This window comes from Exiguobacterium sp. s125, from assembly GCF_018618605.1.
In the GTDB taxonomy this organism is placed as follows: domain Bacteria; phylum Bacillota; class Bacilli; order Exiguobacteriales; family Exiguobacteriaceae; genus Exiguobacterium_A; species Exiguobacterium_A oxidotolerans.
Genome location: NZ_JACSMI010000001.1, coordinates 1 through 57,671 on the forward strand (window position 1 = coordinate 1; position 57,671 = coordinate 57,671).

Here is a 57,671-nt window from a genome sequence, read left to right on the forward strand (position 1 = left end):
TGCTCAGAAAGCAATTGGTCGAGTGTCGCACGAAGATCTGCTGCTTTCGTTTTGACCGTGACGTTTTTTGCTTTGTCCTCATGCATCATCGTGTCGTCCGATGCGCCGCCTGATGCGAATGCCGCCGTTCCTGGTAATACGAGTGCTGCTGCCATTGCTGATGCTGCGAATTTTTTAGTATGTTTCATCTGTAATCATTCCTCTCAATTTTTAGTAGTTTTGGTAGTTTCTGTTTCATCCTTCTGAAAAGCCTACGAAGGAGTGAGGCATTTGGATTTAAAAAAGTTTTAAAAAGTTGAAAAAATCTTAAAACGTAATTATGATGCGTTTCAGTAGTCGTTCTGTTTGCCGTTCTGTGTAGCTTACGCGCAAGGATATGAATTGGATTTAAAATTTGTGAAAGAATATCGAAAAATATGGGGAAGTGTTTTTTCTTTCCTTATATACACAATGCGAAATTTTTTTATATGTTGTTTGATTCCTCATGTTACACTTGGAAAAAGAGCAAACTTGTAGCTAAATCGGAACTATTTAATACCAGGTACTAATGTGCTATACTGTTCTTTAGACTGACTCAATGAAAGGTGATCAAGATGGTACAAAACCAAGCAGGAACGGGTCAACCGACACGTGAACGTCTGAAACGGCATCAAAAAGAGCCGAATCAGGAACATCAAGAAAACCCGGAGCAGAAGCAGCGTAAACGTCTTCGCGAGTATTCCTCTCGTCGTGTACCGATTCTTGTACGATTACTGATTGTATTGGTTCTCGTCGTGATTGCACTCGTCGTAGGCGCGATGGTTGGATACGCGACGTTTGGTGGTGGCGAAGCGATGGATGTATTGAAGCTCGATACGTGGACCCGCATCACCGATTTTTGGATGAAGGCTTAGATTAATCAGTGATTGGAGCTGTAGATATGTATACGATTGAACAGATAAAAGAAGTGATTCCGCACCGTTACCCGTTTTTACTCGTTGACCGGATTCTTGAAGTCGAAGAAGGTAAACGAGCGGTTGGCATCAAGAACGTCACGGCGAATGAAGAATTCTTCAATGGCCATTTTCCGGATTACAATGTCATGCCTGGCGTACTGATCGTCGAGGCATTAGCGCAAGTCGGTGCATTCGCTGTACTGAAAATGGAACAAAACCAAGGAAAACTCGCATTTTTCGCAGGTATTGAAAATTGCCGTTTCAAACGTCAAGTCGTACCCGGTGATCAGCTCCGACTGGAAGTCGAATTGACGAAACTGCGTGGACCGATCGGTAAAGGGCGTGCTACAGCTACGGTCGATGGGGAAGTCGCCTGTACTGCTGAACTAACTTTCGCGATTAAGTGACCTGCTGATGAAACGCTGGTTGATCCCCCTTGCTATATCCTTACTCATCATTCCGGGTTGTCAGCGTGCTGACGTGGTGAAGACGGCTTCCCCGACGGTCTTCATTGATCCTGTCAAACGTGCCGGACAAACGGAAAACATTTCCGCTCAAGTCTCCTTGACGGAAAAGGACCGGATGCGCTTGACGATTCGAACGGCGAATGACATTCGTCTTGACGATCAACAAGTCGACATCCGACTCGATGTCGCCAATCAATCGATTCCGTTCCCGTTCGTCTCGTTCGAAGCGAAGAAGATGGGCGAAGTTCGGACCTATACGGCAGATACGACGATTGAAGAGGATATCTTTGATGAAGAACGACTCCCTGTGTTGATTATTGATGCGGGAGCCGGGCGTGGCATTGAGATTCCGCTCGAAATCGTCCGTTAAACCAAATGAGAAGCATACGAGAGCCACTTGGATTCCCCGGTTCTCGCATGCTTCTTTTTTGATGTTTGTGATGAAGATGTTAGGGAAACTAAATAAGAGTAGTACCTACTATACGTATAGGGAGGACTTGGATGATGTCTGAAAACCATCAAGCTGTCTTAACAGAACTGAATGCTTGCATCATGGCCTGCAACGCGTGCTTCGATGCCTGTTTGAATGAGGAACACGTCGCGCATATGACGGGCTGTATCCGACTCGATCGGGATTGTGCCGATATATGTGGTCTGCTCAGTCAAGCGATTGCTCGAAACAGCTCGAACGTATCTGTACTCGCGAAAGCCTGTATCGAGATTTGTCGTGCGTGTGCGAAAGAATGTGCCGGACATGATCATGACCATTGTCAAAAATGTGCTGAAGCGTGTGAAGCGTGCGCGACAGCTTGCGAGCGACTCGTCTAAAAGTCGAGTGAACGGCTGCTTTCTTCCTGAAGGGAAGGGGCAGTCTCTTTTTTTGAAAAAAAGATAATGCAATTTAAAGTTTTAGGTGGTTTATTTTTCCTGTATTGTTTAAAATTTAGGCAGAACATATTTTTAGAATGGAGCGAATACTTACATAATGCGAAAACTTAGCATGTATCTTATTGCACTGGTACTGAGCTTTAGTGTCATTCTTCCGGTACAAGCAGCACCGGTGAGTTGGGACGTCACGGGAACGGGGACGAATCCGTACACCCTGACCTTCACAGGGGAAGGACTCGTCGATCTCGAATCAGAAACGATGCTCGTCTTCGAAGGCGAAGTGACGGGGAAAAACATCGATATCGCGAAAACACCGGTCGTGACGTTCACGGCTGAAACGGCACCGACGATCAATATCGTTGCGGTCGATCAATCGAAGAACATTCTCGTCGAGTTCGGACGTGTCGTGACAGAAGAGCCGGCAGCAGAAGAACCGACGACGGAGGAGCCGGTAACGGAAGAGCCGACAACAGAAGAGCCACAAGTCGATCCTGCGACTGAAGAACCAGTAAAAGAAGAGCCAACAAAAGAAGAGCCGACTAAAGAAGAACCAACAAAAGAAAAGCCTGTCAAAGCAACAACGGGAACAATCAGTGGAACCGTCTGGTATGACGAGAACATGGACGGGATTCGTCAAAGTGGCGAGTTGTTACTCGATGATATTCCTGTATTGCTGTTGAATCATGATGAAGATGTCGTCGACGAAGTGTATACGAAGGAAGGCCGCTACACGTTCTCGAACCTGAAGCCGGGTGAGTACGACGTCGAGATGGACGGATTTGACATGGGCTATTACTACAACTCGCCTCAAAACGTCGGTGACGACCGACTGATCGATTCGGATTTAGATGAAGAGGACGGTTACCTTTATTTAAGGCTGAAAGCCGGTCAAACGGCAGAGATTGATGCAGGGCTGTATGGCGGTGAGGAAGAAGAAGACTTCTCAAACCTCTTGCTCGTCACAAACTTCTTTGACGCGGATGCGAATCAACGACCGGGCTATACAGAAACGGGCGTGCCTGCGACGTATACGGTGACGGACACGATTACCGGAGAAGATGTCTACAAAGAAACAGTCGGTGCGAATGAAGCAATGATGATTGAACTCGAACCGGGGACGTACTCGGTTAAAACAGAAGTGAAATCAGGGTATCTTGTAAAAGCGATGCATCATTTGGATTTGGATGCGTTGCTTGACTTCGAAGATTTTTCAGGTGCCATCACGAAAGCGGACATGAAAGCGATGGCTGAAGATCAGGGTGAAGAACTCGACGAAGAATTCCCGGAGCTCGAGGAATTCATGAAGTTGTTCAAACGAAAGCCGGTCGAAGCCACCTTTACGATGACGGAAGACACGCTCGGATTTTTCTTGGCGGCTGAAGTCGTCCGTGCTGAACCGGTCGAACAAGCGAAACCGACGCCGGTCAAAGCGAAAACGGAGCAGACGCCGGACGTGACCCGTTCGACCAAAATGTCTGGAACGTTGCCGCAAGCAGGGGAAGAAACACCATTCCCGTTTGCTGCGACAGGTGCCGGACTTGCAGTTGTCGGACTGTGGTTCCTCTTACGCCGAAACGGATAAAATGAAAGCCTTCTGAACGATTATGTTCGGAAGGCTTTTTCATGTGTGTATCGGTTGACACACACGCACACACGTGTGTATAGTTGTAGTATCAAATGAACAGAAAGAGGGATGACGATGTTAACGACGAAACAAATCAGTGAATTGTTACGTGTATCGGAAGAGACGGTCCGTCGCTGGATCCGGACAGGCGAACTGCATGCGGAACAGGATGGAAAAGGTTACTTGGTCGATGAACTGGCGCTGAAACGACTGGTCGATGAAAAGTCACAAATCCCGGGGACGGCGATGAATAAAATCCTCCCGATCATCAATGACATGTTTGGTCCGGAAGCGGCGAAGTTTGCGAAATCGAACTTGTTCGACCCACTCCGTCAATCGATGGATCAGACGCAAAGCGAGTCGGTGCCACCAAAACAGGAAGCGACGGCTGAATCAATTGCTGAACAAATCAGTCAGCTCAAACGTAAAAAACGTCGTCTTGAGCTTGAACATGAACTGAAATTGCTGGATGTTGACGAAAAAATCGCCGCACTCGAGCATAAAGCGAACGGTTTATAACCAGGAAAGACTACCTTCTACGCATGAGGTAGTCTTTTTTTGACGAAAAAAAGACAAAGTTCACGAGCTCGTGAGCTTTGTCGGCAGGCTAGTCCATCATGAGGAAGATGGCGGTGTCGTTGTGTTTTGTTTTTTCTTACGGCGCCAGTACCAATACCCGAGTCCGAGTGTGATCGGAATTGCGGCTAGATACGGATTGGCTTCTAGATAACTGATGATCTCAAACAGCGCGAACCATCCACTGAATAACCCGAGGATGAGTAAGATCGTCCGGATCGCTTCAGGAAGCTTCCGGATACGATATGCGAAGAGACAGACGAGGCAAAAGATGATAATCGCCACGGACATTCCTCCCATTCCCATGACTAGTATAGCGTATTCGAAAAGCTTTTTCGATGCACAAATCTTTCGTCCTCCCGTATAGTGAAGACAGAGAAACTAACGAAGGAAGTGATTGTATGCATTTGACGGTGATTGGGACCGGTTATGTCGGTCTTGTGACAGCGATTGGACTAGCGGACGCGGGACATGAAGTGACATGTGTCGATTTAAATAAAGAACGGATGGAACAGCTCAAACGGGGTATCGCGCCGATTACGGAGCAAGGGATAGACGAGGCACTCGAAAAAAATCAAAGTCGATTGACCTTCACGACGGAGTACCCCGTCTCGGACCTCTACCTCGTCGCCGTCGGTACACCGGAACGGGCAGATGGCAGTTGCGATCTTTCAGCCGTCGAAGCCGTCGTCCGGTTGATTGAATCAATCAGTCCCGGCGCATCGGTCGTCTTGAAATCGACCGTTCCTCCGGGGACGACGGAACGGTTGAGTACGGAGCATCCGTCCCTCCGCTTCGCGATGGTCCCGGAATTTTTGCGGGAAGGAACGGCACTCGCCGATATGCGTCAACCGAGCCGGATTGTCATCGGGACGCGTGACGCGCTACTTGCGCTCCGGCTCGAGGAATTACTCAAGACGACGGACGCACCGGTCGTCCATGTTGATCCGACGACGGCCGAATTGACGAAGTACGCGGCAAATAGTTTTCTGGCCGTCAAAATCAGCTTCATCAATGAAATCGCCCGTCTTGCCGACCAGGTCGGGGCGAACGTCGACGACATCGCCCACGGGATCGGTCTTGATCCACGGATTGGTCCAGCCTTTCTCCGGGCAGGGGCTGGCTACGGCGGATCCTGTTTCCCGAAAGACATCAAAGCCTTGACGACACTTGCACGCACACATGATACGCACCTTCACGTCATCGAAGCAGCGGACCGGACGAATGAAGCCCAGCTCGCATACGTGCTCGAAAAGATTCGTCCCGAGCGTGACATGCATGTCGCCCTGCTCGGACTTGCCTTTAAACCGGGCACGGATGATTTACGGGACGCACCGGCGTTACGATTGGCCGAACGCCTGCAACAGCTTGGGATGAAGGTGACAGGCTATGACCCGGCAGCGAAGACCCTGCTCGACCAAAAAACGACGATGGCTGAAGCAGTGGCGGGAGCGGACGTCGCCGTCATCATGACGGAATGGGATGACATCAAGTACGTCTCACCGCAACTCTTGCAGGAACACATGCAGACGCCGCGTTTGATTGACGGACGGAACTGCTGGCAACATCTCGAGGCACCGGGTGGCGTCCAGTATGAAGGCATCGGGCGACCGCACCACACATTTTCGAACAATCCATCTAACTGACCTGTTATATAGGGTGAATCCATCAGTGGGTTCATCCTATTTTTTTGTGGAGGAGACGGATGATGAAAATTGAGTATTTCACGGTGCAACCGAGTGGACCTAAAGGAAAGCTTGAGGCCGTACCGTTGATGAACGGGTGGGAGCAGCATGTCGACGAGGAGTGGTCGCGGGCGATTCATTACGGCGCGGGGTTGATTCGGGTGACGGACGACGGCGTCGAGCTCCGGATTCCGATCGAGTTTGGATTCGGGTATGTCTTGCAATACATCCGTCAGTTCGTCGAAGCGGAACGAAAGACGAAGCGGGCGCGTCATTTGTTGCAGCGGCAACTGGACTGGATCGGGCGTGGCTTACCGATTCAGCTCCGACGAGTCGGTGAACGGATTGAAGTCATGGCGGATTCGCGACATCAGTTCAATCGGACGGATTTTTTGGAGGCGATGGACGTCAGAAACCGGAAGCGGATGTAGTACGGACGAGATTGAGACAAAAGCGGGTCACGCTCGTGTTCTGAAAACCAGCGGGAGCGTGGCTACGTTTGAAGGTTCATCTTCGTCTGCGACCCTCGCTATTTATTTGACCAGGGAGAGTGGTGTTTTTTAATTTTGTGAGCGTTTTCAAATCTAGGGGAGTTCAGATTTTTAATTTCCATATACAACCTATTAATATATTTATCAGGTTACTACTATTCCCCTTTTTTTTACATAAAACCTATTGTCCTCTGATTCTGAGTTTTGTATATTTGACCTGTAGCTTACTTACTCACGTATATTAGGCAGTGAGAAGGAGCACGGACCTACAGCACGGGGAATTGCTTGAATAAAGCAATTCCAACAGTTTTCTCTTGTTCATCCCGAACTGGATACATATGAATCACTGACGATCGCCTCGACGTTAGGCGAAGGTCGACGTGTGAAACAGAACGTACTCCTCCAAAGAAGAATAGAGAATTACTGCGTGTTTTTAAGTAAATATATTGAAATATTTTACTTAAAATGTAGGTTATCTAGTTGGGGTTGTCACATTTGGTATTGAAAGATAAGAGGAGGAATCGTAAAAATGGCTCACACGAAAAAATCGAACAAATTGTACGCTGCTGCCGCTGCCCTCGCAGTCACGGCATCTGTCGTCGCACCGGTTGCTGCTGACGCAGCTTCAAAGGTCTCTGTTAAATACATCTCTCCCATCTTGATGAAGCATGCAGGTGGTTCGAAGTATGCGACTAAGAAACTAGTCTTACCGACGAAAGTCAAAGTCAAACTTTCAAACGGTAAATACGAAATGCGCTCTGTCAAATGGAGCGGTTCAATCAAGTTCGAGAAAAAATACATCAACAAATATCAAGTCCTTTACGGTAAAGTCGCCGGAACGACGAAAAAAGCCATCCTCAAAGTCGAACTTCAAAACTATCCAGTCGACGTCCTCGAACCAGAACTCGCACCAGTCGCTGTCGGCGAAAAAGTCGTGCTTCCGAGCACGATCAGCATCCGCTATAAATCAGGAATCATCGTCAAGCGTCCAATCAGTAAATTCAACATCAAAACACCGGATACTTCTAAACCGGGTAACTATAAAATCGCCTATACGTACAAAGGGGCAAACTCAGTCGTAACCGGTTCAATCAAGTATGAAGTCAAAGCGGCCGACATCTCGAACGTCATGGGAAGCGTCGATGATCAGACACTTTCTGTTAAAGCGGACGTCATGTATGCTTCAGCTGACGCGATAGCAGAACTCATGATTTACCCTGGTAAAGACATGTCAGCGACACCGATCGTCGCGAAAGGGATGCTCAAAGACGGTAAATTCATGGCTTCCCAATCTGGTATTCCTGAAGGGACACACAGTTACGTCGTTAAAGTCGGTGATATGAAGTCTCCGGCAATGGAATTCACAGTCGCGAAGACGATGTTGACGTCTGCTAAAGCAATGGGCAAAGAAAAAGTCGAAGTTTCCTTCTCACGTGCCGTTGATGGTGTCTCAGCCGACAACTTCAAAATCGCAGGTGGAACGGTTACTTCAGCGACACTCAGTGCTGACAAGAAATCAGCGGTTCTTGAAGTATCAGGTCTTGAGTATGATAAAGACTACACGGTCGATGCGAAAAACATTATGATCGGCGGCGTCGCGCGTGACCTCGGTTCAATGAGCTTCATGACACAAGGTGTTGAAAACATCTGGATGCTTGAAGTCTCACCAAAAGCATCGACAATCGTTGCGAACGGTGGCGACAACACGGAAGTGACGTTCTTACTCAAGAACAAAGCGACAGGTGAAGTCGACATGAACGCAGACGACATCGTTCTTAAATTATCAACGTCATTCGGTGCACTTTCAAAAGAACGTGTGACGATCCAGGACGGGAAAGCAACGGTCATCCTCACATCTGAGTTCAGCAACACGGACCTCGATGCGATGATCAGCGCGGAAATCATCGAAACAGCGAACGGCGACTACAAAAACCTCATCGGTAAGATTTCTGGTGAAGCGAAAGTCAAGTTCAGCACGATTGCCGTCACGCCGGCTCCGATTGAAATGATCAACATGCTCGCAGCGGAATCGAACCAAGCAGATCGCATCACGATCTTCCTTGATAAAGCCGTCTCGCGTGAGTTACTCCTCAAATCGTTCGGACTCGATAAAGTCCGTCCTTCGCTTCATGAAGAAGAGTATATGGCGAACGACAACATTCAAATCGAACAATTCGATGGTATGAAAAATGTCATCGGCGTCAAAGCGATTCCTTCGAATCCAAAAGCGTTCGAATTGATTCTTGATAAAGAAACACCACTCCAGGACAACGCAGTTGTTAAAGTGGTAGCGAAAATCACGAGTAACACGGATACAGAAGTGAAATCAAAAGCAAGCTTCAAGTTAACGGATGCACGTCCTGCTGAAGTAACGTCTGTCAAAGCAATTGGCTTGAACCAACTCGAAGTGAAATTCTCTGAAGCAATCGATACAGCGAACTTTAAAATCGATGGCCAGTATGGTGGTAAGTACTTCACTGTCATTCCTTACGGCTTCGATAACAAAATGGGTGTCGATCGTCGCGATACAGTCAAAATCATGTTGAACGACAACTACCCAGGAGTGAAAGAAGGCTACTTCGCAGCCGGCAAACATTCACTTCAAGTATGGGATACGATGGACTTCGCAGCGCGTTCGGATGAAATGAACATCGGTACGACACAAAACCTCGACTTCACAGTCGCAGCAGATACAGTCAAACCGACAGCTGGCGTCGTCGTCGAGTCGCCTGAGCAGTTCCGCATCATGTTCAGCAAGAACCTGAAAAAAGCAGACATCGAAGCTCTGTATGGTTCGAAAATGAAGCTCGAACGCTACAACTCAACATCTAAAAAATACGAAGACATCAGCGAATATGCTGAAGTGACATCGTATGATGCAATGACTGGCGAAGCGGTTGTCGAGATGAAACAAGACTGGACAGTCATCTACGATACCGTCAATACGAAAGAGAACTACTACAACGATAAGTTCAAAATCACGCTCGAAAAAGGTGCGATCCAGGCAGAAGCGAACGGTGAGAAAAACGATGCGCTTGCACTCGACTTGAACTATGACGGATCGCCACTCAACACACCGGATGTGAAGAGTGCTGAAATCACAGCAATCGATCGTGTGATGATGTCAACAGACTTCCACGTCATGATGAGTGAGCCGGTGAAATTGCTTGGGAAAGATCAAGCAGATACACCACTCAAAAATGCTGACGGCTTAGTCAACCCGCCGAAGACGACGGTTGAATTTATCGGGAAAAACAAAGACGGCAAAATCGTCACAGTCGACGGTTCGGTTGTCGGATATACAGATACAACAGATAAGAACTTCCGTGTTAAAGCGAACGAGAGTCTCCAGTATCTCGTCGACATGAAAGGGTACGGCGAAGACTGGAAAGTCGTCGTCAAATCACTTTCAGATGATGTCGGTAACACAGTTGCGACAGCGACACATGACTTCAAACTCATGAAAACACCTGTCACACCGGTCGCTTCACCATTCGAAATCGAAAAAGTGACAGCGAACGCGAAGGATGAAAAAGACGTCATCCGCATCAAGTTCTCTGAAGGCGTCCAGTACGCAGGTATGTATGATGCGACGAGCACGGCGCAATACATCTTCAATGGAAAAGCCCTTCCGGTCGGCACGAGCATCTCGCTTGCTGACTCGGATAACAACGTATCAAACGGACTCGACATCGTGAAAATCAAAGTTCCAGCAGGGACGATCAAAACATTGTCGAACGTCATCACAGTCAACAAAGATCTTCAGTCGTATGACAACTCTGTCTTGACTGGTGGTTACGAGAAAGCAGTTCTTCTCGGATTAAACTAATCACGACACGGACCCTCAATTCAGAAATGGATTGAGGGTTCTTTTATTTGTTGAATCAAGTTAGACAATAATCTTTTAGTAAAACACAAAATAATATTCAAATAGATGTAAAAAAAGCGAGAATAAGCTAGAAAAATAAATAGATTTTATAAAATTTTCCATTATAATTATACGTGAGGGAGATCCTAAATAAAGGAGTGAAGAGATGCAAAAATGGTTACTCAGTCTGACGATTGTCGGACTGCTTGCAAGTGGACTACCGGTACATATAGAAGCGGCGGGCACGGGCGCGAAAAAAATGCCGACGCCGGGTGCGAAAACGCATAAAGGGTACTTGAAAGGAACGTTCGACCAAAATGGAAAAGCGTTATTTTATTTCGACTCAGCGAACTATGTTAATGAAGGAACACATATTAAATTCGCAGCGGACGAGACAGAAGACGTCACAGTCTACGAAACGCAAAGTGATTATTTGAAGCAACTGGTTTATGAACGCTATGACGCAGTGAGTGGTGAATCATTATTCTTCCCGCTAAGTTGGAAAGGGCGGCAATACGTCGAAATCAATGGACGCAAAAATACGTCGTTCACGGTCCCGTTCAAACTCGAACGTCTGCAACCGATGCGTGATGTCGTCGCGAAGAAAAAAGCGACGGGACAATCGACGAGCTTGATCGTCAAGATGCGCACGGCGGATAGTGACCATGCGCAGTTGTCGCGTAATACGAAGGCGATCGCAAGTGAGACGATTGATGCAGGACTAAAAATGGAGAAGTTCACCTATTCGTCCGTCTATCAAGCGCTTGCGGCGAAGGCGAAACTAGCGAAGTCAGCGGACGTCACCTACGTCGAACTTGACGGACAGATGCAGGGGCTCGGAGTGGACCCGTTCAAGAAATACCAGTGGTCGCTAAACAATACCGGGCAACGCGGCGGCGTCAAGGGAGCCGACATCAACTTTGAGGCGATGAAACGACGGATTGCCGGAAAAAACTTAACGACGACGCGCGTCGCCGTCATCGATACGGGTATCAATCCGACCTATGCCGATTTCGCAGGGCGAGTTCGGATGGATCTCGGTTATGACTTTGTCCATAAACGGAAGCTTGCCATCGACGATCATGGTCACGGTACACATGTCGCAGCGATCATTGCAGCGAACAGCAACAATACGTACGGGATGTCGGGCATCAATGCCAAGGCATCAATCATTCCGATTAAAGTCATCGCGTCGAACAATACGGGCTCGAACTCGAACATCGCGAAAGGCATCATATATGCCGTCAAGAAAAAAGCCAAGGTCATCAATATGAGTCTCGGTGGCGGTTTCTCATCACTCGCGATTGAAGATGCACTCGCCTATGCGAAGAAACAAGGTGTCCTCGTCGTCGTCGCGACGGGGAATGACGGGACGAGCCGTTTGTCATATCCGGCACGGTCGAAGTATGCCTTGTCGGTCGGTTCGACGAATCGGTTTGATCGCCGGTCGACATTCTCGAATTATGGCGACGAACTTGACCTCGTCGCACCAGGGCAAGACATTCCGAGTTACCTCAGTGACGGCGAATCGGCCTTTTGGAGCGGGACATCGATGGCAGCACCGCATGTCGCCGGTGTCGCAAGTCTCCTCTACAGCCTGAAGCCGACGCTCAAAGCAACCGAAGTCGAGTCGATTCTAAAAAAATCAGCCCAGGACCTCGGGAAGAGCGGTTATGACAAGGCGTACGGATACGGACGACTTGACGCCGATAAAGCCGTACGCTATATCAAATAAAAACAACTTAAACAGAAAGTGGGACAGATTCATGAAAACAACATTTGCTAAACTGACACTCGCCACACTGATCGCCGGTTCGACATTGATTGCAGGAACAGCTGAAGCGGCGACAACAACGGAAACGAAGGCGACGACACAGTACAATGGATTGACACCAGGGATGACGATTGCCCAGGCGGCAAAAGTCATTTACGGAAAAGACTACAAAAAACAATTGACGAAAAAGGGCAGTTCGACCGTCTTGAAACAAAAGGCAGAGGCGACGAGCACGTCACAAGGACAAAAGACGACACTCTACAGCATCTACGATAGAAAAGCAGACTTCCCATCCGCGATAACGACGTTGATGTTCATGACGAAGAAAAATGATTCCGTCTACCGGCTGACGACAAAATCGCTTGATTTGTACCGCGGGACGACGACGTCAGGTGCACGGGAAAGCAAGATGAAGCTCGCGAAGGGTGCGAAAATCAAAACGGGGATGACAGAAAAACAACTCGATGCGCTTTTATCCGGAAAAGGTCTTGGGGAGTGGACGGGTCTTGATACGATTGATTTAACATCTGTTCAAACGAAACAAGAAATTGAGTTAGGTCTTGCGATTAAAGGCAAGTCGAAAACATACGTCTTCCTGACGGCAACGAAAACAAAAAAACTCGTCATGCTCGATTACAATGCGAAAAAGAAAACGTATGTCGTCTCTGGACAAGCATCGTTATAAGGATACGTGAGAGTCTGTAAGCAGCTTTTTTAGCGGATAGACAGTTGTAGTTTATGGCTAATGTAAACGCATGTTTCTTCTCGTGCTTTCCTCGGGCGAGGCGAAAGCCGTTGCTCCTTGATTCTGACGAACAAGGAGCAGGGTCTCGCCTGCCTCTGACAGCGCGAAACGCGCTTTTCCCGTAGGAGTCACGAGAAGCAATGCGTTTTTCGGGCAATTTTTTTTGAATCGGAACTCCCGTTAATAATACCAACGACGAGTAAGGGATAAACAAGCTTTCAGAAGGTCCGTCAATCGTTTGAGGAGTCTGTAAACCAGGCTCTTTTTTTCATTTTTTCCCGTTTTTGACAAAAAGGCAGTTATTTTTTGTATACTCGACTGTAAGAGCGCTCATGCTGAACCGATATAAATGAGAACTCATAAGTACGACATAATACGCAAGATAAAAGGAGAAATGATAGAGTGGAACGCGTCAAAAAGAAACGCAAAGTCAAAAAGCGGTGGACGCCGCTGAAGGTCATGCTGTTGATTGCCTTGGTCCTCGTCGTCGGAATCGGCGGATTCATCGGCTATACATATTACCAAGTCGATCAGACGGTCAAAAAAATTCAGTCACCGGTCAAAAATACCGGTGACGCCGTCGTCGAAAAACAAAAACCGGTTTCGGTTCTATTGCTTGGAGTCGATCAACGTCCGGGTGAACGGGGACGGAGTGACTCGATCATGGTCATGACACTGAACCCGACACGAAATGAAAGTCGTCTTGTCAGTATCCCCCGGGATACGAAGGTCGACATCATCGGTAAAGGGACGAACGATAAAATCAACCATGCGTATTCGTTCGGTGGACCGGAGATGGCAATCAAGACGGTCGAAAACTTCCTTGATATTCCGATTAACTACTATGCGGAAATCAATATGGAAGGGTTCACGTCGCTTGTCGATGCCGTTGGCGGAGTGACGGTCAATAACGACTTAGATTTCAAAGTCGGGGACAAACAGTTTGAGGTCGGGAAAATCAACCTGAATGGAGACGAAGCACTAAAGTATACACGGATGCGCTATGAAGATCCACGGGGTGACTTCGGTCGTCAGATGCGTCAACGCGATGTCATCGGACAAGTCGTCTCGAAACTGTCGTCAGATGTCTCAATCAGTAAATTCAATGCAATCATGGACGTCGTCGGGGACAATGCGCAGACGAACGTTTCGTTCAAACCGATGCGGACACTCGCTTTCGACTACATGGATGCTTTTAAAAATCAGGAAAATTTAAAGCTTGAAGGAACGGGTGGAAAAGAGGCGGATGGCATTTATTACTGGCATCCGACGGACGCTTCACTCGAACAAACAAAAACAGCGTTACAGTACTCGTTAGGAATCGAATGATAAACAAAGGAGTGAGCCGACGTGGCTCACTCCTTTGTTTATTTTAAAGGTTTTGTTCAGCGAGGCGGACACGACTCAAGTCGGTCCCATCTTTTGCAAAGCGTTGCAAGCGGTAAGAGTTACTCATGACGAGTCCCGTCGTCTCCGATTCGAGTTGCAGTGGAGCGAGTGTCGCTAACTTGTCATTTGTCACATCGGCTTCAGACCAGTCGATGGCGATGACACGATCATTTTGTAACGTAAAGAAATGATTTCCATAGAAAAGATAATCGTTGACGTCGTCACTGAATGTTCGGTCAGGCGCTGCGTAAAGACTATTCAACTCTGCGCTTGATTTGCCGATAAGGTCAATGAGCGTCTCGGTAACGAAGCTCGTATCGAGATTATCGTTGACCCACGTCAGTAATGTTTCATCGGCAATGGCATCACCCGACAGCTCTTTTGTCGTATCGGCATTTTTGATGTAGCCCGTCAATTCGTCAGTCAGTTCAACTTTACTGATCGAGTCGGACGCTTCAAGGATCCGGTAGCCGTCACCGAAGTCAGCTTCGTATAAAACGTCCGTCAAGGCTTCATCGCGGTAGATGTTACTGTTGCGTGTATTGACATAAAGGACATTTTCTTCCGGTTTAGCTTCCGGCTTGTCGTCTGTTTTTTCATCTGCCGTTGATTCTTCGACGGCGACCGGTTGTTCGACTGTCGCATCCGGTGCAGACGACTTCGGACTTGCGAGGTAGTTCGAGTAGACATACGTTCCGCCGGCTCCAAGCAAGAAGCAAAGAATCAATAAAGCAATCCAGCCCCACGGCAGTTTCCGTTTTGGACGTGCTGGAGCAATCGACTTCGTTTTTTGGCGACGCGGACTGTCGTCACGTTGTGACCGTGATAACGTCGCAGGTGCTTCCGGCTCGTCATCTTCGAGCGGACCATCTTCAGTAAGAATTGGACGGGCGACGAGCATGCCATAAAAATCTGCCAGACTTTCATGGTGTTTCCCTGCTAAAAAGTTTTGCCATTCGTCGACTGTGACTGTGTCCTGCTTAAAAGGAATAAGTGGTGCATCTCCCGTCAGACGAATCATCGTGTCTGTCAACGACTCGGTCGAAGCGAGACTCGAACGGATGCGTTCATGGAGACGAATGATGTCGTCCTCGGAGTGCGATGTATAGTATTGGAGTGCTTGCAGAGAGCGGTGCATAAAGAAAATTCCTCCTATGTAGAATTCAGGTAATTCATGTAAAAAGAAACATGTATGTCTCTATTATACGCAACCTTTTTCAATAAACGTATGTTATTTCCTAAAATAATCTCAACCATTTCCCAATTTTTTGTTATACTGATTCCTAGTTGATAAAAAAGTCACTGCATTAGACAAATAAAGGAGAATAATTAACCCATGAATGAAACGATTAGCTTACAAGAGTTATTTTCAGTTTTACGGAAGTCGCTTTGGCGGATTCTCGCTCTGACAATCGTCGCAGCGGTCATTGCATTTGCCGTCAGTAGCTTCTTGATTAAACCGACCTATCAGGCAGGAACACAAATTCTCGTCACACCGCAAAAACAAGAGAACAGCGTTATCGATGCGTCACAAGTGCAATCATCCGTCACGCTCGTCAATACATATCGTGTCGTCATTAAGAGTCCAGCTATCTTAGAAAAAGTCCAAGCAGAAGTTGATAATGCACCTAATAGTCTTGATACATTGAACAGCATGATCACCGTCGAAAGTGAACAAAATTCGCAGGTCATTAATGTCTCTGTCCAAAGTACAGATGCAGCCCTGGCATCAAACGTTGCCAATTCAGTCGCGAACGTCTTTAGTGATGACATCACTGAATTGATGGATGTCAATAACGTCAAAGTTTTATCCGTCTCAGGGATTCCAACATCACCGGTCAGCCCGAACATCATCTTGAACACGGCGATTGCAGCTGTTGTCGGATTCTTACTCGGAGTCGGTCTTGCGTTCTTACGTGAAGTCCTCGACCGCCGGATTCGGACAGAGGATCAAGTTCAACAAATTCTTGATCTACCGGTCTTAGGTAGTATCCCGGATATCGACAGTAAAGTCTTTAAATCGTCAGCAAAGGCAGCAAAACGAGAGGCGGCAAAACAATATGGCTAAGAAAAATAAAATGAATAAAGACGCACGGAACTTAATTACGGTCACACAACCGAAGTCACCGATTGCTGAGCAATACCGGACGATTCGGACGAACATCGAGTTCATGGCTGTTGATAAAGAGATTCAAGTCATCCTCATTACCTCGGCGACGCAAAGTGAAGGGAAATCGACGACGTCATCGAACCTCGCTGTTGCCTATGCCCAGCAAGGAAAAAAGGTCTTAATCATTGATACCGACATGCGTCGTCCGACGGTTCACTATACGTTTAAGGTCGCAAACGGTCTCGGTTTATCGAGTCTCTTGACACGCCAAGCCGAACTTGAAAAAGCTGTTTTACCAACAAAAGTCGATAACTTATCAATTTTAACAGCAGGTCCAATCCCACCGAACCCGGCAGAGCTCTTATCGTCGCGGTCGATGGAAAACTTGATTTTACAACTCCGTGAAGAGTATGACGTAATCATTTTGGACGCACCGCCATTACTCCAAGTCGCGGATAGCCGGATCACATCAAAACTAACAGATGGTGTTGTGTTAGTCGTTGGTTGTACGACTTCGGATCGCCAACGTGTCTTGAAAGCGAAAGAACAACTCGAACTGGCAGAAGCGAAAATTCTCGGTGTCGTCTTAAACCGTCGTGAACTGACGGATGATTCCGCATACCAATACTACTATTCTTATGAGTGAGGGGTTCAATCATGGTTGATTTGCATTGTCATCTCTTACCACTCGTTGACGATGGTCCGGCGAGTGTCGAACATACATTACAACTCGCAGAACAAGCCGTTGCGGAAGGGGTGTCGCAAATCATCGCGACACCACATCTCTATCACCCGCAGTTTGAAACGGAAGACGTCGATGTCCGGTTGACGGTCGCTGAACTGAACGTCTTACTGAAGCAACGTGATATTCCATTGACTGTCTACCCGGGGCACGAAATTCGTCTAACGGGGGAGTTGATTGAAGAAATCAAGGATGGAAAAGCGTTACCACTAGCAGATTCGCGTTATTTACTGATTGAATTTCCGTCAAGCGGCATTCCGTCATATGCACGGCAAGTCTTCGCTGAGTTGATTTCAGATGGCTATATTCCAATTGTTGCTCATCCGGAAAAAAATAAAGCAATCATCCAAAACCCGAATCTCCTGTTCGAATTGATTTCGAACGGAGCAATCAGTCAAGTCACATGTGCGAGTTTGATTGGTAAGTATGGTAAGGATGTTCAACGGTTCGCTGTTGCTTTACTCGAAAACGGCTTGGCTCACCTTGTAGCATCAGACGCCCACCATATCGAGAAACGTCCGTTCTACTGGGAACAGTGCCAAAAGTATTTGGCACAAGAACTGGAAGGCTGGTTGTATGACGAAGTGTACGAAAACAATGAAGCTGTTTTATTAAATCAACTTGTAACCATTAATCCACCGAATCCAGTCGAGAAGAACTGGAAGGGGCAGTGGGTATAAGGTGATATTTGTAAAATCTAGTAAAGAGAGTGAAATGACACTCTCTTTTTTCTATGTTAACGTTTACATTATTAAAATATGGAAAACTTTATGGAAATAAAGGTCATTGATGTGTTATCGTAATTCACATAAAGAATGGGATTTTGATTATATTATGGGAATTGAAAATTACTAATAGGAGTAGATTTCATGAAAAGAGTAAAAAAAGCAGTCATTCCAGCAGCAGGTCTCGGGACAAGATTCTTACCGGCTACAAAAGCGATGCCGAAAGAAATGTTGCCGATTGTCGACAAACCGACAATTCAATATATCATCGAAGAAGCAATTGAATCGGGAATTGAAGATATCTTAATCATCACCGGTAAAGGGAAACGGGCGATTGAAGATCACTTCGATTCAGTACCGGAATTGGAAGCCAATTTAATTGCTAAAAATAAGTCAGAGTTATTACATTTGGTCGAGGCAACAACGAATATCAATATTCATTTCATCCGTCAATCAAAACCGAAAGGTCTTGGAGATGCAATTCTGCAAGCGAAAGCCTTCATCGGCAATGAACCTTTTGTGGTGATGCTTGGGGATGATATCGTCCAAGCAGACGTTCCATGTACACGTCAGCTGATTGAACAATATGAAATCACGAACAGTTCGATTATCGGCGTACAACCAGTTGCTGATAAAGACACGCATCGCTATGGCATTGTTGATCCAAGCACAAGCATCTCAGAAAACTTGCATAAGGTAAAATCATTTGTCGAAAAACCAGCATTTGGTACGGCACCATCAAATTTAGCAATCTTAGGTCGTTACTTATTAACACCAGAAATTTTTAAATATTTAGAAACTCAAAATATTGGGTCAGGTGGAGAAGTACAATTAACGGATGCTATTACTAGACTAAATGAAAAAGAACCTGTTTTAGTTTATGAATTTGATGGTATTCGTCACGATATTGGTGAAAAATTAGGATTTATTGAAACTACGATAAGGTTTGCAGTTCAACGAGACGATCTAAGGGAAGAAGTATTGTCCATGCTAAAAACTATATTAGAAGAAAACTTAAAAGAGGTGTAACTTTGGAAACTTTAAAAGAAAATGTATTAACTGAAAATAGCAATATAGTTAATGAAGTAGTCGTCGAGAGAGTTAAATTAAAAACGATTAAAAATAGCGTAGAACAAAATCATTTAGAAAGCTTCATTGAGTATAAAAATAAAAATATTTTTTTTGAAATTTCTAAAAGATTTATAGATATACTTATATCGCTCTTGTTAATTTTAATCACTGTTCCCGTTGTCATATTATTTTCGATATTAATTAAAATTGAAAGTAATGGTCCGATTTTATATAGACAAGATAGATTGGGAAGAAACAACAATATTTTCACAATATACAAATTGAGATCGATGTATAGTGATGCTGAAAGAGACGGAGCAAAATGGGCGAAAATAAATGATTCTAGAATCACTAGAATTGGTTCTATAATTAGAAAAACTAGAATTGATGAATTACCACAACTATTTAACGTTTTAAAAGGAGAGATGTCATTAATAGGTCCGAGACCTGAAAGAAAAATATTTGCAGATGAATTCACAAAAATTAACAAGGACTTTTCAAAAAGATTGTCTGTTAAACCAGGACTTACAGGTTTAGCACAAGTTAAAGGAGGATACGATTTAACACCGTTTGAAAAATTAGAATACGATTTAAAATATATAAAAAATAGAGATTTTAAAATGGAATTTTTTATCATGTTGTCCACTATTAAAGTTATCGTAACAGGAGAAGGAGCAAGATAATTTTATGAGAAATTCGTTAGTATCTATAATAATGCCAACATATAATAGTGAGGAATTTGTGAAAGAAAGTATTAATTCAGTAATTAATCAAACTTATAATAATTTTGAACTAATAATAATTGATGATTCTTCGAAAGATAATACTGTTAAAGTTGTAACGGAAATGATGAAAAACGATAATCGAATAAATTTGATAACTTTACCCAATAATTCAGGAGCAGCAGTAGCAAGAAATAAAGGAATCGACAATGCTAAAGGTCGTTACATTGCATTTTTAGATTCTGATGATTTATGGCTCGAAGATAAATTAGAAATTCAAATAAATTTTATGAACAAATATTCGTATCCTTTTACATATACAAACTATATAAGAATAAATGAAAATAATGAACTTATTAATGAAATAAAAGTGCCACCAATAATGACATACAAAAAATTACTCAAAAATACAATTATAGGATGTTCGACAGTGGTGGTAGATAGAGAAATTATCCCTATAGTTCATATGCCGTTGATTAGAAGAGGGCAAGACACTGCAACTTGGTTAAAAATATTAAAAAAAATTCCAAGAGCACATGGTTATAATGAAAGCTACTTAACTGTTTATAGGGAAAGAAGAGGATCAATCTCTTCTAATAAACTAAAAGCTTTGAAACGTACTTGGTATTTATATAGAAAAATAGAACAAATTAATTTAATGAAATCAATATACTATTTTCTGAATTATATGGTGAATGCCACTATCAAAAGATTGAAAAAAAATAAATAAAGTTGGTGTTTTTATGAATATATCTGTTCTTGTATCAACAATGAATTCAAATTATGATTTACATAAAAAGTTAAATATTACAAAAGGTGTTATTATTAACCAAACAAATAAAAATGAGGAAAGATTGATTTTTGATAGTTTTAAATATATTAATGTGAATGAAACTGGTTTAAGTAATAGTCGGAATTTAGCAATCAAAAATAGTAATTCAGATGTAAGTATTTTAGCTGATGATGATATGATCTATGTAGATAATTATGAACATATTATAGAAGAAGCTTATAATGAATATCCTAATGCTGATATCATTGTCTTTAATGTAGAAAGAATTGGTGGTAGAAAAAAAATGTATAAAAAATCACCAAGAAAGTTAAATATATTTAGTATTATGAAGGTATCCTCAGTAGAAATCACTTTCAAAACAGCTGAAATAAAGAAAAAAAATATATTTTTTGATAAGGACTTTGGAGCTGGAGCAAGGTTTTTAATGGGTGAAGAAAATATTTTTTTAAAAGAATGTTTAAGAAGAAAAATGGAAATTCAGTACGTTCCTGTTAATATTGCAAGAGTCAATATGGAAAATTCATCGTGGTTTACAGGATACAATAATGAATATTTAAAAGCTAAAGGAGCAGTATTTAAAGCATTATTTCCAACCTTATGGCCAGTAATTTCTTTTCAATTTTTAATTCGAAAATCTTTCGAATTAAAAATTAACAGAAAAAATTTTCTTAGTAAATACGGGACTATGATTAATGGAGCAAAAGAATATAAAATGAGGTAGTTAATTTGAAAGAAGAAATTATTTATATAGGAGATTTTTTTGGAGGAAATGGTCCTTCAATTGTAGATGTCTCATTAAAAAATGAACTAAAAAAAGAAAGAAATATTACCTTTATTCAAATAGATAAACAATTAAAATATTTATTTAAAGATTTAAAAAATTTTGATGTACTACACTTTTCTGGACTATCTTTTAAGGGAATAGTATACGCTTTTTTCTTTAGAATTTTTAATAAAAAAGTTTTTCATACTTCTCATGGATCAGTTTTATATTTAGAAAAAAGTGCACTTAACTTTCAACAAAAAAAAATAAAAATTATTAAAGAATATCTGTCTTTTTTGCTTGCAAATAAAATAGTAGCTGTCTCTGAGTTATATTGCTTAAATATTAAAAGTACATTTCCTAAATTTTCACATAAAGTAGTTTATATAAATAATGGTGGAACAGATTTTATAGGTGATAAAACTATTAAGTTTGTTCAAAAAAATTTAAAAATTATTTCTTTTGGTGGAGATCGGCTTGAAAAAGGTGTTAAAGGATTATGCATAGGAATCGAAAATTTTTTGAAAAAGCATAAGCTTACAGAAGATAGTGTGAAATTTTACGTAATCGGTAAATTAAATGACAAATCGAATTTTAATTACCCTTTTTTAAATGAACTAGGTATTTTAGAACAAAAGGAAGTAATGAACTTTTTAAAAGAAAGTAACTTATATATACAAAACAGTTTTTTTGAAACTTTTTGCTTATCAGCTTTAGAAGCTATTGATTGTAATACACCGATTATTTTGTCAAAAACAGTAGGAGTACCTGTACAATTAAATGATGATGAAAAATTTACGTTCAATAATATTGATGAAATTACTGAAATTATAGAAAAGATTTATTTCGGAGAAAAAATTGAACAAAGAATAAAAATTCCTTTGTTAAGTTGGTCAAATTCGGCTGACAATTATAAAATATTATGGAATAAAGAGAACATTTTATGAAAAAAATTAATTCAATAATTTATTTAGTAGGAGAATTAACTATAGCAGCTTCACAATGGTATATGATAAGTATGATATCTAAAAATTATTCTTTAGATTATTTAGGGATGTTTACTTATTTTTTAGCAGTTATTGCACCAATAACTGTTATTATTCAAATGCAACATCGTACTATATATGTAACTCAAGGAATACTTAACTACACAATTGGACATTTTATTAAAATTAGAATGCAACTATTAATTTTTTCCGCAATAACTATATTTCTGCTTAGTTTTTTTATAGAAATTAAAAATTTACAAATCTTTTTTTTAATTTTCTTTTGGAAAGCTTTTGAACTCATGAGTGATTTAGTATATGCATATTGGCAAAAAAACAACCAAATAAATAAAATATCTTTAAGTAAAATTGTGCGCTCAATATTATATATAGTTACTTTTGTGATTTTCATTTATTTAGAAAAATCGTTAGCTTATATACTTATTTTTATAGTAATTATAGCTATAATAATTTTCTTTTGGGATCTATTTAAATCATCATTGAATATAATAAATATTATATTCAATACAGTATTAAAGTATAATGATATAAAAAAAATAATTTTCATGTCATTACCACTTGCAATAGCTTCTATGCTTAATATCATTTATATAAACATTCCGAAATATATATTAGCTGAGTTTTCAATGACAGAAGAAATTGCTATTTTTTCATCTATTTCTTATATTTTAATTTTAGGAAATATGATTATTAATTCTATTATTCAAGTTAAAATAAATTATATTTCTGAACTCTATAATGTCAAAAAATTTAAGGAACTAAAAAAAGATATAAATATTTTCTTTTTTTTAATTATAACAATAAGTATTATCGCTATATTTATTACATACATTATTGGAGAGGATATGCTAAAAGCTATATATAACGAAAAAATTTCTAAGCATAATTTTTTACTAATATTACTTATTGTAGGATCAGTATTTAATTACTTTTCTATTGTAATTGGAGTTGTGCTAACGGCTGCAAAAAAATATGCTGTTCAACCAGTATTATCTTTTTTTTGGTGTTTAATTTATATCATTTTTTCAATTGTATGTATCAAAAATTATGGGTTATATGGGGTCGGGTACTCTTACATATGTTCCTCAATAATTCAATTTGCAAGTATATATTATTTTTACAATACTTTAGTGAGAGGTAAAATTTAAATGAATAATATATTAGAGTTATTTATAACTCTCCTTTTTATAATTTTTTTCTTAATTAGCTTATTTGCTATATCAAAAAGATATGGTTTCCGAAAAAAATTAAGTGTAATTTTTTTCGGATTAAGTTCATTGTTATCTATAATAAATTATTACTATCAAATATTAGATCCTTTACCTGACGCTTCCTTGTTTCATAATTTAGCGTTACAAACAATAGATAATCACTTTTATTTTGGAAACTCAATAGTTGAACAATCTTTTGGTGCTGTATTTTTTGTAAATTTTATAATTGTTCCTTTTTATATATTTTTTGGAGATAATGCTCTAAATGTAATAATATTTAATAATTTTTTAATTGCATTAGTATATATGATGATTGTACGAATTAGTATAGACATATTTAAATATTTCACTTTTAAAGCAAGTGAAGAAAAAATTGAAAAAACTACAGAAATACGTATAGAATATTTTTCTTTTATTTTAGTATTTTTTTACCCTAGCTTATTTATGTATAGACTTTTTCTTCTGAGAGATCCGTTAATTATTTTTGCTACTGTATTATTTATGTTTTCATTGTTACTTATAGTCAAAAAAAATATTAATTTTAGAAATATGTTTCTATTTATAATCTCATTGTTTCTAATAATAGTTATTAGGCCCCAAAATGCCCCTGTATTATTTATTTGTTTAATTTTCATTATATTGATGATTAAAAATATTAATATATTTTATAAAATTATTGGCTTATTTATTTCTATTAGTATAATATTTGTATTTTCAGAACTACAAGTTTTTAGATTTCTAAGTCTTATTAATCCTGAATATTTGATGTCTTATAGGTATAGTCAGGTGATTCAATTTAATTCATATTTACCACAAATTTATTATTCTAGTTGGTTAGATATTTTAAAATTAGCTCCTTTGACGACGTTTTATTATATTTTTGTACCCTTTTTTTGGTTGGAAACTAGTTACGAGTATTTAATACCTTCAATAGACTCATTATTTATTTTTATACTATTTATTTTATTACTAATTTTAAGTGTTCGACAAAAATTTCCTAAAAATAATATGAAAAATTACTTATTATTTTTAATGATATTTTCTTTAATATCTCTAATTTCTTATAGTATAGTTGAAGTTTATTTTGGTGGTGCAGTAAGACATAGAATGCAACAAATAATAGTGGTTTTCCCTATTTTAATTGGTTGGATTGCTAAAAAAAGGAGCAACTATAAAAATTGAAAAAAATTTTAAAAATGCTTTATTATAGATTTAAATTTAAAAATAAAAAAATATATTCGACCTATTTGATCGGAAAAGTAAAAGTTAGCTCGACAGCAAGAATTTACAAACGAGTTACTTTTTTTAATTCAACAATAAAAAAATATTCGTATATTAATGAAAATTCTTCGATATCATATACTAATATAGGGAAATTTACTTCTATTGGTTCTAATTGCGGAATAGGCTTACCAGAGCACCCGGTAGCGTTTATTTCCACATCACCATTCACGTATTCTTCTGAGAACATTTTTGGTAACAAAGAAACATTTCACCCGTATTCTAAAGAAACAATTATAGGGAATGATTGTTGGATTGGGAATAACGTTATCATCATGCAAGGTATTAGTATAGGTGACGGAGCTATAATTGCTGCAGGAGCTGTAGTTACAAAAAATGTAGAACCATATTCTATAGTAGCGGGTGTCCCGGCTAAATTAATAAAATATCGTTTTTCTCAAGAAAAAATTACTATATTGGAAAATTTAAAATGGTGGAATTGGTCTGAAGAAAAATTAATTAAAAATAAAGATCTATTTTATCATGGTAAATACTGGTCTAATTATTTAGAGGAATGAGGTTTAGAAGTGTCAATAAAAATCACAGTAGCAGGAACAGGATACGTCGGCCTTTCGATGGCGGTCTTACTCGCTCAGCATAATGAAGTCACATCAATTGATATCATTAAAGAACGTGTCGAGCTTGTCAATGATCGAAAGTCCCCAATCGTGGATGCGGAAATCGAGAATTTCTTGCAAAATAAAGAATTGAATCTACATGCGACGACAGATAATTTTGAAGCTTACAAGGATGCGGAATTCGTCATCATCGCTACTCCAACGGATTATGACCCAACACGGAACTACTTTAATACTCGGACGGTCGAGAGCGTCATTGCGACAGTTCTTGCGATCAATCCAGATGCGACGATGGTCATTAAATCGACTGTACCGGTTGGCTATACACAAGAGCTAAAAGAGAAGTTTGATACACCGAACATCGTCTTTTCCCCAGAGTTCTTGCGTGAAGGGCAGGCACTGCATGACAATCTTTATCCGTCACGTATTGTCGTCGGTGAACAGTCAGAACGTGCTCAACAGTTCGCGGATCTTTTGCTTGCAGGGGCGATTAAAAAGGATGTGCCGATTCTTTTGACAGATTCGACGGAAGCGGAAGCGATTAAATTGTTCTCGAATACGTATCTCGCGATGCGGGTTGCCTTCTTTAATGAACTGGATACATATGCTGAAGTACGTAGCTTAGATACAAAACAAATCATCGAAGGTGTCGGACTCGATAGTCGAATCGGCAATCATTACAATAATCCATCATTCGGCTATGGTGGTTACTGCTTACCAAAAGATACGAAGCAGCTTCTTGCAAACTACGATGAAGTCCCGAACAATATCATTGGGGCGATCGTTGAAGCAAACCGGACACGAAAAGACTACATTGCCGATACGATCATCAAGCAGAATCCGAAAGTCGTCGGCGTCTATCGCCTGACGATGAAGACAGACTCCGATAACTTCCGCGCCTCATCAATTCAAGGGATTATGAAACGAATCAAGGCGAAGGGGATTGAAGTAACGGTCTTCGAACCCGTCTTAACAGAAGATACGTTTTATAACTCACGCGTCATCCGTGATCTTGAAGCGTTTAAACAAGAGTCGGATGTGATTCTTTCAAATCGGATGCATCCTGAGTTGAATGATGTCGAAGATAAAGTCTATACACGCGATTTGTATAGTCGGGACTAAAGAAAACAAAAGTGAGTGTTGCAAGCATGAAAAGAGGTCCAAGCGATAACCATCGCCTGGACCTCTTTTTGTGTTCGATGTTTCAATTCGTTGACCTGCCTCTGAAAAGTGACCGGTTTTGTTTTGTGCATCCTGTATAATTGTGTCATGCAGGAGCACTCAGAATTGGAATTGAGTAATCGGTTATGAGATTATATTCAAGTGGATTAGAATTTATTGTAATTGAGTGTCTTGTTTGATTTTAAGTGAATGAACCCATTCTTTTTCGCGTACTTCGCACTTTTCGCACCTTGCTTAGAAGAAATCGTTAATGTCTTGATGTCTTCTTCTTCGTTCAACTCCTGAAGATCTGCCATCCGGTCTTTTGACCATTGGTCTTTTGCGACCGTCGAGTAGTTGAAGCTTTCCCACATGATGGCATCGATGTACGGATACGTATGGTATTTTAATGTCCCGAAGCCCCAGTTTTGAATCAATGAGAGGTCCGCATGTTTTGTCTTGACGCTCTTCAAGAAGTTCGTCATCGCGACTTGCTGCTGCTCAAGGATCTTTGGTTGGTCGGCATGTTCGTTGTCGATGTCGCCGACTGTATCCAAGAAGACACCGTCGAGTCCTTTATTGACGACTTGCTTTTCGACTTCTTGCATGAGGACCGCTTGGTAATGCTTCGAGTTGATGTCCATTAAGTATGAATCCCATTCCGCGTAGTGGACACGTTGTCCATCACGGTGGAAGAAATCTGATTCCTTTAATTGTGCCATCAAGTCTGTGTTCCAGTTGTCGGCTTCCATCGTGTTGATGTAGCCATAGACTTTCGTGCCGTACTTTTGAATTTCTGCGATTTGTTTCGCTGAGTAAAAGACCGGTTCGATGATCATGACATCGTACTTTTGCATCTTCTTGATTTTTGATTTCGTCGGTGCATCGTAGTAGACCTTATACGAGCTGACGGAATCGAGTGGATTCGTTGATTGAGCTTTGCCCGTGATTGGTGTCATTAGTAACACTCCTAAAAAAAGAATGCACAAAAAAGACGTCACGCGTTTGAGTGAGATAATACCCATGGTTAGTAGCCTCCTGATTTTTTATCAGAGAGCGGCTGCGGCATTGCAGACTGGCGATCGGTATCCGAAGATCGACGACCCATGTCTTTGCGCCCTTACTTTTCAGTAAGTTTGCCCTTCTCGATATTTAGTTGTAATTGCCTGTTTGACTAAATCTTACCACTGCTAACAAAAATGTAAATAACTATTTTAAGGAGAGTGTGCCATGATTTACACACAGCATAGAAATACAGTCAAATGGATAGAAATGCTAGCTAGTATTTTACTTATCGGTATTCTTGACTATATGTTTAGCCTTTCGGTCTCGAATTGGGCAATTGATCCGTTAATCTTTTATATTTTATTGTTCGCCCTCCGCTATGGTCTGCTCGGAGCGTTCGTCAGTTTCACGATGACGATGCTGTACCACCTGTTTTTCCTGTCGGTCGAAGGATCGGACATTCTCTTATTTTTATACGACCGGACGGAACTGAGCTGGATCATCTTCCACTTCCTCGTCGCGATGGTCTGCGGGATTTTCAGTACCTCGTTCCAGGAACGTTACTTATCTTTACGGCTCCGCCACGAAGAAGTCGTCGAAGAAAACAACCACTTGCTCGAGACGGTCGAAAAGCTCCGACTGTCACAGTCGACGATGCAAAAGAAGGTCCTCGACTCGGATCATACATTAACGAAAATCTACCAAGTCGGACTCGAGCTCGACCAAACGGCGGCCGACATCGTCCGCGATCGCCTCGTCGATGTCTTGAAACGTTCGTTCAAGGCAGAGAATCTTGCCATCTATCACGTCGATGCGTCAAAACGGACGTTACGACTCCACGTCCGGTTCGGTGAGAAAGAGGTCTTACCGCAAACACTATTCATCGATCCGTCGACCGGCATCTATCAACGGATGTTCAAGACGAATGCGATTTCGATCCGGACGATGGACGAGGCGGACGTCCCGTTACTGATTGCACCGATCCGCTACGACGGGAAGATTCAGGAGGTCGTCGTCATCCAGGCGATCGACTTCAACCGCCTGACGAGTTACGAGATGAACATCATGCAGTTGATTCTCGACTGGACCGGGACACGAATCGAAAAAGCGTTGACGATGGAATGGAATGCGTCGCGTGGTGATTTGATTGAAGGGACACGGATTTATCAAATCGAGCCATTCAATAAAAAAGTCGCACTCCAACAACACCGAGCTGAACAGTACGATCAGCCGTACAGTACGGTCGTCTTGCCGGTCGAACAGGTCCGGCTGTCGTTGATTGAAATGGAATTAATCCTACGCCAGTCGATGCGGGAAATCGACATCATCGGCTATGACGAGACGAATCAAATGCTCCACTTCCTCTTACCGGGAACACCGCAAGAGAACGCTGAAGGATTCAAGCAACGAATTAAAGAGTTGTTCGCACGAAAAGGAGGGAATCTTGGATGATTTTCTTCGTCCTGTTATTTTTTCTGATTCATGCCGTCATCGTCTTCCTCGTCGCGAAACTGATCACGGCACGGATGGATCCGGCACAGCGCGGTCTCGTCAAATGGATCGCCCTGATTTGTTATTTCGTCCCGCTGCTCGGTGAACTGTTCGGTCTCGTCAGTTGGCTGATCGCAAGACGATACGCGTCAGACAAGACGTTGCTCGACTACGATGACTACATCGAGTTCGACGTCGTCAACCTGGAAGGACTGCAACAACAGGCGGCCGACAACATCGATTTGGTGCCGATGGGCGAAGCGATGGCGATGGACGCGAAGGAACGGAAACAATCGATTGTCCGCTTGACGACGACATCGATTGCCGATTCCGGGAAGTACCTTCAGTTCGGGCTCGACCATGCCGACTCGGAGACGGTCCACTACGCCGCGACGGTCCGCAATACGTTATATGACCGGTACGAAGCGACGATTAAAAGTCGGGAGGAACAACTGAATCCGGGTCATGTCACGACGTATTACCACTTGATTGACGCCTTCGAAGCCTTCATCGAAAGTGGACTGCTCGACGACAGCATGCAAAAACGGATCTTTGATCGGTTCGGGTCGTACTTACAAGACATGCGGATTCAGTATCCGACGGACGCGACGTGCTTGAAGGCGTGCGGCAAGCTCGCCCTCGCGAAAGGCGACGTCGCGGACGGACTCGGCTACTATGAACGCTTGATCATGCACTACCCGGAGCAAGCGGACGGCTACATGCTGGCGATTGAATATCACTTCACGAGAGGCGACTGGACGAAGCTGGCACCGCTCGTGACACAACTGAAAACACACGTCGCACCGGACGACATTCCGGACGACAAACGCTACATTTTGGACCGGCTGGAAGGAGTGGAACTATGAAAAAATCGATCACGACCTATGTCGTCGCCGTCTTCGCGATTCTGCTCGTCACGATCGGCGTCGTCCAGTTGTTACGTCTTGATTATGGACATCGCCTGATTCCGACCGAGGAGACGCAACAAAAGACGTTTCAGACGATGTCGGGCAAGGAGGGACAGATGGACGGAGAACCGTTACAAGTCTATATCCATCAGGATAAAGGCGAGCTCTCAAAAAGTGTCTTGACGAACTTTAAATATGCACTGAAGTATGCGAAAGTCCCGTATACGAATATCTCAATCAAAGAAATCGAGCAATTGGAGCCGTCCGAGCGGACCGTGCTTGTTTTAGCGGGGGAGCACTCACGTGACTGGCCGTACGAAACGATTCGTCAATTCGTCAAGGACGGCGGACGGCTTTATATCGCAGCACGCTTCATCAATCAAGACTGGGCGGAACTCGTCGGGGTGAAACAGTTCGGTGATTTCAAAGACGGCATCAACGGATTGATTTTCAAGGAAGAAATTTTCCCCGGTTTCGTCGATTTGCCGGACTCGTCAAACTTGTTCGCCCACAGTATCGCCGACGTCGAGCTGCTACCGCAAGCGAACGTCAAAATCACGGCGTCCGGTGAACCGATTCTTTGGACATCAGCGTACGGCAAGGGAACAGTCCTGTTCTGGAACACGACGTCGCTCGCTGAGAAAAACTCACGCGGTTTAATGCTCCAGACGTTATCGTTATTGTTCCCGTCATTCGTCAGTCAACAGGCGGCGATCAAAGTGACGCATCTCGATGACTTCCCGTCACCGGTCCCCGGGAATACGAACGCCGCAATCGAGAAGACTTATAACCGGACGATCAAGGAGTTCTTTAAAGAAATCTGGTGGCGTGACATGAAACGAATCGCCGACGAACAAGATGTCACCTATACCGGGTTCATCATCGGCAGCTATAAGAATACGACGGAAGAGACGACGGAAGACTTGTCGGAGAAAATCCGCACCCCGATGCTCAACTATGGGCGGGGTCTGCTGAAGATGGGTGGCGAAATCGGACTGCACGGCTTTAATCACCAGCCACTCGTCGTCGCCGGTGAGACGCTTGACCCGAACCTCGGTTATGTCCCGTGGAACAACCGTGATCAAATGGAGGAAGCATTAAAGAAAGTCATCGGGACGCACGACTATTACTTCCCGAACGAGTCGATTCAAAGTTATGTCCCGCCGTCGAACATCATCAACGAGACCGGTTTGACAGCACTCAACAATGTCTTTAAAGACAAGTTGATCGTCGCCTCACTCTACTCGGGCGATCCCTCGATGGGTAGCTACATCCAGGAGTTCGGACCGGATCCTATCCATCAAAATCTGTATAACTTCCCGCGTATTTCGAGCGGCTACAACGAAACGGCAAACGATACGTTCGTCATGGCGGACGCCGTCGCGAACTTCGGAATGTTTACCCACTTCATCCACCCGGATGACGTGCTCGACGAAGACCGGTCGAAAGGGAAGGGCTGGGCAGAGATGGAGAAGACGATGGAAGAGATGTTCCGCGACGTCAAGACGATGTATCCGTACCTCGAGAGCTTGACCCAGTACGAAGCGTATGAAAAATACGTCCAGTACCAACAGTCGGACATCAACGTCACCTATACGGACAAGACGATTGAAATCAACGGGACGAACATGTTGAAGCCATCGGTCATGCTCGTCCGTGTCGCTCCGGGTCAACACCTCAAGACAGGGACGTTCGATTTCGGGACGGTCCGCGCGCTTGCAGGCGAGACGTTGTATCAAGTCACGTTGACGAAAGCAACGGTCACGCTACCGATCGAGGAGGGGACAGAATGAAGATTGGTTTAGTCGTCGAAGGCAGCTATCCCTACGTCAGCGGCGGTGTCGCGAGCTGGGTCCACATGGTGATCCAGCAGATGCCGATGCATCAGTTTGAAATCATCGCCATCACACCGACGCAACTGACGGAAGCGGATTATAAATACAACTTACCGGACAATGTGGCGGGTGTGACGAACTTATCACTCGATCTCAAATACGACCGTCCGAAACCGAAGCACGTCCTGTCGGTAGAACAAGGGCGGTTGATTCAACAATGGATGACGTTCCAACATGTCGAAGCCCCGGTCTTCCCGATCTTCGAACAAGCGGTTGGGACGTCGGAGCACTTCTTCGCGAGCCGGCTCTTCTTCGAGCTCGTCAAGACGAGTTATGAGACGGAAAAACAATCCGGCTCATTCATCGATTACCTCTGGATGTGGCGGAGCATGTATACGCCGGTCCTTGAGTTACTGCAGGCGGAGTTACCGCAAGTCGACTTGATTCACTCGGCGTCGACCGGGTACGCTGGACTCGTCGCGAGTGCGATTAAACAACGGCAGGGCGTGCCGTACATCTTGACGGAGCACGGCATCTACTCGCGGGAGCGGGAAGAGGAACTGTTACAGGCGACGTGGATTCCAGTCGAATACCGGGCGCACTGGATTCGCTTCTTCCACCATTTGTCGGCGGAAGCTTATCAGGAAGCCGATGACGTCATCACGCTGTTCGACCGCAACGGCGAACTGCAACAGGAACTCGGGGCACCTGCGGCGAAGCTGCGGATCATCCCGAACGGTATCGATGCCGTCCGTCTGTCGAGTTTACCGGTCGTCGAGAAGGGACCAATCCTGAAGATTGGTGCCATCGTCCGCGTCGTCCCGATCAAGGACATCAAGACGATGATTCATGCGGCGAAGGTCCTGCAAGAGATGGACGTCGCGTTCGAGCTGACGATCATGGGACCGCTCGACGAGGACGAGGAATATGCGACCGAGTGCCAACAGTTGATCGAACAGTTCGAACTTGATCCGTATGTGACGCTCGCCGGCAAGGTCGACATCGCAGCCTACTTGCCGACGTTTGACGTCTGCTTGTTGACGAGCATCTCGGAAGGGCAACCGCTCGCCGTCCTCGAAGGCATGGCAGCTGGTGTCCCGTGGATCGTGACCGATGTCGGGGCTTGCTCGGAATTGATTAACGGACGCGAAGACGACCCTTACGGACCAGCCGGGTTCGTCGTCCCGCCGGTCAATCCCGGACGGATCGCCGAGCGCTGCGCGTGGTTCGCTACGCATCGCGCGGATGCGAAAAAACTCGGGGAGAACGGCAAGAAACGGGCCTTGAAATACTATCAGACACACCAGTTCATCGCCGAGTACGTGGCACTTTATGAAGAAAGGGGGCTGGCATATGGCGGGCATCGGGTTTAAGCTCCAAAAGCTGTTCCAGGAAGATTATTTTTCAGCACGTCTGAAGGCGTATGCCTTCGCAGGGCTCGTCACATCCGGTCCCTGGTTGATCGTCATCGTCACGATCGCCTTGACGCAGTGGTTGACGACGTACTTGTCAATCGCTTCGTTCGAGGAACGGACGACGTTCAACTTAACGATTTCCTACTGCTTCATCTTTTCACAAGTCATCCTCGGGATTCAGCAGCTCGTCGTCACGCGGTATCTCGCCGATTGTTTTTATGAGAAGCGCTACAAGGAAATCTTCCCGACGTTCATCGGGATGACGAAGATGACGATCGCGATTGCCGCCGTCTTCTACGCGATTTTCCTGACGTTCTCCGAGTTGCCGTTCCTGTCGAACCTGTTGATTTTGATTCTCTTTTTGACGATCAACCTGATTTGGGTGCAGTTCTTATTCCTGAGTGCGGCGAAGTTTTATCAAGCCGTCGCCTATAGCTTTTTAGGGGGAGCGGCAGTATCGATCATCTCCGTCCTCTTGATCGACCGCTTCTTAATGCCGTACTTGACGGCACCGTTCGCGACGAGCATGGCGTTGACGGCAGGCTTTACGCTCGGGATGCTCGTGACGTTGTTCGGTCTGTTTACGGCGATGTTGTTGACGTTCCCGAACCGCGAGACGAAAGATCCGTTTAGTTACCTCAGCTACTTCGACCGGCATCCGGCGTTGTTTTGGACGAGCTTCCTCTACAACATCGGCGTCTGGGTCAGCAACTGGGTGATTTGGTTCTCGGAAGGCGGAGCCGTCCATCTCGGGACGTTCCGGTATCACCCCGTCTACGATACGGCAATCTTCCTCTCGTACTTGACGGTCATCCCGACGATGACGATCTTCGTCATCTCCGTCGAGACCCGTTTTTACGAGCGCTACCGTGTCTTTTACGGTTACGTCAATGAGGGCGGGACGCTCCAGCAAATCAACAAGGCGAAAGCAGCGATGTTGCTGATTTTACGGCAAGAGCTCCAGCGGCTCGTCCGCAATCAGGGACTGTTCACGCTGTTCGTCCTGATTTTTGCCTCGACCTTGCTCAGTAGTCTCGCCTTGTCGAAGGAGACGATCAGCATCTTCCAGATGACGACGATCGGTGCTTTCTCGAACGCGATGGTCCTCGTCCTGACGCTGCTGTTGCTCTATTTCGAAGATCAGCGCGGTGCCTGTATCACGTCACTGCTGTTCTTCGCCGTCAACGGCGTCTTCGCGGTTGCGTTAGCACCGTTCGGATATGACGGATTCGGTCTGAGCTTCGCATTAGGGTCGACGGTGACGTTCGCCTACGCCTTGATCCGCTTGATTCAGTACGTCAATGAGATCGATTACCATACGTTTTGCCGCTATGAGCCGCGCCAGCGGTCAACCCGCTTCACCCGCGTCGGGGAACGGTTGAACCGGCGCTCGGCCTAACAAAAAAAGCCTGAATCGAAGTAGCATCTCGCTACTCGGATTCAGGCTTTTTTGTGGACGGTCATCAGCGGCGGTTCATTTCACGCGGATAGCCTTCCGGGTTTTGTGACTGCCAGCGCCAAGCATCCTGGCACATGTCATATAACGTTTTTTCAGCTTTCCAGCCGAGGAGGCGTTCAGCTTTTGACGCATCCGCATAACAGGCGGCGACGTCACCCGGACGACGGTCGACGAACTTGCGTTTGACGTCGATGCCGGTCGCTGACTCGAACGTCGTCACTAAGTCGAGGACGCTTGAGCCGGTCCCTGTTCCTAAGTTGAACGCTTCGATACCTTGGTGCTTATACTCAAGTGCTTTGAGGTGTCCTTTTGCGAGATCGACGACGTGGATGTAATCGCGAATCCCGGTCCCGTCCGGCGTCTCGTAATCCTGTCCGTAGACACTGAGTTCATCCAAACGTCCGGCTGCGACTTGCGTGACGTACGGCATCAAGTTGTTCGGGATGCCGTTCGGGTCTTCCCCGATCAATCCACTGATATCGGCACCAATCGGATTGAAGTACCGTAACAGGGAAATCTCCCAGTCCGTGTCGGACGCCGCGACGTCTTCAAGCATCTGTTCAATCATCAATTTCGTCGCGCCGTACGGATTCGTCGTCGAGCGTGGCGCCGACTCGTCAATCGGTGTCGTTTCCGGCACACCATAGACGGTCGCGGATGAACTGAAGACGAGTTTTTTGACGTTGTGTCGCGCCATGACCTCGAACAAGACGAGTGAACTGACGAGATTGTTCTTATAGTACGACAGCGGTAAGGCGACAGACTCACCGACCGCTTTCAAACCGGCGAAGTGGATGACGGCTTCGATGTCATGCTGCGTAAAGATTTGTTCGAGCGCGTTCATGTCCATCACGTCGTTTTCATAAAACGTGACCGATTTTCCCGCGAGCTGCTCGATCCGGTCGAGGGCGATTTTTTGACTGTTGCTCAAGTTGTCGATGACGACGACTTCATATCCTGCTTGGAGCAGTTCAAGACACGTGTGGCTACCGATATAACCGGCGCCTCCTGTTACTAAGATTTCCATAAAGATTCTCCTTTTTGTTACAATTATTGGATAAGCATAGCATGAAATGATTGTCTGTTCCATGCTTGAAAGCTCTTGGAAAGGGAATCCTTTTACTAGACCAATTATGAGGAGGATTAACCATGACCCACTTCGACTATCTCGAGCAGTATCTCCAAACGCACGCGACGTATTCGGCGCTGACGATCAAAGCCTACCGCAGTGATTTACGGCAGCTGAAGAAGGCGTGTGTCGAGTGGTCGGTCAAGTCCCTCCAAACGTATTTTGATCACGTCATCGGACAGTATAAACCGGCGACGGCATTGCGGCGGTATCATGCGTTGATGGCACTCGGGAATGAACTTGTTCGAGTGAAACGACTTAAGGTCAATCCAATGAAACAAGTTCGACCGATCGTCCATCAGCACGTCCGGCAACGGGACGGTTATCCGTTGCTCGAAGCCATCGATGTCATCCGGCAAATCAAGCATCCGACGTACCGTCTCTTTTTTGAACTCATCAGCCAAACGGGCCTCCGCTTCATGGAGGCCCGTTTGTTGTCGATCGAGGACATTCAGTTTGCGACGGCGACGTTACTCGTCCGGCATGGAAAAGGACGACGCTTGCGAACCGTACCGCTCGGGCGCCATTTGGTCACGAAGTTAAAAGCGTTCATTGGAGGTCGCGTGACAGGGTACGTTTTTCGCTCCGTCCGTGGCAAGGCAATCCACGAACAAGGGGCGCGGGACGCGTTACGGAACCAATCGCTCGCCCGGTCGGGACGGATGCTCCGTCCGCATGATTTACGTGTCGGCTACGCGACCTACCTGTACCAGACGGCGGGCTGTAAGTTACTCGAGATTCAACGCCTGCTTGGACATGCCCGGTCGGAGACGACGGAAGGCTATATCTTGAGCCGGGAGACGAAACTCAGACAAGTCGTCGATGCCTTGTCGGCGTAAGGCGGTTGATTGACGAACGGGCGACTTCAGCCGACGGTAAGATATACTGTTGCGTCGTCTTCGCGTCACTGTGACCAAGCAGCTGCATGACCGTCAGCAAGTCGGTCTGGTGTTCCCGGTAAAGGGTCGTCGCGAACGTCACCCGGAGGTCGTGCGGACGTAACGTCCGGCCGAGCAAGACTTCGCTCGCCTGCCGCAATTGTTTCCGTGTCGTGTCGGGACGTAACCGCCGTCCTTGATCGGTCAGGAATAAATATTCCCCGTCCGGTCGTTCCGTCTCGATGTACCGCAACAGGACGTCTGTCAATTCGTCGTTCAACGGGACGAAACGGGATTTGTCGCCTTTACCGTGGCGGACGAACAGGTGGCGCTCCGTAAAATCAAGATCGGCACACGTCAATTGGTGGGCTTCACTGAACCGGAGTCCGGTATGGAGCAGTAAAAAGTAAAACGCATACGTCGCTTCATCGGTCAGCGTGTCGATGACACGATGGGCATCCGGATAGCTGAAGGCTGTTCGCAGTTTCGGATTCGGACGAGCCGGTTTCTTAATCTGCTTGAGAGGGTTTTTCGCAAGTGACCGCTCCGCGACGAGGGCATCGAACAAGGTCGCTAAGGCATGGATCCGACGGGCGACGGTCGTCGGGGCATAGGTCGTGTGAAGCAGTGTGACGTATCTTCGGAGTGACGGAATATCGAGGGCCGTCGCATGACGACAGAGGTGGCGGACGTCCGAGCGATAGGCTTTTTTGGTCAGACGGCTGTAGGTGGGGGAATCCTCAATCAAGGCGAGTAAGCGGTCGAGGTAGAACGTCATCATAGGAGGATACCTTCGACTTTCCGCTTCAAGTCGGACTTGAGGGAGCGCAGACGGGCGTCGGAGTAGCCGAGTGTTCCTTCCGTTCCAGCGATCATTGCCTGAAGGAAGGTGAATTCTTTCGGGGAGAGGGCGTGTTCGAGTTCGTTCAGCAAGTAAGGGAAGGAAACAGTTTGTTGACGAGGCAATTCCGGCAGGGTTTCGACAGCGACTTCGGTAGTCAGTGTGCGAGTTCGTTTAGCGAGATAGTCGAGCATCGCGCCGCGCGCCCGAATGCGGACGAACGTGATTGATAATTCCTTGCCAGATTCGATGGATGTCCAGAGGCGGAGCAACGCTGCTTGCCGGCATTCATCGTGTTCGTTCGGATGAATCGAGAGGCGGTGCAGGAGTGAATTGATCAGAGGGAGCCAGTGGTGTAAGGCTTCATTCATGGGAAGGATCCAATCTTTCGGATATGCATATCGAAGGGTATTCCGCGGTAGTTTTAGTATAAGTAGAGTTATCCTGAAGCGACGCGCGACAAGACAAGGGTTTGCCTCGGTCAATCGTCGATATTTAGTTGGAAAACGAGACGAACGGCTTTTGAAAGCTCAGAAAACCGTTGGCATGATTCAAAAAAGATGGTTTGAAAAGAGAGGATAACTCTACTTATCCTCGGGGGTGTTCGGAAAAAAACAAACGGATAATGCATGCTGTTATACATGAGACAGTTTGTCAAATTAAGTGCAACACCTCTTCCGAGAAGACCTCGTATACAATTTTTCGGTTGATACATTTTCTTTATATGCGCACGGATCCAGGATAGCGTTTGAGCGAATTCAGAACGACTGAGCTTGCTAAAATCTGCTTCCTTCTGTAAGAATTCATGGAAAAAACTAATAGCGTTTTTGTTACTCCGACATTGCCGGGAAGAGTACGAATCAGTGAAGTACGTGGATACTCCTAACGTTTCGCAAATGACAACTGAACTCTTTCCCACGGTCTGTCGTCGCAGTCTGAAGTGTTCCGGCAGGGAAAGAAGCATGGAGTGTATGAATCGCCTCTTCCATTAAATCAAAAGAACAGTTAGACATCGATAACGTAATTGTAGAAACGACTCTTTCGCTTCAGAAGGGTGTTTGCTGATTGATAGTCTGATATTGAAGCGTCTCTGCGCGCTTCGCGTGGTTTTGGACGCAGAAGGCCAGCATGAGCCTTGATAAGGTCATTCCAGATCCCACGATAAATCGCTTTGAATGATGGTTGGTCCTCTTGGAATAAACGTCCTGTAATCTGTTTGATTGACATAGTAAGCATCTTAGTGCGGATTTGGCCTCGGTTCTTATGAAATCATAGAGGGATGATGCTCAAGGCATTTAGCAATCTTTTGAATCGAGGATCTTAAATCGAGATACGTCTCTATCTACAATATCAGTAAAAAAGCGTTGTTTTGGATTGACTACGTTATAAAAAGAAATCTCCGCTATTTGGTGTTTCTGCGACAAATCTATGATTCCTTTCAACCTTTTCTCCTTTAGGAGTGAAGGTTTTTTATACAACATGAGTTTTTTTGATGAAGATAATAACTTTTTACATACATTCACAAAAGTATGTAATTAATAATTTTTTACAATAAATAGTAAATGTAATAAAAACGTGTTAGAATTTTCTATGGTTATTTTTTACTAATCAAAATTAAGAAATAGAGAGGGAGATTTGTCATGGCATGTGTGAATTGTTCGGATGCTGCAAAACGTGGCTTGAAGTTTTGTCCGAGTTGCGGTGATGAATTGGAACATCATGTAGAACAAGTAGAACCAGTAGAAAAAGAACGCGACGTCAGACCGGTCCGTCCTAATAAAATGAGTAAGTCTGCAAAGGCCATTCTTTTAACGGTTGGATTATTGGTCGTAGCAGGTGGCGCGTATTATGGACTCGCGACACAATGGTTCACGGTCGAGGCGACGACAAATCAGGTGCGGGATGCGATTCGCTCAGACGATGCGATATTACTCGCTGAGCATACGGAGTTCAATGGAAAGCCAATTGATCAGAAGATGGCGCAACGTTTCTTAGATGCCTTGAAAGAGACGCCAGAGCAAAAGAAATCATTCATGGATTATTTATTAATGGCTGGTGCTTCAATTCAGGCAGAAAACGAAAGTGACGTTCCCGGTCAAATCGTAGCAAGTGGTCGTCAACTCGGGATCTTTAAGGATTACCGTTTACGCCTCGATAGTGTTAAAACGGAAGTCATCAGTAACTTTAAAGGAACGAAGGTCACGCTCGTGAATCCGGTCGGAACGGAAAGTAGTAAAGCGTCGGCGGAAGGTATCATGATGGACGGTGTCTACCCGGGATTAATGGATGCCAAAGTCGCGTATGACGGCGAATACGGAAAAGAGTCGAGCGATGTCACAATTAATCCATTGACGCTTGACGCTGCAAATCGAAAATTTGAAATCACGTTAAAAGGAAATGCGATCGAGCTCGATCAGACGTATCCGGATGCCTTTTTGATCGTTGATGGAAAGTCGACATCTAAACAAGTATCGGATTTGAAGAACTATGGACCGATCCCGAAGAACGGCATCAAACTCTCGATTGAGAATTCATTCCCATGGGGGGAGGAGACATCGGATGAGATTGTCGTCAAACCGGATACCAAAAAAGCGACGTTCACGTTCGAACCATCAGAAGCCGTGCTGAACCAACTTCAAGGAGTTGTCGAGCAGCATGCGTCCGACTGGGTCGATGCGGCAACCTATCAGGATACGAGTTATTTCTCGCTCGTGGATGATGCGTCTTACCTTGCGAAACAACAAAAGAACTATGACGATTGGAGCCGAAAGGACTTGGAGTGGGACGGAGAGTTCATGAATGCATCGATTGATCGTTCGTCAGCGAAGTTTGTCGAGTACGGGAATATGGTCGGCATCGAAGTCATGGCGACAACATATATTCGAGGTGAACTGTATACGTATGCGAGTGAATCACCAGGAAAGTCAACATCGAAGTCACTCTTCCGCTATCTCTTCACATATGGTAGTTCAGAAGATAGCTATGAGGAAGGGTTCCGAATTCAACAGGCAACGAACATTAAATAAAAATAAGGGGGCAACAAAGATGATGGATTGGCAAACAGTCAAATCACGTTTTCAAGGGATGACAGCAAAAGAATTACAGGATCAGGCGGAGCAGGCACGACGTGAAAAAGGACGCTTGTTGTATGAAATCGGAGAGCGTCATTACATGAAGCTGCGGAGCGAAGGACGTCGTCAAGAAATCGAGGACATTCTTGCGCAAGAAGTACTCGTGTTCGGTGCATTGTCACGGATTGATGAGATGGAAGTCGAAGCTGCACAAAAACAATGTAAGTCATGCCGGACACCACTTGAGCCAGGCGCGAAGTTCTGTGGTAAATGCGGCACGTCCGTCCCGCGTGAGAACGAACAAGCGAAAGTCGCATGTACGACATGTCATACGCCACAACGTAATGATCAGCATTTCTGTACATGTTGTGGATCGGAAATGGGGCAACGCGTATGAAGTATTGTTCGACCTGTGGTCAAGCACATGCTCCCCACGCCCAGTATTGCGAAGTAGACGGAACGTCACTGGATAAGCAAGCCCGTCCGATTCGTTTCGAACAAGCAACTCATTTCTGCGTCGGGTGTGGTACACAAATGGATGGTCGTGCGTCCTATTGTCCGAATTGTGGACATTCGCGCCTTATCGCGGCGACGTCAGAAGGCTCGCTTGTGGATCGCCTTCCGGGTATGGACGACATTCGTAAGAAGTGGAAGTCACAGGATTGGAATGTGAATCTTCCATGGAAAGAGCGCGGACAATCGTTTTTATCACGATTCAATCTATCGCTTGGGAATCCGAGTCTTGTCATCGGTAGTATCGCTGCCGTCATTTGTTTTGCTGCAATCATCGTCTTATTGTTCATCATGCTTGGTCTCCTCAGTGATAACCCGGCATTAGAAGGAATCAAGACTGTTCAACAAAACATGGGGGATGATTTTAGTACATTCGGTATGTTCTTCTTCCTTGCCTTCGTTGCCCTTGCTGGTCTCCAGCTCACATCAAGTGAAGACTTGAAGTCACGTTTCCTTACAGAAGTGGTAGGTAACGATGCAGAACAGTTCTCTGATATTCAAAAAGCTATCGATCAACTTGATTTTCATATTTTCTCAGGACACTTCTTGCTGTCCTTACCGGGTCTGCTTCTATTAATCGGGAGTGCATGGTTACTGGAACGAGGTGGTGTCATCGGGATCAAGGCGACATCATGGAATGAACGAATCGAACGTGCTGTCATTTTTGCCCTGACGTTATCGTTAATCACGCTGGTCGTCGGATTGCTCGCGACAGACTTCGGTATCTTCGATCTACATCTGGTCACAGGAATGCTTCGGATTTTCCTTCTATCACTTGGTGGTGTCCTGTTGTTCCAATTCATCGGTCAAACGAATCTGCACGGTTCTTGGCAAGTTGGACGAATCGCTGCGACGACATTAATGAGCGTCTATTTGTTCGGTGTCCTGCTGACGTCGTTCGGACAACTGTATTATCTAAACGAGCTCGATGAAATGGACGAAGTCGAATTTGGTGAATCAGCAAGTCTCGTCCTGTTGAGTGGCGCGTCTCCGCTTTACGCGATGTCACAAGCGGGGCAAGTCGACTTCAAGATGACTGTTTTGACGGAAGACTTCCGTTTAGGTGCTGCCTTATATGGCGAAGACCGCTTGAGTGATCTGCAACGACCAGTGGAAGAAGCAGGAGAAGCTTCGAATCTGAGTCGGATTCAAGGAATCATCGGTAACCAGATTGAAAACGGAGAAGATCCAACACTCGATCCGAAAGTGACACGTTTTGATGAAACGGTGGATGTTGGACTCTTAACACGTTTCGCGCAAATCGCGAATGCCTCCACTCCATTTGAAGAAGAGCAATTGCTCAGTTCAAGTGTTGCTCCGTACGGCTTGATTGCTCTTATACTGATGTTCGTTATCCATATCGGAATCGGATTCCGTTGGATTCGGACGTTACCTAATGTGGTGATTTATGCTGGGGTCTTTATGATCGGTGGACTCATTCTAGCTTACTTCACACAAACGCGGTTTGAACTGCAATGGGATAACGATATCCTAGCCGGTGTCGTCGTTTCTACTTTGACATGGTGGAATGCGTTCATGCTTTTCCTCTTCCCATTCCTCGGTGGATTAGTGGGGTATGGATTGAACCGCTTCAAAGATACAAAAGGATGATTCCAAACAAAAACGCTTGTCTCCGTTTGCGAAGACAAGCGTTTTATCATAAGGATTGTTTGGTCGTCTGTTCAAAGTCGATTGTCGAGTCTTTTTCAATGCCGGAATCTCGCAATGTCAGACTACCGTCCTCATTAAACTGGATTTCTAAAGAGGACTCGTAAAAGTAAAGCATCAAGCTATTGTCGGAATTAAAACGTCCGCTATACGTATAGTCATCGAGTGGCTGTCCTTCATAATCGAGGGCATCATGGATTGTCAACGTCGCTTCGCGGTTTGGACGCGTCACGACATCGATTGTCGCACTCGTATAATCTTGCTCGTACTCGCCTTGATCACTCGTCGAGTATGAATAGGTACCCGCCACGTCACGAAACGTTTTTTCGACCTTACCAAGTGTCCGGTGGTAACGGGCCGCTTCGTTCGCAAGTGCTCGGTCACCGAACGTCTGATTCATGACCCGTTCCGCATAACGAAGGGCATCCGTCGTCTGATTCATGAACAAGGCAGCTTCCAAATCGTGAAAAGCTTCTTGTTGCTGCATCAGTGCGATCAGACGTTTGTCTGTTGCACCTTCCGTACGAGCTTTCTCGCGCCATTGTTGTTCTTCGAAAAGGTCTCCGGCGAGTGTACTTTGAGCGCTTTGCTTCAAGTAAATCTCTGCTGAGTCGTTACTACAGCCACTGAGTACGATAGCTGTGAAGAGAAGAGGAAGTACACGTGACATCATGATGTAGTCTCCTTCTTGAAAGTTCGTTTCACAGAGGTAATGCTGTACCGGTCGTCATCGAACGTAACCTCATATTCGACGATAGCACGATAGAAACGTTTCTTTTCTTCGTCATTACTAAAATGAAGTAGAGCATACGTCTCGGTCGTTTCAACTCTGAAATCATTTTCGTTGAGGGCTTCTATATGATTGAATGTCATATCTTTTAATGTGATGTAACTATATGGATCTTCTTCAGGCACCTCAAGTAAATCACTGAAGTGGTCTCGCTCATCTTCTGTTAAATCGTCTTCACCGTAGAATAAATCAGCATAGGAATTGTAGTCCTCGATGGTGGAATCGTAGTAATCCCAGACACCGTCTTCTCCATTATTGAGCAAGGGAAGACGCTGGGCGTAACTGGTTAGGAACTCGTACAAGGAATCTGCTGAGGCTGCATCAAACATGAGGTAATCCTCAAGGTCTTCATCATCTAGTTGATTACGTTGTGTCGCTGAGGCACCTTCCGGCAAGACTTGATCGATATCGGCCGCTGCATGTGTCAGCTCACTTGTCTTAAATAACGGTTGTGCAGCTTGATATTTGAGATAACCGAAAGTTCCTCCACCAATGCAAAGCAATACAATCAGCAATCCGATAAACCAGGATTTTTTTGAGGAACGGAATCGCGTGTGACGATTTTTTTGACCACATACCGGACAGTAAATCATTTGATCATTCATCGGGGTCTGGCAATTCGAACAATGTGACATAAAAAAGCACTCCTTTCTTACCTTCGTCATTATAATGTAAAATAAAGATAAAAAATAACAATTTTTTGAACAAAAGGAGAGGGAATCATGGATCCATATGAACGATTAGGAATATCGCGTACCTCATCGATGAAAGAACTGGAGCGCGCGTATGCTGAAAAGCTAGAAATACATCCGGAGGAGTCCGAAGAGCGGACGGAAATCGAACGGGCATACGTCGTCATTAAATACGAAAAGAAACAAAAGAATAAACGGAATAAAAGAACAGTAGGCATTGGAGCAATCGTTCTGTTGCTCGCTGCAGGAGGTGGAACTTATGTCTTTTTGAATCAGGAAGAGACGCCTCAGGCGGTCGAACAGAAGAAGCAAGATGCTTCGTTCGTCATTGGTGAAGAAGAGAAGGCAAGTCAGGAAAAAGCGGAAACGAAATCAACGGAGTCGACGAAGAAATCAGACTCGAAGGAAGTGTCCGATCAGGATTATAAGAACATTCAAGATATTTCAGCGCTCTTTTTCCGTGAACTCGAAGATGCTCTGACGGAGCGGAGTGTCAAAGGACTATCCGTCAGTACGAATACTTATAATCAGAATTTCCAAGGTAGTTTGAACGATCTGGTCACAGGAGGTTATATCTTTGACGGTGAACTGACGGTCAACGACATTCCTCAAAACGATATTACGATCAAAGGAGATAAGGCGACGGTCAAAGCAACGGTCGACTATTCCTCGCGATCCTATCAGCCGTATTTACACGAACGCCCTGAGGGCAGCACGATCGTCTGGGAACTGAATCTTGTGAAGTCAGGTCAAGACTGGCTCGTCGATCAGCGGAAATCGCTATCGGATTCGGCGACAGGCAGAGGTATGGAAGTTCGGGAGTCGGTTAAAGAGGATATCATAGGCGCCGTACATCAGCATGCGAAGGAATGGGAGCAGGCGTATATCGATAAAGACACGTCGGCGTTTACTTTGTTTACATCGTCTGCGTATTTGAGTAAGCAACAGAGTTACTATGCTAGCATGAATAAAAGAGGCGTCTATTGGGAAGGATACTTGGACGAAATCGAGTATTCACCAGCATCGATCAATGTTAGTGAAGTAGCAACTGATCTGAGCGCGACTGTCGAAGCGCTTTGCTATTACGAAGGTGATTATTATAAAGAAGACGATGATTCACTCGAAGAGCGTGATCCAGGAGAAGATGTTCCCTTCAAGTATTATCTGAAATATAACTTAGATGACGAACGCTGGTATATTGTTGATTCGGAAGCACTGAAAACCTTTAGTCATAACGATACGACGACGTATTAAATCGAAGGAGGAAATCCGGATGAAAAAAGTAGTTATAGCAACATCACTGGGTCTTATCATCAGTACACTACCGATAGCAAGTGATTCGGTAGCGGCACTTAGTAAGACAGAGAAATCAATTGTTGATCGACAAATTGCCGCTTTGAAGAAAAGTAAACTATCGGGTGGATATAAACCAATCGATGTCCGATCCGTCTATCTACTTGGTGGAAAGTATCCCGAGACGTTTACGCTGTACGAACGATTCAACTCGAATACGTACATGAATGATGTTATCGGTAAAGCCCAAAAGTATGACGCGAAAAAGAAGAAATGGACGACGATTTATACGTATACGGATCGAGATACAGACTACTATGATGTCCGGGCGAAAGGAAAACTACTCGATACGAAAAAAGAACAGTTAGTCATTGGACCATCTGGTGGAAGCGGGGGTTACATCGTGCCGATCCTGATTGGTTCAACAGATGGTAAGACGATCAAAAAGATGTTCGAATCAAAAGAAGCATACCCATTCGGTCGGGCGCTGATTAAAGATAAAAAACTCTATGTCGGTTCAATGACGATTGTCCATGATGTCTATTCCTACAAAGGGAAGGCACTGAAGCATCGTGCCGGTACAGGAGCGGATGACCGGATTGTTGCCGGGAAGGTCTCTAACTATATGACGCTCGATTATTATGGCGGCAGCACGCATCTGACGAGTGGTAAAACGATGACACTCAAAAAAGGACAACGTTTCGGAATTGTTCGTAAATCGACGAAGGATACGAATCCATACGTCTATCGGGCATTTTCTTCAGGAGAAGGAAAGCTACAACTCGACGGGTACGGATTTAAAGCGATTAAGACTGGCGTCGAAAAATGGCACTTCGAACCAGACGCATATAGTGATGCTATTACGATGAAGTTTACAGTAAAATAAGTGCGAGCCAGTTGCTGATTGCTTTCAGGAGCTGGCTTTTTCGTTTGTTCTTCCAGTGTGATTGCAAGCGATTTCATGATACGCTGGGGGACAGAAAAACCTGTCCAGAAAGAAGGAATCCCTATGCATATTCTTGTCATCGATGATGAGGCGAGCATCCGGCATCTCGTCAAACTACAACTCGAGCTCGATGGTCAAACGGTCGAGTCGGCAGCTGATGGAGCAGCAGCGCTTGCCCTACAGACAACGCAGACATTTGATTTGATTGTCCTCGATTTGATGCTTCCTGATACGACCGGCTTCGATTTGATTCCCCGTCTTCGAAAGACGACGCCTGACTTACCGATCTTGATGCTGACGGCGCGTGATCAGATGAATGATAAAATCATCGGGCTGCAGCTCGGAGCAGATGACTATATGACAAAACCGTTCAACGGAACAGAGCTCGTCTTACGTGTGAAAAATCTGTTGAAACGCGCGAAATCTCTAGCACCACCTGTACCCATCGTGACGGATCCGTTTCTGTCCGTTGATCCGGAAGAACGGGTCATTCGTTTAGACGGACAACCATTGCCACTGACATACCGGGAGTATGCGTTGCTCGCGCTCTTCCTGACGCATCCGAAACGTGTCTTCGAGCGTGATGAACTGCTCGAACAAGTCTGGGGTTTTGATTTCTCTGGTCAGACCCGTGCTGTCGATATCATGGTCCAGCGTTTGCGGAAGAAACTCGGAACGCAAGGCGAACGGATCAAGACGATTTACGGCGTCGGCTACAAGTGGATCGACGCATGAAGCTACGCCAGGTCATTACGGAAAACTTCGTCTTGCTTCTCGTTCCGGCACTACTCGTCCTCTTCTTGATTCTCTACGCCTTCATTCAATCGAACCTGTACGAGAACGCCGTCGAGTCCGTCCAAAAACTGAGTCGGGAAGCCGATCTCTATACGACGAATTACCTCGCAAGCGAGGAGACGGACGCGCTCGCCGATACGGCAGTCCCGATCGCTTCGTATCTAGCGGATCGGTTCGATGCACGCGTTCAACTGTTCGGACCAAACGCGGAACTGCTCGCCGATTCGGAGCGTGATCAATTACCGCTCCTCGCTAGTGATATCGATCAAGCATTGAAAGGGAAATCGAGTTATCTGTTCCTCAAGGAGACCGATGTTCCGATGCTGTTTTTCTCAAGTCCACTGTACGGCAAGACGGACGTCATCGGATCGGTCCGTTTTCTCGTCGATCTCCGGACGGAAGCTGAACTGCTCCGGCAATTCACGTATGTCTTCGCCGGTGTATTTCTGATCTTGATCGTGATTGCCGTCTGGACAGCGCGCCGGATGGCGAAGACGTTGATCGGACCAATCGACGATTTACGGAGCGTATCGCATGCCTTGACGAAAGGGCACTATGCGCATGCGTTGCCCGCGTATCCGTATGAAGAACTGAATCGACTGGCGGCAGACTTCTCGACGCTTGCTGACGCAATCCAACATAACATCGGACAGCTCGAACAACAAAGAAGCGACCAACAGACGTTCATCGATCACATCACCCATGAACTGCGAACACCGATGACGGCGATCATGGGCTATGTCGAGTTGATTCCGAAGCTGCCGCCGGATGAAGCTGCGAATTGCTATCACTATATCGAAGTCGAAAGTCAGCGATTGCTACGACTCGTCTCACATAATCTCGAGCAGGCAAAACAGCAACGTAACGAACGCCAGGTGACGTCGACGATGTTCGCGCTCGATGCTTTGCTTATAGACGCCTTATTCATCATGCAACTGCGGCTCGATGGACAAGGGATCCAAGTTGAACGAGAGGTTCCGTCTATTTACGTGCTCGGGCAACCCGATCAGACGAAACAGGTCTTGTTGAACTTACTTGAGAATGCCGTCAAATATAGTGATGCGATGACGGTGACGTTTGCGGTACTTACCACGAATACGACGTTGCAACTTATCATGACGGATGATGGAATCGGTATTGATCCGGTGGTCCTTGCAGAATGGGAAGAAGAACAGCACAGTCTGACGAGTGCGAACGGAAATGGACTCGGTCTACCGCTCTGCCGGCGTTTGATGCAAGAACAAGGTGGCGACTTCACGCTTGAGAGTGATACGAGTGGGACACGCGTTATGTTGACATTCCGCTTAGCGAACCAGACGTAATGTAATCGCTTACAAATGATACATTTACGAAACAATTCGACCGGATTTATGAAACAATTGCCCGGTAATCTAAGAATCAAGCAAGGAGAGGAATCATGAAAGCATCGACCATCGCGTATCTCTTCCTGATGGGCATCTTGTTTGCCCTTGGTCTTTTTTTGCTTCAGCAGACGGTCTTCGGACGCTTACATGTCCTTGATGGACCGAAACGGCTGAATGCTTCCGATGACTCGATCCCGACCGAGTTGACGTTACGTCACCGGTCATGGGGCGAGCAAACGGTAGAAGACGGAACGGAAGTCCAGCGCATCACGACTCTTTTGAAGCAAATGAAGACGGTGACAAACGGTACGTGTCCGGCAGGTAAGGAAACGTTCAACGGAACGCTTCGTTTCTTAAACGGCACGACGTGGACGTTTTCGCTTGGAGAAAACATGACGCTAAACGGGCGATGTGTCGCAAAACGTCCAAGTACTGAGACGACGACACTGAAAGCACGGTTCTTGAACGCGTATCACGAACCGGAACAGCTCGCGCGTCAGTTCGCCGAGGCGGAAGTCGTAACGTGGTATGAAGCAGGGAAATCTCGTTCTTTGACTGTAAGCGAGCGAGAAGACGTTAAGCGTCGTCTGACGCAGGCAGAGCCGATGACGGACTACGAAGAAGTCGGTCAGGCGCTTGATGCCAGTCAGGGACAGCCGCGCATTCTTAAGCTCCAGCGGTTCAAGAGTGAGCAGAACACGCGTGCCAACCTAATGAATATCACCGTATATGAGACATTGTTCAGTGTCCAGTACATGGATGATGACAATGGGAACACCTTCTATTTGAGAAGACAACTCCTGCCGACAGAGAAGGAGGCGGGACGATGAAAAAAGGAATGCTCTTCTTGCTGAGTATCATTTGTCTTATGAGCATTTGGATTGTCCGAAACAATGAACAGACGAAGCAAGGGACAGCCGCGCGGGAGACAGTTCCGCATTTGACGGCGTACGTTTCTGCGAAAGAGGATATCGGACGCGCATTGTTATCATCGTATTGTAAACAATCGGGGTGTACGTATGAGTTCGTGCGTCTCTCGACGGAGGAACTCGTCCGACGCGTGACGAAGGAAGCGGATCATCCACGAGCCGACGTCATCATCGGTGGGACATGGGATGCCCATCAGACGCTTAAACAACGTGGTTTATCGACACCATTCCCGAGTGATATGGATCAAGCGGAACTGCAAGATCCGGATCGCTACTGGATCGGTTATGAAGTCGAGCGTCTCGCGATTGTCATCAACACGGATGTCTGGAATGAACGATTTGGGGCAACGCCTTATCCGAAGACGCTCGCTGACTTGACGGCGAAACAGTACCAGGACGAATTAATCTTGCCGGACCCGAATCATTCTGGTACGGGGGCGACGATTCTGCAAGCTGTCTTTGACGGATACGGAACGAAAGCGGAAGATATCTTACGCCAATTGATCGAGCGAACACGTCTATTTACGACGAATGGTTTTGCGCCGACTTCGTATGTAGCAAGTGGGGAAGCCGTGCTTGGGGTCAATTTCATCGGGGATCAACAATCACTACGTGAAAAGTATTATCCGGTCAAGAGCATCCCGCTTGATACGTATTCGATCAACGCGATCTCGAAGTTAAAGGGACGGACGCAACAGAAGCAGGCGAATGCCTTCATGCGTTTTGTGCTTTCTTCTGACGGTCAGGCAATCCTACGGAAAGTATCGTTCGGTACACCGACCTATGCGATCGCGAAGACACAACCGATCCAGCAAAACATCGGACAGGATATCGTCGCCGATTACCGGGACTATCTCCGTCGATTCAATCAGCTCCAGGACAAATGATGCGAAGACTCTGATTCATGATAGGGGAAATGGAAGATGGGATTCTTCAGCATCAAAAAATTGCCGAATGCCGGCATACCGATTGAAGTACAACGGAAACAATGGTTGCAGCAATTTTTAAAAGCATTTTTAGTCGTTTTCTTTTCATATATGGCGATGTACCTAATTCGAAATAACTTTAAAGCCGCACAACCGCTTCTAAAAGAAGAACTCGGTTTCACGACAACTGAACTCGGATATATCGGCTTCGCTTTCTCGATTACATACGGGATTGGGAAGACGTTGCTCGGGTACTTCGTAGACGGTAAAAACACGAAACGCGTCATCTCATTCTTATTGATTTTGTCTTCTTTAATCGTGACAGCCATGGGGATGTTGATGAGTGCCGGAGGAAGTCCTGTCGGTCTCCTGATGGTATTGTGGGGGATGAGTGGATTCTTCCAATCGGTCGGAGGACCGTCATCCTACTCGACGATTGCCCGCTGGACACCGTTTGAAAAACGTGGACGTTACCTTGGTTTTTGGAACGTCTCACACAACATCGGTGGTGCGATTGCCGGTGGTCTTGCGCTTTGGGGAGCAAACGTCTTCTTTAACGGAAGTGTCGTCGGGATGTTCATCTTCCCTGCTGCGATTGCTCTCGTCATCGGGATCGTCGGTCTGTTCATCGGGAAGGATGATCCGGAGGAACTCGGGTGGAACAGGAGTGAGGAAATTTTCGAGGAACCGATCGAACCGGAGAACATTGCTGCAGAAAGCATGACGAAGTGGCAAGTCTTCAAGACGTATGTCATCTCGAATCCGTGGATTTGGACGCTCTGTATCGCGAACGTCTTCGTCTATATTGTCCGGATCGGGATCGATAACTGGGCACCGCTCTATGTTACGGAACACTTGCACTTCAGTACGGAGAGTGCCGTCAATACGATCTTCTTCTTTGAAATCGGTGCGTTATGCGGCAGTATGATTTGGGGGTATGTGTCCGATTTACTCAAAGGACGCCGAGCGCTCGTCGCAGCGATCTGTCTCATGCTGACGGCAGTCGCAGTCCTTGGTTATCGTTACGGTACGAGTGAAGTCATGATTTACACTTCATTGTTCGCACTCGGTGCCCTCATCTACGGACCACAGCTCTTGATCGGTGTCTCGGTCATCAGCTTCGCACCGAAGCAAGCGACAACGGTCACGAACGGAATGGTCGGAACGTTCGGCTACTTGTTTGGTGATTCAATCGCGAAAGTCGGTTTAGCAAAAATCGCTGACCCAGAAACGAATGGTTTAACGATCGGTTCAGTTACATTACACGGCTGGAGCGATACGTTCGTCATCTTCAATGCTGCGTTACTGTTCGGTTTGATTGCCCTTGCAATCGTCGCTGTCGTCGAGGAGAAAAAGATTCGTCGGCTTGGGAAGCTCGAAAAACAAACAAAAGAAAAATTGAGTTCTTGAAGACAATGACTTCTATTTCATCGAAGTCACAGATTTTAGATAAAAAAGATGGAAAGTCACTTGAATGTGGTTTCCCATCTTTTTTTGTCTCTCTCTTTCCTTTTTATTTTTAAATATAGTTTGTCAAATCAAGTACAACATTTCTTAATTAAGATCTCGTATACAGATTTCGAGTTAAGACATTTACTTGGTCTTCTACCGATTCAGACAAGTGTTTGATTAGTTCTACATGAGGTCGTACACTTTTTGTGTTTTTTTCTAGGTGTTGTACTTAATATTACAATTCGTCATATAAATATTCTCCATTAACCAAAAATTAAAAATAGATTACAAATTTTGTTTTTGGAAATGATTATTTATCAAGAAGATATAATATGAAATCGGCGAGTAAAAATAAATAATCGTATATAACGCGAAAGAAAATAGCCATGTTCTAGATCGCTCGTTTTCTTTGGAAAATACAGATTGTGAATGTTTTTGTGAGAGAGAGGGTAAAAGTAAATGTTAGTTGTATGAAAAGAAACCAACATTTACGGAGGCGGAAAAAATGAAGCGACTTGACGGATTTCCAACATCATACTGGCGCACTTCGATTGAACATACGATTTATCCGAAATTAGAAACAGACAGTACGACGGACATCGTCATCATCGGTGCCGGCATTGCAGGACTCGTCGCAGCGGTCCAGTTGATTGATTCCGGATATGCCGTGACGCTGCTTGAAGCGGATCAAGTCGCGAGCGGGACGACCGGGTATACGACGGCAAAAGTCTCATCGCAACACGGTTTGATTTATGATCAATTGATTCAGACAATCGGCCAAGAGAAAGCGCGCCTCTATTTTCAGGCGAATGAAGAGGCGATTGAGTTTTTACGTGAGCAGGTCGAACGACTCGGCATCGACTGCGAGCTTGAGACGCAGGATGCGTACCTGTACGTCGCGTCCTCAAAAGAAAAGGCCAGTCAACTCGAAAAAGAAATCGAAGCCTATGCCCGACTCGGAATGGACGGGGGAGAGGCGACGGCGGAAGTGCAAGCGAAGTTGCCCTATCCGGTTGAAAAAGCAGTCGTCTTACGTAATCAAGCCCAGTTCCATCCAGTCAAGTACTTACAAGGACTCGCCCGGTACTTCACAGCGAATGGCGGTAAGTTATACGAACAGACACGGGCCGTATCGGTCGAGACAAAACGGACGCCGACCGTCGTCGTTGAGAACGGACGTAAAATCGAAGCGAAAAAGATCATCGTCGCCTCGCATTTCCCGTTCAATGATTTAAAAGGGCTCTATTTTTCAAAACTCGAAGTCCACCGATCGTATATCGTCTCCGGCTTCGTCGATGCAACGTTTCCGGACGGTATGTTCATGAGTGCCGATCAACCGAGTCGCTCACTCCGGCATGCAAAGACGGCAGATGGACGAACACTCGGTTTCTTCGGTGGGGAAAACCATTTGTCGGGACACGAGACACATACGAAAGCCAATTATCAAACGTTGGCGCAGTTCGCGGAAGCCGAGTTCGGGGTCGAAGCAATCGAACAGTTTTGGTCGGCGCAAGATTTGATTTCGCTCGATAAAGTCCCGTATGTCGGTCAAATGACGAGTGACGACTCGAACCTGTTCGTCGCGACAGGATTCGCCAAGTGGGGAATGACGAACGGGATCGCGGCAGGTCGTCTCTTAGCCGATCTATTGACCGGGAAATCAAACCGCTACCTGTCCTTGTTCGATCCGAACCGGTCGAAGTTGAGCAAGCAGGATGCGAAACAGTTCGTCAAAAACAATGCCGATGTCGCGCTCGAACTCGTCAAAGGGAAAGTCGCACGTGGCGAGAAAGAGGCGGAGGCGTTAGCACGCGACGAAGGTGGACTTGTCCGCCATGACGGGAAGACGGTCGGCGGATACCGGGACGAGACGGGTGAACTGCATCTCGTCAAGACGACCTGTACGCATCTCGGTTGCGACGTCAAATGGAACGACGGCGAACGGTCATGGGATTGTCCGTGTCATGGCTCCCGGTTCGATTACGAAGGAAATGTGCTCGAAGGGCCAGCCGTTAAGCCGCTGAAAAGAATGTAACGACAGCCAAAAGGCTCACGATGCGTCGTGGGCTTTTTGCTTGTATCTTCATCAATTTGAGAATTCCTGCTTTATTTTTTATAACATGTGCTATAATTACCTGGTATAAAAAATATTTAAGCGTATAACTATATCGGTCGGGTCGAGTATCATGTGGATGTTACGAATTCACCGTCACGAACGCCGTTTCCTGGTTTCATTCAAGCACATCATCTCATTAGCGTCGTGAACGCTGTAACTGAATTCGAGGAGGAAGCAACACATGAGTAAAGAAAAAATCGCCCAGCTTCGTAAACATGTCTCGCCGTTTGAAAAGGCAGACATAAAAGCGAGTGTCAGGCAGATGATCAACACGATCCTACCGTTTCTCGTCGCTTGGTTTCTCGCCTACCAAGCACTCAAAATCTCAGTATGGCTTGCGGTTCCGCTTGCGATCGTCGCAGCCGGGTTCGTCGTCCGAACATTCATTATCTTCCATGACTGTACGCACGGGTCATTCTTCAAAAACAAGAAAGCAAATGCGATCGTCGGGACAATCACAGGAATCTTGACGTTATTCCCATACGAAAAATGGAAACGCGAGCATTCAATCCACCATGCGTCGAGTGGTAACCTCGATAAACGTGGCGTCGGTGACATTTGGGTCATGACGATCGAAGAGTATGTCGAAGCATCGAAATGGACACGGTTGAAGTATCGTCTCTACCGGAACCCGCTCGTCATGTTCGGTCTCGGACCATTGTTGTTGATTCTCGTCGTCAGCCGCTTCAATCGCAAGGACGCACGGAAAAAAGAACGCATCAACACACACGTCATCAATGCGTCACTCGTCGTCTTGTATGCCGTCATGATTTATGTCGTCGGTTGGCAGGCCTTCTTGATCATCCAAGGAACAACGATGTTCACAGCGGGCGTGCTCGGGATCTGGTTATTCTACGTTCAGCATACGTTTGAAGACTCGTATTTCGAGGATGAAAGCGAATGGGACTACGTCAAAGCCGCGATCGAAGGAAGCTCGTACTACGAGTTGCCGAAAGTTTTACAGTGGGTGACAGGAAATATCGGCTTCCACCACGTCCATCACTTAAGTCCGCGTGTCCCGAACTATCATCTAGAAAAAGCCCATACGGCGACACCACCCCTTCAAAAAGCAACGACGATCGGCTTATTCTCGAGTCTCAAGTCGCTTCGTTATAAACTATATGATGCTAAAAATAAAACGTTCGTGACGTTTCGCGAAGTCAAACATCTGTTGCGTGAACCGAAAACATCTATATCCTAAGCAAAGTGCTCACCTGTTAAACGGGTGAGCGCTTTTTTGTCTCCGTCTTTAGGCGTAGGTTCCAAGTCGTTTTTCATGGTAAGCTATTCCGATAGTAGAAGGAGGGATGCTACATGCGTCGGATACCGATTGCCTATGTCACAGGAGGTGCCATCCTGTTAGCATTGTTTGGTTTTAGCTCGATGACGTATGAACAACAATCCTTGATTCCATTTTTGACGAACCATGTCCCGCTCGGCTGGGTCGATGCGTTTTCGTTCGTCTCGTTTCATTATGAAGTCCCGATCAGTGTCGCAGCACTCGGACCGGCCGCATTCGTCGAGTTCTTCATCCGTAAAGGCATGCACGCGGGTCTGTTTTTCGTCTTCGGTATCAGTCTGGTCCACTTGTTGCGGATGCGACGTTATCGCCCGGTCCCTGCTGCCTTTTTTGCTTTTACGACAGCAATGACCGTCGGCGTGCTCGATGAGTTCCATCAACTCTTGACCGGTGGACGGACGCCGCTTGTCGGTGACGTCTTGATTGACGGGAGCGGGGCGTTCGTCGGGATCCTGCTTTACACGGGACTCCGGCTTTTCCTGAAGGCGGACCGGATCGTCAAAATGGACTATCAACGAACGAGCTAACCAAAACATCCCCCGTTCCCTCAACAACAGTTGAGAAGACGGGGGATGTTTTGATTCAGTTAAAAGCGTTGGACCCACTCGATTTTGTATTGTGTCCGACCGTACTCTTTTCGAAGCATGTTGTCTGCTTTTTTGCGGGCAGTCGTGTGATCACTCGCACGGATGATCAGGCGATCGGTTTCAATGATTTCTTCGCGTTCGATGACATGGTATTGGATGGTATATTCTTTGTTGAACAGATTCAGTAATCCCATGATATCCACTCCCATATTCTTCATTCTAGTAGTTATTATATGGTATTTACAAATGAATGGCAATCTAAAAGAGAGACTTTCGTCTCACCCTATAATAAATAGTATATGGGTCGAATGGTTTATTAATTTTTTCGATTAGAATGACGATAAAAAGTGTTGTTAAATGCGGGATTGTTCTGAAAATTATTATTTTTTGAATATTTTTTGAAATGAAATCATGAATCATTTGACCCATTCAGAAAGTCTCGTAATCTAAGTGGAAGATATATTTAGATAGTTTTTTTGAGAATTAACAATAATTAACTTGGAATCCGTTTGGGATTATCGGTATGATAGGGAAGAGTGGTGAAGAGGCCATTCGTGAAGAAAGGGGTCGAAGACTGACCATGCACGACATCAATGAAACGAATCAATCAATCCGTCAAAAGGAACCGGTTGTAAGACGCGAGCATGTGTATTTTTGGTTGTTGCTCCTGACGTCAATCGTGACGGCATGCGGCATACTCGTTCTCGTCATCGAATTTCCGATGGTTGGACTGATGATAGTAAGTGGAGTGGTTGTAGTACTCGGACTGGTTGTGATGAGAAAGTGGATCCAGCTGACGGCGTTACGGAGTGAACAAGTTCGTGTGAGTGACGTCTTGTTTTACGATCTTCAATCCCGAGTCGCGCATCAGGCGAAAGAACTCGGACTTTGGCGGATGCCGGAGACCTATTTGATCGACCATCCACAGCTGACGACACCACGAATCGTCTATTTTTTGCAAAAGTATACGCTGTTGCTTCCCGCGTCGTACCAGTCGCTTGACGATACCGGTGAATTTTTGATCATCCGAGAACTCGCGCACGTCAAACGGAATCATCATGAAAAACGTCTTGTCCTCCTGCTTGGAAGCTGGGTGCCCTTTTTACGCGCGGCCTATGTACGTGCCTGTGAGGAAACGGTCGACCGGATGGCGCTTCGACGGGTCCCGCGTGACGTTGCCGTACGTGGCATCATCAGTTCGACGGTCGGTCGGACGATAGTGGAAAATCTTGATATGAACGTCTACATAACAGAAAAACAAGCAAGGGCATCACTCGCGACAGAAATCGCACAACTGTTTCGGAAGCAACCGGACGTCTTACGGCGTCTACAAGCGACCGGAATCGATGCTGCACATCGGCAGACGATGCGTTGGATCGTCCGAGGGCTCGTCATGAGCGGAACGCTGGTCGCGCTCTTCGGGCTTGCTGTCGTCGGTCGACAAGTCCCGCAACTGTTTGCTGACTTGACGACATTCGTCGAACAAGAAGCCGGAATCGAGCAGGACTTAGGTGAAACGGAACTGATGGCGGCGATTCAAAAGGGGACGCTCGAGGAAATCGAACAGCTGTTACCGACGAGTGATATGCAGGCCGTCGATGCTGACGGTGATACGGCCCTGCATTACCTCGGATACCGAAAGTCGAGTAAGGGGCTTGAAGG

General features: G+C 45.4%; 53 protein-coding genes, 1 pseudogene and 1 riboswitch (1 of these 55 running past the window's edge). Of the genes and pseudogenes, 44 read left to right on the forward strand and 10 right to left on the reverse strand.

Annotation, left to right across the window (positions count from 1 at the left end):
- Positions 1-188: pseudogene (locus KNQ05_RS00005) on the reverse strand (copper amine oxidase); the annotation flags it as partial.
- Between the two features lie 405 nt (positions 189-593).
- Here KNQ05_RS00005 and KNQ05_RS00010 point away from each other — a divergent pair.
- The 6 genes from KNQ05_RS00010 (at position 594) to KNQ05_RS00035 (ending at position 4,433) form a co-directional block, all read left to right on the forward strand.
- Positions 594-893 carry a DNA-directed RNA polymerase subunit beta gene (locus tag KNQ05_RS00010; protein ID WP_029331713.1) on the forward strand — a complete coding sequence of 100 codons (300 nt, stop codon included), beginning with the start codon at positions 594-596 and terminating at the stop codon, positions 891-893.
- A 26-nt stretch (positions 894-919) separates the two neighbouring features.
- On the forward strand, positions 920-1,342 hold the full coding sequence (gene fabZ / locus KNQ05_RS00015; protein WP_012371522.1) for a 3-hydroxyacyl-ACP dehydratase FabZ: 423 nt from the start codon (positions 920-922) through the stop codon (positions 1,340-1,342).
- Between the two features lie 7 nt (positions 1,343-1,349).
- Positions 1,350-1,772 (forward strand): hypothetical protein, encoded by a 423-nt coding sequence (locus KNQ05_RS00020; RefSeq protein WP_088837943.1) that lies wholly within the window; start codon positions 1,350-1,352, stop codon positions 1,770-1,772.
- Positions 1,773-1,903: 131 nt separating this feature from the next.
- Complete coding sequence (locus tag KNQ05_RS00025; protein WP_088837942.1) at positions 1,904-2,230, forward strand: four-helix bundle copper-binding protein; 327 nt, start codon at positions 1,904-1,906, stop codon at positions 2,228-2,230.
- 157 nt (positions 2,231-2,387) lie between these two features.
- Positions 2,388-3,872 carry an SdrD B-like domain-containing protein gene (locus tag KNQ05_RS00030; RefSeq protein WP_214804237.1) on the forward strand — a complete coding sequence of 495 codons (1,485 nt, stop codon included), beginning with the start codon at positions 2,388-2,390 and terminating at the stop codon, positions 3,870-3,872.
- Between the two features lie 117 nt (positions 3,873-3,989).
- Positions 3,990-4,433, forward strand: a complete 444-nt coding sequence (locus KNQ05_RS00035) for a helix-turn-helix domain-containing protein (protein ID WP_088837940.1) — start codon at positions 3,990-3,992, stop codon at positions 4,431-4,433.
- A gap of 96 nt (positions 4,434-4,529) precedes the next feature.
- Here KNQ05_RS00035 and KNQ05_RS00040 read toward each other — a convergent pair whose 3' ends face one another.
- A complete protein-coding gene (locus tag KNQ05_RS00040) occupies positions 4,530-4,781 on the reverse strand; it encodes a hypothetical protein (RefSeq protein WP_251132049.1) in 252 nt (83 codons plus the stop codon).
- A 110-nt stretch (positions 4,782-4,891) separates the two neighbouring features.
- Here KNQ05_RS00040 and KNQ05_RS00045 point away from each other — a divergent pair, with 110 nt between their 5' ends.
- The 6 genes from KNQ05_RS00045 to KNQ05_RS00070 all read left to right on the forward strand — a co-directional run bounded on the left by KNQ05_RS00045 (position 4,892) and on the right by KNQ05_RS00070 (position 14,382).
- Entirely contained in the window at positions 4,892-6,136 is a 1,245-nt protein-coding gene (locus KNQ05_RS00045) for a UDP-glucose dehydrogenase family protein (RefSeq protein WP_214804238.1), read from the forward strand.
- A 59-nt stretch (positions 6,137-6,195) separates the two neighbouring features.
- Complete coding sequence (locus KNQ05_RS00050; RefSeq protein ID WP_251132463.1) at positions 6,196-6,606, forward strand: hypothetical protein; 411 nt, start codon at positions 6,196-6,198, stop codon at positions 6,604-6,606.
- Between the two features lie 589 nt (positions 6,607-7,195).
- Positions 7,196-10,495 (forward strand): hypothetical protein, encoded by a 3,300-nt coding sequence (locus KNQ05_RS00055; protein ID WP_214804239.1) that lies wholly within the window; start codon positions 7,196-7,198, stop codon positions 10,493-10,495.
- Positions 10,496-10,700: 205 nt separating this feature from the next.
- Positions 10,701-12,269, forward strand: a complete 1,569-nt coding sequence (locus KNQ05_RS00060) for a S8 family peptidase (protein ID WP_214804240.1) — start codon at positions 10,701-10,703, stop codon at positions 12,267-12,269.
- 31 nt (positions 12,270-12,300) lie between these two features.
- Positions 12,301-12,993 (forward strand): hypothetical protein, encoded by a 693-nt coding sequence (locus KNQ05_RS00065; RefSeq protein ID WP_088837935.1) that lies wholly within the window; start codon positions 12,301-12,303, stop codon positions 12,991-12,993.
- 462 nt (positions 12,994-13,455) lie between these two features.
- Positions 13,456-14,382, forward strand: coding sequence for an LCP family glycopolymer transferase (locus KNQ05_RS00070; protein ID WP_088837934.1), 927 nt, complete (start codon positions 13,456-13,458; stop codon positions 14,380-14,382).
- A 43-nt stretch (positions 14,383-14,425) separates the two neighbouring features.
- On the opposite strand, the gene KNQ05_RS00075 is transcribed toward KNQ05_RS00070, so the two are convergent.
- Positions 14,426-15,580, reverse strand: a complete 1,155-nt coding sequence (locus KNQ05_RS00075) for a hypothetical protein (protein ID WP_214804241.1) — start codon at positions 15,578-15,580, stop codon at positions 14,426-14,428.
- Between the two features lie 198 nt (positions 15,581-15,778).
- Here KNQ05_RS00075 and KNQ05_RS00080 point away from each other — a divergent pair, with 198 nt between their 5' ends.
- From KNQ05_RS00080 to KNQ05_RS00135, 12 genes are all read left to right on the forward strand, one after another.
- Positions 15,779-16,510 carry a YveK family protein gene (locus tag KNQ05_RS00080; protein ID WP_088837932.1) on the forward strand — a complete coding sequence of 244 codons (732 nt, stop codon included), beginning with the start codon at positions 15,779-15,781 and terminating at the stop codon, positions 16,508-16,510.
- Positions 16,503-17,198 carry a CpsD/CapB family tyrosine-protein kinase gene (locus KNQ05_RS00085; protein ID WP_214804242.1) on the forward strand — a complete coding sequence of 232 codons (696 nt, stop codon included), beginning with the start codon at positions 16,503-16,505 and terminating at the stop codon, positions 17,196-17,198. The genes KNQ05_RS00080 and KNQ05_RS00085 overlap by 8 nt, the downstream gene beginning before the upstream one ends.
- An 11-nt stretch (positions 17,199-17,209) precedes the next feature.
- Positions 17,210-17,974, forward strand: a complete 765-nt coding sequence (locus KNQ05_RS00090; protein ID WP_214804243.1) for a tyrosine-protein phosphatase — start codon at positions 17,210-17,212, stop codon at positions 17,972-17,974.
- Positions 17,975-18,163: 189 nt separating this feature from the next.
- Entirely contained in the window at positions 18,164-19,048 is an 885-nt protein-coding gene (gene galU, locus KNQ05_RS00095) for a UTP--glucose-1-phosphate uridylyltransferase GalU (RefSeq protein ID WP_214804244.1), read from the forward strand.
- Positions 19,049-19,134: 86 nt separating this feature from the next.
- Positions 19,135-19,773 carry a sugar transferase gene (locus tag KNQ05_RS00100; protein ID WP_214805034.1) on the forward strand — a complete coding sequence of 213 codons (639 nt, stop codon included), beginning with the start codon at positions 19,135-19,137 and terminating at the stop codon, positions 19,771-19,773.
- Positions 19,774-19,777: 4 nt separating this feature from the next.
- Positions 19,778-20,542: a glycosyltransferase family 2 protein gene (locus KNQ05_RS00105; protein ID WP_214804245.1), complete on the forward strand. Its 765-nt coding sequence runs from the start codon at positions 19,778-19,780 to the stop codon at positions 20,540-20,542.
- Between the two features lie 13 nt (positions 20,543-20,555).
- On the forward strand, positions 20,556-21,326 hold the full coding sequence (locus KNQ05_RS00110) for a glycosyltransferase family A protein (RefSeq protein ID WP_214804246.1): 771 nt from the start codon (positions 20,556-20,558) through the stop codon (positions 21,324-21,326).
- 5 nt (positions 21,327-21,331) lie between these two features.
- Positions 21,332-22,315: a glycosyltransferase family 4 protein gene (locus KNQ05_RS00115; RefSeq protein WP_214804247.1), complete on the forward strand. Its 984-nt coding sequence runs from the start codon at positions 21,332-21,334 to the stop codon at positions 22,313-22,315.
- Entirely contained in the window at positions 22,312-23,523 is a 1,212-nt protein-coding gene (locus KNQ05_RS00120; protein WP_214804248.1) for a lipopolysaccharide biosynthesis protein, read from the forward strand. Before KNQ05_RS00115 ends, KNQ05_RS00120 begins: the two co-directional genes overlap by 4 nt.
- A complete protein-coding gene (locus tag KNQ05_RS00125; RefSeq protein WP_214804249.1) occupies positions 23,524-24,768 on the forward strand; it encodes a hypothetical protein in 1,245 nt (414 codons plus the stop codon).
- Positions 24,765-25,385 (forward strand): CatB-related O-acetyltransferase, encoded by a 621-nt coding sequence (locus KNQ05_RS00130; protein ID WP_214804250.1) that lies wholly within the window; start codon positions 24,765-24,767, stop codon positions 25,383-25,385. The genes KNQ05_RS00125 and KNQ05_RS00130 overlap by 4 nt, the downstream gene beginning before the upstream one ends.
- A gap of 15 nt (positions 25,386-25,400) precedes the next feature.
- Positions 25,401-26,567 (forward strand): nucleotide sugar dehydrogenase, encoded by a 1,167-nt coding sequence (locus tag KNQ05_RS00135; protein WP_214805036.1) that lies wholly within the window; start codon positions 25,401-25,403, stop codon positions 26,565-26,567.
- A gap of 206 nt (positions 26,568-26,773) precedes the next feature.
- On the opposite strand, the gene KNQ05_RS00140 is transcribed toward KNQ05_RS00135, so the two are convergent.
- Positions 26,774-27,565 carry a glycoside hydrolase family 191 protein gene (locus KNQ05_RS00140; RefSeq protein ID WP_251132461.1) on the reverse strand — a complete coding sequence of 264 codons (792 nt, stop codon included), beginning with the start codon at positions 27,563-27,565 and terminating at the stop codon, positions 26,774-26,776.
- A 107-nt stretch (positions 27,566-27,672) separates the two neighbouring features.
- A riboswitch (cyclic di-GMP riboswitch) is annotated at positions 27,673-27,757 on the reverse strand.
- A gap of 79 nt (positions 27,758-27,836) precedes the next feature.
- Between KNQ05_RS00140 and KNQ05_RS00145 the strand changes: the two genes are divergently transcribed.
- The 5 genes from KNQ05_RS00145 to pelG are packed head-to-tail and all read left to right on the forward strand — an operon-like array spanning position 27,837 to position 34,659.
- Positions 27,837-29,063, forward strand: coding sequence for a hypothetical protein (locus KNQ05_RS00145; protein ID WP_214766990.1), 1,227 nt, complete (start codon positions 27,837-27,839; stop codon positions 29,061-29,063).
- Positions 29,060-29,968: a hypothetical protein gene (locus KNQ05_RS00150; protein ID WP_214766992.1), complete on the forward strand. Its 909-nt coding sequence runs from the start codon at positions 29,060-29,062 to the stop codon at positions 29,966-29,968. The genes KNQ05_RS00145 and KNQ05_RS00150 overlap by 4 nt, the downstream gene beginning before the upstream one ends.
- Positions 29,965-31,803: a DUF2194 domain-containing protein gene (locus KNQ05_RS00155; protein ID WP_214804252.1), complete on the forward strand. Its 1,839-nt coding sequence runs from the start codon at positions 29,965-29,967 to the stop codon at positions 31,801-31,803. Before KNQ05_RS00150 ends, KNQ05_RS00155 begins: the two co-directional genes overlap by 4 nt.
- Positions 31,800-33,218 carry a GT4 family glycosyltransferase PelF gene (pelF, locus tag KNQ05_RS00160; RefSeq protein ID WP_214804253.1) on the forward strand — a complete coding sequence of 473 codons (1,419 nt, stop codon included), beginning with the start codon at positions 31,800-31,802 and terminating at the stop codon, positions 33,216-33,218. The genes KNQ05_RS00155 and pelF overlap by 4 nt, the downstream gene beginning before the upstream one ends.
- The gene (gene pelG, locus KNQ05_RS00165) at positions 33,199-34,659 is read left to right on the forward strand and encodes an exopolysaccharide Pel transporter PelG (RefSeq protein ID WP_214766998.1); all 1,461 of its coding nucleotides are present in this window, start codon (positions 33,199-33,201) and stop codon (positions 34,657-34,659) included. Before pelF ends, pelG begins: the two co-directional genes overlap by 20 nt.
- A 64-nt stretch (positions 34,660-34,723) precedes the next feature.
- Here the strand turns inward: pelG and galE are convergent, their stop codons facing one another.
- Positions 34,724-35,746: a UDP-glucose 4-epimerase GalE gene (gene galE, locus KNQ05_RS00170; protein WP_214804254.1), complete on the reverse strand. Its 1,023-nt coding sequence runs from the start codon at positions 35,744-35,746 to the stop codon at positions 34,724-34,726.
- 122 nt (positions 35,747-35,868) lie between these two features.
- Between galE and KNQ05_RS00175 the strand changes: the two genes are divergently transcribed.
- Positions 35,869-36,687 carry a tyrosine-type recombinase/integrase gene (locus tag KNQ05_RS00175; RefSeq protein WP_214804255.1) on the forward strand — a complete coding sequence of 273 codons (819 nt, stop codon included), beginning with the start codon at positions 35,869-35,871 and terminating at the stop codon, positions 36,685-36,687.
- Here KNQ05_RS00175 and KNQ05_RS00180 read toward each other — a convergent pair.
- The gene (locus tag KNQ05_RS00180) at positions 36,656-37,507 is read right to left on the reverse strand and encodes a tyrosine-type recombinase/integrase (RefSeq protein WP_214804256.1); all 852 of its coding nucleotides are present in this window, start codon (positions 37,505-37,507) and stop codon (positions 36,656-36,658) included. The two genes, KNQ05_RS00175 and KNQ05_RS00180, sit on opposite strands and share 32 nt — an antisense overlap.
- Positions 37,504-37,938 (reverse strand): sigma factor, encoded by a 435-nt coding sequence (locus KNQ05_RS00185; RefSeq protein WP_029331656.1) that lies wholly within the window; start codon positions 37,936-37,938, stop codon positions 37,504-37,506. The genes KNQ05_RS00180 and KNQ05_RS00185 overlap by 4 nt, the downstream gene beginning before the upstream one ends.
- A 1,269-nt stretch (positions 37,939-39,207) precedes the next feature.
- Between KNQ05_RS00185 and KNQ05_RS00190 the strand changes: the two genes are divergently transcribed.
- The 3 genes from KNQ05_RS00190 to KNQ05_RS00200 are packed head-to-tail and all read left to right on the forward strand — an operon-like array spanning position 39,208 to position 42,762.
- Positions 39,208-40,593 (forward strand): TcaA 3rd/4th domain-containing protein, encoded by a 1,386-nt coding sequence (locus KNQ05_RS00190; protein ID WP_214804257.1) that lies wholly within the window; start codon positions 39,208-39,210, stop codon positions 40,591-40,593.
- Between the two features lie 19 nt (positions 40,594-40,612).
- A complete protein-coding gene (locus KNQ05_RS00195) occupies positions 40,613-41,035 on the forward strand; it encodes a zinc ribbon domain-containing protein (RefSeq protein WP_214767008.1) in 423 nt (140 codons plus the stop codon).
- Positions 41,032-42,762 (forward strand): zinc ribbon domain-containing protein, encoded by a 1,731-nt coding sequence (locus KNQ05_RS00200; RefSeq protein ID WP_214767010.1) that lies wholly within the window; start codon positions 41,032-41,034, stop codon positions 42,760-42,762. Before KNQ05_RS00195 ends, KNQ05_RS00200 begins: the two co-directional genes overlap by 4 nt.
- A gap of 46 nt (positions 42,763-42,808) precedes the next feature.
- Here KNQ05_RS00200 and KNQ05_RS00205 read toward each other — a convergent pair whose 3' ends face one another.
- Both KNQ05_RS00205 and KNQ05_RS00210 read right to left on the reverse strand, forming a co-directional pair.
- The gene (locus KNQ05_RS00205; RefSeq protein ID WP_214767012.1) at positions 42,809-43,492 is read right to left on the reverse strand and encodes a DUF1254 domain-containing protein; all 684 of its coding nucleotides are present in this window, start codon (positions 43,490-43,492) and stop codon (positions 42,809-42,811) included.
- Positions 43,489-44,244 carry a hypothetical protein gene (locus tag KNQ05_RS00210; protein ID WP_214767014.1) on the reverse strand — a complete coding sequence of 252 codons (756 nt, stop codon included), beginning with the start codon at positions 44,242-44,244 and terminating at the stop codon, positions 43,489-43,491. Before KNQ05_RS00210 ends, KNQ05_RS00205 begins: the two co-directional genes overlap by 4 nt.
- Before the next feature lie 87 nt (positions 44,245-44,331).
- Here KNQ05_RS00210 and KNQ05_RS00215 point away from each other — a divergent pair, with 87 nt between their 5' ends.
- From KNQ05_RS00215 to KNQ05_RS00260, 10 genes are all read left to right on the forward strand, one after another.
- Positions 44,332-45,555: a hypothetical protein gene (locus KNQ05_RS00215; RefSeq protein ID WP_214767016.1), complete on the forward strand. Its 1,224-nt coding sequence runs from the start codon at positions 44,332-44,334 to the stop codon at positions 45,553-45,555.
- A 19-nt stretch (positions 45,556-45,574) separates the two neighbouring features.
- Positions 45,575-46,480 carry a hypothetical protein gene (locus KNQ05_RS00220; protein WP_214767018.1) on the forward strand — a complete coding sequence of 302 codons (906 nt, stop codon included), beginning with the start codon at positions 45,575-45,577 and terminating at the stop codon, positions 46,478-46,480.
- Between the two features lie 123 nt (positions 46,481-46,603).
- Entirely contained in the window at positions 46,604-47,275 is a 672-nt protein-coding gene (locus KNQ05_RS00225; RefSeq protein WP_214767020.1) for a response regulator transcription factor, read from the forward strand.
- Entirely contained in the window at positions 47,272-48,657 is a 1,386-nt protein-coding gene (locus tag KNQ05_RS00230; RefSeq protein ID WP_214768977.1) for a sensor histidine kinase, read from the forward strand. Before KNQ05_RS00225 ends, KNQ05_RS00230 begins: the two co-directional genes overlap by 4 nt.
- Positions 48,658-48,752: 95 nt before the next feature.
- On the forward strand, positions 48,753-49,529 hold the full coding sequence (locus tag KNQ05_RS00235; RefSeq protein WP_214804258.1) for a DUF3919 family protein: 777 nt from the start codon (positions 48,753-48,755) through the stop codon (positions 49,527-49,529).
- Positions 49,526-50,515: an ABC transporter substrate-binding protein gene (locus tag KNQ05_RS00240; RefSeq protein WP_214767026.1), complete on the forward strand. Its 990-nt coding sequence runs from the start codon at positions 49,526-49,528 to the stop codon at positions 50,513-50,515. The genes KNQ05_RS00235 and KNQ05_RS00240 overlap by 4 nt, the downstream gene beginning before the upstream one ends.
- A gap of 36 nt (positions 50,516-50,551) precedes the next feature.
- Entirely contained in the window at positions 50,552-51,964 is a 1,413-nt protein-coding gene (uhpT, locus tag KNQ05_RS00245; RefSeq protein ID WP_159172939.1) for a hexose-6-phosphate:phosphate antiporter, read from the forward strand.
- 547 nt (positions 51,965-52,511) lie between these two features.
- Positions 52,512-54,041, forward strand: coding sequence for an FAD-dependent oxidoreductase (locus KNQ05_RS00250; RefSeq protein WP_088837906.1), 1,530 nt, complete (start codon positions 52,512-52,514; stop codon positions 54,039-54,041).
- A 262-nt stretch (positions 54,042-54,303) separates the two neighbouring features.
- Positions 54,304-55,323, forward strand: coding sequence for a Delta(5) desaturase DesA (desA, locus tag KNQ05_RS00255; protein WP_088837905.1), 1,020 nt, complete (start codon positions 54,304-54,306; stop codon positions 55,321-55,323).
- A gap of 113 nt (positions 55,324-55,436) precedes the next feature.
- Positions 55,437-55,949, forward strand: a complete 513-nt coding sequence (locus tag KNQ05_RS00260; RefSeq protein ID WP_088837904.1) for a VanZ family protein — start codon at positions 55,437-55,439, stop codon at positions 55,947-55,949.
- 59 nt (positions 55,950-56,008) lie between these two features.
- Here the strand turns inward: KNQ05_RS00260 and KNQ05_RS00265 are convergent, their stop codons facing one another.
- Entirely contained in the window at positions 56,009-56,203 is a 195-nt protein-coding gene (locus KNQ05_RS00265) for a hypothetical protein (protein WP_088837903.1), read from the reverse strand.
- Between the two features lie 386 nt (positions 56,204-56,589).
- Here KNQ05_RS00265 and KNQ05_RS00270 point away from each other — a divergent pair, with 386 nt between their 5' ends.
- Positions 56,590-57,671, forward strand: partial view of an ankyrin repeat domain-containing protein gene (locus KNQ05_RS00270; protein WP_251132460.1) — the 5' portion only. 340 nt of this gene lie beyond the right edge of the window; the window shows 1,082 of its 1,422 coding nt (coding positions 1-1,082); the start codon lies at positions 56,590-56,592; its stop codon lies beyond the right edge, outside the window.

What these genes read in the sequence shown, in the direction of transcription:
- KNQ05_RS00010 (WP_029331713.1), top strand. Translation starts at nt 594, where the DNA reads ATGGTACAAAACCAAGCAGGAACGGGTCAACCGACACGTGAACGTCTG.
- fabZ (WP_012371522.1), top strand. Translation starts at nt 920, where the DNA reads ATGTATACGATTGAACAGATAAAAGAAGTGATTCCGCACCGTTACCCG.
- KNQ05_RS00020 (WP_088837943.1), top strand. Translation starts at nt 1,350, where the DNA reads ATGAAACGCTGGTTGATCCCCCTTGCTATATCCTTACTCATCATTCCG.
- KNQ05_RS00025 (WP_088837942.1), top strand. Translation starts at nt 1,904, where the DNA reads ATGATGTCTGAAAACCATCAAGCTGTCTTAACAGAACTGAATGCTTGC.
- KNQ05_RS00030 (WP_214804237.1), top strand. Translation starts at nt 2,388, where the DNA reads ATGCGAAAACTTAGCATGTATCTTATTGCACTGGTACTGAGCTTTAGT.
- KNQ05_RS00035 (WP_088837940.1), top strand. Translation starts at nt 3,990, where the DNA reads ATGTTAACGACGAAACAAATCAGTGAATTGTTACGTGTATCGGAAGAG.
- KNQ05_RS00040 (WP_251132049.1), bottom strand. Translation starts at nt 4,781, where the DNA reads ATGTCCGTGGCGATTATCATCTTTTGCCTCGTCTGTCTCTTCGCATAT.
- KNQ05_RS00045 (WP_214804238.1), top strand. Translation starts at nt 4,892, where the DNA reads ATGCATTTGACGGTGATTGGGACCGGTTATGTCGGTCTTGTGACAGCG.
- KNQ05_RS00050 (WP_251132463.1), top strand. Translation starts at nt 6,196, where the DNA reads ATGATGAAAATTGAGTATTTCACGGTGCAACCGAGTGGACCTAAAGGA.
- KNQ05_RS00055 (WP_214804239.1), top strand. Translation starts at nt 7,196, where the DNA reads ATGGCTCACACGAAAAAATCGAACAAATTGTACGCTGCTGCCGCTGCC.
- KNQ05_RS00060 (WP_214804240.1), top strand. Translation starts at nt 10,701, where the DNA reads ATGCAAAAATGGTTACTCAGTCTGACGATTGTCGGACTGCTTGCAAGT.
- KNQ05_RS00065 (WP_088837935.1), top strand. Translation starts at nt 12,301, where the DNA reads ATGAAAACAACATTTGCTAAACTGACACTCGCCACACTGATCGCCGGT.
- KNQ05_RS00075 (WP_214804241.1), bottom strand. Translation starts at nt 15,580, where the DNA reads ATGCACCGCTCTCTGCAAGCACTCCAATACTATACATCGCACTCCGAG.
- KNQ05_RS00080 (WP_088837932.1), top strand. Translation starts at nt 15,779, where the DNA reads ATGAATGAAACGATTAGCTTACAAGAGTTATTTTCAGTTTTACGGAAG.
- KNQ05_RS00085 (WP_214804242.1), top strand. Translation starts at nt 16,503, where the DNA reads ATGGCTAAGAAAAATAAAATGAATAAAGACGCACGGAACTTAATTACG.
- KNQ05_RS00090 (WP_214804243.1), top strand. Translation starts at nt 17,210, where the DNA reads ATGGTTGATTTGCATTGTCATCTCTTACCACTCGTTGACGATGGTCCG.
- galU (WP_214804244.1), top strand. Translation starts at nt 18,164, where the DNA reads ATGAAAAGAGTAAAAAAAGCAGTCATTCCAGCAGCAGGTCTCGGGACA.
- KNQ05_RS00105 (WP_214804245.1), top strand. Translation starts at nt 19,778, where the DNA reads ATGAGAAATTCGTTAGTATCTATAATAATGCCAACATATAATAGTGAG.
- KNQ05_RS00110 (WP_214804246.1), top strand. Translation starts at nt 20,556, where the DNA reads ATGAATATATCTGTTCTTGTATCAACAATGAATTCAAATTATGATTTA.
- KNQ05_RS00120 (WP_214804248.1), top strand. Translation starts at nt 22,312, where the DNA reads ATGAAAAAAATTAATTCAATAATTTATTTAGTAGGAGAATTAACTATA.
- KNQ05_RS00125 (WP_214804249.1), top strand. Translation starts at nt 23,524, where the DNA reads ATGAATAATATATTAGAGTTATTTATAACTCTCCTTTTTATAATTTTT.
- KNQ05_RS00140 (WP_251132461.1), bottom strand. Translation starts at nt 27,565, where the DNA reads ATGACACCAATCACGGGCAAAGCTCAATCAACGAATCCACTCGATTCC.
- KNQ05_RS00145 (WP_214766990.1), top strand. Translation starts at nt 27,837, where the DNA reads ATGATTTACACACAGCATAGAAATACAGTCAAATGGATAGAAATGCTA.
- KNQ05_RS00150 (WP_214766992.1), top strand. Translation starts at nt 29,060, where the DNA reads ATGATTTTCTTCGTCCTGTTATTTTTTCTGATTCATGCCGTCATCGTC.
- KNQ05_RS00155 (WP_214804252.1), top strand. Translation starts at nt 29,965, where the DNA reads ATGAAAAAATCGATCACGACCTATGTCGTCGCCGTCTTCGCGATTCTG.
- pelF (WP_214804253.1), top strand. Translation starts at nt 31,800, where the DNA reads ATGAAGATTGGTTTAGTCGTCGAAGGCAGCTATCCCTACGTCAGCGGC.
- pelG (WP_214766998.1), top strand. Translation starts at nt 33,199, where the DNA reads ATGGCGGGCATCGGGTTTAAGCTCCAAAAGCTGTTCCAGGAAGATTAT.
- galE (WP_214804254.1), bottom strand. Translation starts at nt 35,746, where the DNA reads ATGGAAATCTTAGTAACAGGAGGCGCCGGTTATATCGGTAGCCACACG.
- KNQ05_RS00175 (WP_214804255.1), top strand. Translation starts at nt 35,869, where the DNA reads ATGACCCACTTCGACTATCTCGAGCAGTATCTCCAAACGCACGCGACG.
- KNQ05_RS00180 (WP_214804256.1), bottom strand. Translation starts at nt 37,507, where the DNA reads ATGATGACGTTCTACCTCGACCGCTTACTCGCCTTGATTGAGGATTCC.
- KNQ05_RS00185 (WP_029331656.1), bottom strand. Translation starts at nt 37,938, where the DNA reads ATGAATGAAGCCTTACACCACTGGCTCCCTCTGATCAATTCACTCCTG.
- KNQ05_RS00190 (WP_214804257.1), top strand. Translation starts at nt 39,208, where the DNA reads ATGGCATGTGTGAATTGTTCGGATGCTGCAAAACGTGGCTTGAAGTTT.
- KNQ05_RS00195 (WP_214767008.1), top strand. Translation starts at nt 40,613, where the DNA reads ATGATGGATTGGCAAACAGTCAAATCACGTTTTCAAGGGATGACAGCA.
- KNQ05_RS00200 (WP_214767010.1), top strand. Translation starts at nt 41,032, where the DNA reads ATGAAGTATTGTTCGACCTGTGGTCAAGCACATGCTCCCCACGCCCAG.
- KNQ05_RS00205 (WP_214767012.1), bottom strand. Translation starts at nt 43,492, where the DNA reads ATGATGTCACGTGTACTTCCTCTTCTCTTCACAGCTATCGTACTCAGT.
- KNQ05_RS00210 (WP_214767014.1), bottom strand. Translation starts at nt 44,244, where the DNA reads ATGTCACATTGTTCGAATTGCCAGACCCCGATGAATGATCAAATGATT.
- KNQ05_RS00215 (WP_214767016.1), top strand. Translation starts at nt 44,332, where the DNA reads ATGGATCCATATGAACGATTAGGAATATCGCGTACCTCATCGATGAAA.
- KNQ05_RS00220 (WP_214767018.1), top strand. Translation starts at nt 45,575, where the DNA reads ATGAAAAAAGTAGTTATAGCAACATCACTGGGTCTTATCATCAGTACA.
- KNQ05_RS00225 (WP_214767020.1), top strand. Translation starts at nt 46,604, where the DNA reads ATGCATATTCTTGTCATCGATGATGAGGCGAGCATCCGGCATCTCGTC.
- KNQ05_RS00230 (WP_214768977.1), top strand. Translation starts at nt 47,272, where the DNA reads ATGAAGCTACGCCAGGTCATTACGGAAAACTTCGTCTTGCTTCTCGTT.
- KNQ05_RS00235 (WP_214804258.1), top strand. Translation starts at nt 48,753, where the DNA reads ATGAAAGCATCGACCATCGCGTATCTCTTCCTGATGGGCATCTTGTTT.
- KNQ05_RS00240 (WP_214767026.1), top strand. Translation starts at nt 49,526, where the DNA reads ATGAAAAAAGGAATGCTCTTCTTGCTGAGTATCATTTGTCTTATGAGC.
- uhpT (WP_159172939.1), top strand. Translation starts at nt 50,552, where the DNA reads ATGGGATTCTTCAGCATCAAAAAATTGCCGAATGCCGGCATACCGATT.
- KNQ05_RS00250 (WP_088837906.1), top strand. Translation starts at nt 52,512, where the DNA reads ATGAAGCGACTTGACGGATTTCCAACATCATACTGGCGCACTTCGATT.
- desA (WP_088837905.1), top strand. Translation starts at nt 54,304, where the DNA reads ATGAGTAAAGAAAAAATCGCCCAGCTTCGTAAACATGTCTCGCCGTTT.
- KNQ05_RS00260 (WP_088837904.1), top strand. Translation starts at nt 55,437, where the DNA reads ATGCGTCGGATACCGATTGCCTATGTCACAGGAGGTGCCATCCTGTTA.
- KNQ05_RS00265 (WP_088837903.1), bottom strand. Translation starts at nt 56,203, where the DNA reads ATGGGATTACTGAATCTGTTCAACAAAGAATATACCATCCAATACCAT.